Here is a 57,105-nt window from a genome sequence, read left to right on the forward strand (position 1 = left end):
CGTGCGCGGCTGCCAGGCCCGCCGCTCAGGCGCGGTCCGGGACACGGCGCAGCGTACGGATCGGGCGCGCGGCGAGCAGGGCGGCGGAGGTGAGGAAGCCGACCACGACGCCCACGACGAGCACCTCGTCGGTGCCGAACGCGTCGACCGCGGGGCCGGCCAGCGCGCTGCCGATCGGGTACATGCCGACGGAGCCCGCGACCTCGTAGGCGTGGACGCGGTTGAGCACCTCGCCCGGCACCTGGGTCTGCACGCTGGTGGCCCACATGACGCCCCAGACGCCGATCCCGATGCCGACCAGGACCTGGGCGGCGGCGAGCAGCCAGACCGGCCAGCCGAGCACGATGCCGAGCGGGTAGACCGGGTACGCCATCATCGCCACGGCCCCGGCGGCGAGCGGCCGTTGCGGCTTGTAGCGGATCGCGAGCAGACCGCCCGCCACGGTGCCGGCGCCCAGCGCGGCGTTGATCAGGCCGAAGGCGCTCGCGCCGTGCTCGGGCACGATGACGCCGGCGGCCACGGACAGCTGCGGGCCCCAGGAGAGCACCGCGTAGAACATCCAGATCAGGATCACGCCCCACAGCCAGCTCCGGGAGCGGAACTCCTGCCAGCCGACCACCAGGTTGCGCCACAGGCTCTGGCCGGCCGGCGGGGCGGGCACCACGCCGAGCCGGAGCACGAACAGGCAGATCGCGCTGGTGCCGTAGCAGACGGCGGAGATCACCATCACCCAGCCGGTTGACCCGAAGCCGACCATGGCACCGGCGAGCGCCGGGCCGCCGAGGCCGGTGATCGCCTCGGAGGTGCGCAGCACACCGTTGGCGCCCTGCACGTCGCGCGAGACGAGCGGGACGGTCGAGGAGGCGCCCGGCTGGAACAGCGCGTTGGCGGTACCGGCCACCACGAGGAGCGCGTACAGCTGCCACAGGTGGTCGATGCCGTGGATGAACAGCAGGGCGAGGAGGACGTGCGCGGTGAGGTTGGCCAGGTCGGCCACGATCATCATCCGGCGGGCGGTGAACCGGTCGGCGAGCACGCCGCCGAACAGCACCAGGCCGGCGAACGGGGCGACCAGGAAGGCCATCGAGTAGCCGGCGGTGTCCAGGCCGTACCCGCCGCTGAGCAGGCCCGCGGAGACCGCGACCGGCAGCATCGCCCAGCTGAGCAGGCCCGCGCTGCGGGCGACGAAGTAGAACCGGAAGTTACGGGACCAGATCGCCGGCTCGTCCGAGGACGGGCCTCCGGAGGACGGGCCTTCGGAGGACGTGACCCCGGATGACGGGCCTTCGGACGACGGGTCCCCGGACGACGTGGCCCCGGATGACGGGGCCCTCGACGGCGGTGCTTCCGACGGCGGTGCTTCCGACGGCGGCGCGGCGTCCTGCCCGCCCCGCGCCGGCGGGGACGTCGCCGCCGCGGGAGGGTCCGCCAAGCGTTCTTCCATGACCGTTCAGCCCTTCAGTCGTTGATCGTGGTCGTCAGCGGCCGCCCCGGCGGCCAGTTCGCTCACCGTGACCAGTTCCAGGCCGCGTTCGAGCAGGCCCTCGACGATCGACGGGAGGGCCTGGACGGTCTGGCCGCGATCGCCGGCGCCCTCGTGCATCAGCACCACCGAGCCCGGCCCGGCGCCCTCCAGGACGGTCGCGGCGATCCGCTCCGGCCCCGGGCGGGACCAGTCGCGCGCGTCCACGTCCCACATCGTCAGGGCGACCGGGTGCTTCTCCAGGCCGGCGAGCACCTCGGGGCTCAGCGCCCCGTACGGCGGCCGGAACCAGACCGGGGCCTCGCCGGTCAGCGCGTCCACGGCCTCCGCCGTACGGTCGATCTGCTCGCGCAGCTCGTCCGGCGTCAGGTCGAACAGGAACGGGTGCGACCAGGAGTGGTTGCCCAGTTCGTGGCCCGCCGCGGCGATCCGGCGCACCTCGTCGGGCAGCGCCGCGACGTGGTGGCCGACGCAGAAGAAGGTCGCCCGGGCCCCGTAGCGGTCCAGGATGTCCAGGACCTGCCGGGTGTACACGGGGTCGGGGCCGTCGTCGAAGGTGAGCGCGACGCGCGGGACGTCACGGCGGCCGTGCCCGAAGCAACGTCCGGTGGCCGTCAGTTCCGCGAGGATCGGCTCGCCGCGCCGTACGCCTTCGAAGTACTCCTCGGCGCGGCCGGTCAGGCTGCCGCCCTCGGCGGTCACCCGGGCCAGCGCGCCGGGCGCGGTCCTGGCCTGCTCCGTGAGCCGTTCGGCCGGGACGGAGCCGAACCGCGGCCGGGACGGCAGCAGCCAGGGATCCGCGCGGTACACCTCCAGGCCGGCGGCCGTCATGGGGCCGTCGAGCAGGCCGTTGGTGCTCTCCAGGACCACGGCCGGGGTCGGGCCGCCGTCCAGGTCCCGCAGCCAGGCGATGAGTTCGGCGACCTGGGCGCCGCCCCAGCCGCTCGGCTCGACGACCCGGCGCCCCGTGCCGTCCACGACGTCGACCCGGTAGCCCGAGCCGGTCCAGGCGATTCCCGCGTACCGCGTGGTGGTCGCCGCTCGCCCGGCCGCCGTTGCTCCGGTCTTCGGTCCCTCGGTCATCAGTCCCCCAGCGCGATCGCCTCGGCGACGATCAGCCGCTCGACGCCGCGGAGGAACCGCTCCATCCCCTCGCGGTCGACGACCGCCGGGTCGGCGGTCATGGCGAGGTCCAGGGCGCCCGGGGCGGTCAGCACGTCCACCGCCATCGAGACGTTCTTGCGGGGCGGGAAGTCCCTCGGCCAGCTGAGCTCGGTCCGGCCGATCAGCTCGCTCAGCGCGGCCCGCGGGCGCTCGACCGTGTCGAACGGCCCGACGCCCGGGTCACGGGTGTCGTTCCACCAGTACGAGTGGTCCGCCGCCTCGCCCTTCTCGACGAGCAGCGCCACCTCCCGGTCCAGCGCCCACTTGTCGTACGCGGCGTGGCGGAAGGCGTTCAGGGCGACCGACCGGGTCCGCCGCACCGCGTCGCCGAAGTCCCGGTCCGCGTCCGTGAGCCGGAACAGGGCCTCCTGTGCCACCGTGCTCACCGACGCGGCGGCGGCCGGCTGGAAGCGGTTGCCCACCACGACCTGGAACAGCACGTCGCTGCTCCCGGACATCCTGGCCAGCTGGTGGGACGCCGCGCCGAGCAGCACCGCCGCGTCGCTGACCTCCAGCTCCGCCGCGACCCGCCCGACGGCGACCGCGAGGGCGGGAGAGCGCAGCAGGGCGTTGGGGAACTTCCGGGCCGGGTCGTCCGCGAGTTCGGGCGCCGCCGGGTTCCGGAAGATCTGCCGGGGGCCGGCGGTCAGCTGCTCGCACCAGTAGCGGCGGGCCGCCTCGTCCCGGCGGCGGCCGAGCGGGGAGGCCTGGACCTCGGCGGCTTCCAGGGGCTGTTGGGCCGGCCGGGCCTGCCGCAGCGACGCGGCGGTCTCCCCCGCCTCGATCGACTCCAGGTCGCGCAGCAGCCGGCCGAGGCCCCAGTAGTCCATCCCGGTGTGCGCGCCGACGAGCACGAGCCGGTGGACCAGACCCTCGCTCTCCACCAGGCCGACCCGCAGCGGCCACTCCCGCGTGTGGTCGAAGGAGCGGCCGGCCAGCTCGGCGAGCAGTCCCGCGCTCACCTCCGCGGCCTGCGCCGCCGGGGAGCTCCTGATCTCCACGGGAAGCTCGCCGCTGCCGTCGACGACCTGCTCCAGACCGTCCTCGCCGGCCGCCAGCCACCTGGTGTGCAGGCTGTCGTGGAGCTGGAGCAGCTCCGTCAGGTCCGCGAGGACGCGGGCGACGGGCCGGGGCGGGGCGACGGGGAGGTCGACCGGAACGTTGTAGCGGGGCGCGTCGTCGCCGAGCCGGGTGACGACGCCCCAGATCGCCCGCTGTCCCCAGGTGGCCGGGCCGCTCCCCGACCTCGCGGACACCAGCCTGACGGCCGGCTCCTCAGCCGTGGTCATCGTGTTGCCGCCTTTCCCTCGGTTGCGAAGAGCGCCACGTGGCTGCGGCCGGAGCGCGGGTCCGTGTCGCACAGCACGACCCGCCGGTAGGACCGCTGCCACTCCTGCCAGTGGTCGGCGAGCTCCAGCCAGAGGCTGGTGCAGTAGCTGCCGGGGGCGACCCGGTGCACCGCGGTGCGCTCCGGGAGGTCCTCGGTGACCCAGGGCCCGAGGACGAGGAGCGTGCCGTCCTCGCCGAGCTCCCGCCCCGGGCCGTACCCGTCGAGCGCGGCGGCCGCCGAAGCGGCCGAGTGCGCGCGGACGAACCGCAGGCCGGGCTCGGTGGAGGCGCCGAGGACGAGCGCCGCGGCCGAGTCGGTCAGCGGGGTGTCCTGGACCAGCGGGAAGGCCGTCGGCAGGGTGGTCTGCTCCAGGACCGCGAGCACGACCTCCGCGGCCCGCCCCGCGCGGTGGTACGCCGAGGCGATCCGCAGCGCGGTGAACGGCGCGGCCAGGCCCTGCTGGGCGATCGCGAAGTTGGCCGCCCGGCCGCCGAGGCGGTCGGTGAGGTGCGGCGCGACGGCGGTGAACGGGACCACGTCCGGCAGGGCGTGGGTGACGATCAGCAGCTCCGGCCTGCTGCGGCCGACGCCCTCGTCGGCGACGAGCAGGTCCGCGAGGTCACGGTGGTGGACGTGCGCGCCGCGGCCGAGCAGCTCCTCGTCCGGCTTCTCGCCGAAGGGGGTGAGCAGGTCGCGGTAGTAGTCGAGCACGGCCGGGTCGTCACCCGGCCCCCGGCCCTGCGGCGAGCGCACCGCGGCGGCGGCCCGGACGGCGAGTCCGCTCATGACGTCCCCTCTGCTTCGCGGAGTGCGGCCTCGACATAGTCGGCGAAGGACCTCATGGTCCGCAGGTGGTCGATGTCGAGCTCCTCCGGGTCGATGGAGATCCCGGTCGCCTCCTCGACGGTCATCAGCAGGCCGAGGACGGCGAGGGAGGTGAGCTGCAGCTCGTCGAAGAGCGCGGTCTCCTCGGTGAGCCCGGAGACCGGCCTCTCCAGGACCTCGCTGAGCGCCTTCTCGATGGTGAGCAGCACTTCCTGACGGTCCATCACCGCTCGCCTCCCGCCCGGTGGGTGATGACCATCGCGCCGAAGGTGGCGCCGAGGCCGACGGAGACCAGCAGGTAGTGCGCGCCGTCCACGAGGCGGCCGGCGTCGCGCAGGGTGGTGTAGTTGACGAAGACGTCGGAGGCGAAGGTGTGGCTGTAGCGGGGGACGTTGTCCAGGAAGACCTTCTCCGGCGCCACCTCCAGCTCCTTGATGGTCTGCCGCCAGGCCAGCTTGTTGACGTTGTGGGGGATCACGAGGTCGATCTCGTCGAGCGTCAGCCCGGCCTCTTCCACCGCCCGGTGGATGACCTCGGCGATCCGGCGGCCGTACTGCTCGCCGAACTCGGTGTTCTGCTCGGCGGTGAGCTCCAGCCACTGGGCGTACTCGCCCAGGGTCCGGGTGGCGAAGGACCGCACCTCGTCGCCCGCGCCGTCCAGGGTGATCAGGCAGGAGGCGGCGGCGTCGGCCATGATCGAGGTGTTGGGCACGTGCTGGACGATCGGCGAGTACGCCTGCTCGCCGGTGATCATCAGGGCGTACGCGCCCTCGGCGCCCTCCGCGCGCAGCAGTTCGCCGAGCACCTCGATGGCGCCCAGACTGCTGACGCAGGCCTGGTGGCTGAGGCCGAAGGCCTCGGTGTCGACGAGCCCGAGGGCGTCGCCGACCTCCCTGGCCACGTCCACGTCGGCGGGGGCCACCGCCTGGGTGACGTGGGCGTAGGCCAGGTAGTCGACCCGGCCGCCCTCGGGCAGGGCGGCCAGGGCTCCGCGCGCGGCGGGCCGCAGCAGGTCGAGCAGCGGCAGCTCGGGGTCGAAGCGGAGCGTGTCCAGGCCGTAGAACTTGCGGAACACGCCCAGCTCGGCCCGACGCAGACCGAGCCGCTCGCCCAGCTCCTCGATCCGTACGCTGCGCTCGGGCAGGTACGACTCGATCCGCTCCAGGGTGATCCGGCGGTCCGTGGTCGGCAGGCTCATCAGGCCGTCACGACCTCGGCGCGGATCAGCCACAGCCGGTTGGCGCCGCGGCGGTCCCTCGGCTGGACGTCGTACGGCCAGCGGCCCTCGCCGGCGCCGGGCTGGCCGGGCTCGCGCAGGTCGGTGGTCTTCCAGCCGTTCGCCGTCAGGAACTCCTCGGGCTCGTCGGTGCCGAAGATCCACGGCGTGCCGTCGGCGGCGAGGGTGTCCAGGAAGCGCTTCGAGAACGGGCTGCGCAGCAGGGCGCGCCCGAGGATGTCGAAGGCCAGGTGGCTGCCGGGCGCGGAGGCGGAGGCGAGCAGCCGCAGCAGTCCGGCGGCCTGCTCCTCGGTGAGGAAGAAGGTGAGCGCCTCGGCGACCCACAGCGTCGGGCGGTCGGGGTCGAAGCCGGCGGCCTCCAGGGCGGGCAGCCACTCCTGGGTGAGGTCGGCGGAGACCTCGCGCCGGTCGACGCGCGGCTCGGCCCCGAGTGCGTCCAGCCGGCGGCGCTTCTCCGCGATCAGCAGGGCGTGGTCGACCTCGTACAGCTCGGTGCCCTCCGGCCAGTCGAGCCGGAACGCGCGGGTGTCCATGCCCGCGGCGATGAGCACGACCTGCTGGATCCCGCTCTCGGCGAGGACGTCCCGGATGGCGTCGTCGAGGAACCGGGTACGGATGGAGATGAAGGGCAGCAGACCGCCGCCGGCGTAGCGCTCGATCAGCTCGAAGCCGCGGGGTGCGGCCAGGTCACGGGCCAGCGGGTCGACGAACAGCGCGTCCTCGCGCTCGGACTCCTGCGCGCGGGCCGCGGCCATCCACTGTGCGGTGTAGGAGACTGCATCCATGGTGAAGATCCCTCCTCGGGATCAGGCGAAGAACGCCTTCTCGATGGTCGCGAGGGTCTGGAAGTCCTCGATGTCGATGTTGTCGAAGTCGATCTCGACGCCCGCGGCGTCCTCGATCGTGTAGACGAGCTCGACGAAGGCGAGCGAGTCGACCAGCCGGCTCTCGATGAGGTCGACGTCGGCGGCGAGTTCGGTGCGCTCGGGGTGGCGGCCGAGGATCCAGTCCCGGACCTTGTCGATACCCGCGGAGCCGATACCTGCGGAACTCATGGCATTCCCTTCAGAGACGGTCGAGAGAGGTGGAGGCCGCGGCGACGGCGATGGCGAAGCCGGCGTCGTGGCTGATGCTGACGTCGATCGGGCCGAGTCCGGCGTGACGGGCCAACTCGGCTCCCTTGCCGGAGAGTCGGACTCCCGGTCGGCCGCCGGGACCGCGCAGGACCTCGATGCCCCGCCAGGGGACCGGCCTGCGGACGGCCCCGAAGAGCTTGAAGACGGCTTCCTTGGCGGCCAGCCGCCCGGCGATCCCGGCCTCGTCGGCCGCGCCGTCCGGGGTCCGGGAGGCGTCCAGTTCCTCGGCGGAGAGGTAGCGCCCGAGCAGCGGCCCGGCGCCGGGAGCGGTCAGCTCCCGCACCCGGGAGAGCGGCACGATGTCGACGCCGATCAGGGGCTGGGTCACGACGCGCCGACGGCGTCGTCGGTGCCGGGGGCGGCGGGGGTGCCCGACTCGGCGGCGTCGGTGCCGGGGGTGCCGGACTCGCCGGCGTCGGCCGCGGAGGCTTCGGCAGCGGCTGCTACGGCCACGGCCGCGTCGGCCTCGACGGCTTCGGCCTCGACGGCTGCCTCGGCGGCGCGTACGGCGGCCAGCGCGGCGTCGAGGTCCGCGTCGAAGTGCTCGGTCAGGACGGCGAGCCAGCGTTCCAGGCCGAAGGCCACGCAGGCGGTGTAGGCGTGCTCGCCGGACTCCAGGCGGATGCCGCAGCGCTCGCCGAAGAAGTTGCGGTGGGTGTTCACCGAGGCGATCGCCAGGTCGCCGCCGTACTGGAACTCGTACTTGACCGGGCTGAGCTTCTGCATCAGGGCGCGGCCGCCGTCGTTCCGGAAGAACGGGTCGCCCGCCGGCACCTTGGCGAGCTCGATGCCGAGCGCGGCGGCGAAGGCCTGGATCCGCCCGGTGAAGCGGGCGAGGACCTGCTGGGTGTGGGGGAAGCTGCCGAGGGCGACGATCTCGCGCATCTGGAAGCTGGCGAGGCGGCGCAGCCCGCCGTAGTGGTCCTCGTTGCGGAAGCAGCGGTTGACCAGGGTCACCAGGGTGTCGTCGCCGACCTGCTCGCCCTCGTGGAAGAGGTACGCGCCGTAACAGGTGGCGTGCGGGAGCCCGTACCGCGCCTCGGCCACCGAGCCGGGGCCGAAGCGGCCTTCCACGGGCTTGAACTGGTCGTCCGTCAGGTCCAGCGACCCGGCCACCCACGCGAGGTGCGGGAAGTTGGTGTAGACGTCGAACTTCTCCAGGTCGGGCACCGGGAACAGCGGCGGTGCGCTGATCTCCTCGGCGCCGGCCGCGAGGCCCCAGCCGGCGAAGACCCGGTCGAGCTCCTTGACGAGGCGGGTGGCCCCGGGGCCGAGGATGGCCAGCGCGGGCGCGCCGTCGCTCCCGGTCAGGCGGTTCATCGGATGATTCCCGTCTTCTCGAGGTACCTGGCGGTCTTGCGGAAGGTGCGCTGCTCGGCCTCGGCCCGGGCGGGCGACTCCAGCAGGGCCCGGCGCACCGCGTGCGGGTTCTCCAGGCCGGCGTCGCGGTACACCTGCGGGTGGTAGAGGGACTCGAAGCTGTGCTTCATGTAGCGGCGCAGGTAGTCGGAGACGTCGTCCAGTTCCTGCTCGGTGGCGGTCTGCTTGAGGTCCTGGTGGAGCAGGCCGACGAGTTCGCGGCCGAAGGCGATGTGCCGGGACTCGTCCTGGTGGTGGATCCGGTTGATGCCGCGGATCGTCTCGTGCAGCCGCTCGTCCTCGGCCATCGCCGAGTTGAAGTGGTCGACGAGCTCTTCGAAGATCAGGATGCGGGCGAACACCAGCAGGCTCTGGATCTTCTCCGAGGGGGCGGCGCCCTCCGCGCCGCCGGCCGGCTGTTTGTAGATCTTCTTGCCGTAACGAAGGCAGAATTCGGCAAAGAACCACATGTGTTCGTTCTCCTCACCGATGAAGTGGTGGAAGAACTCCGACGGTGTTTCGAAACCGGCGGTGTGGATGCGGTTGACCACCTCGACGAGCAGTTCCCGGATTCCGTGCACGTTGAGGCTGTAGAAGTTTATGCTTTCGTGCTTGGAAAGCGTGTGGAGCTGTTGCGGGGTGAGCTTCTCTGCCCATTCCGTCCCGTACGTGGTGGTGAGCTCCGGGCTCATCCACCACATGTCCTCCGGGAGCCGGTCCGGCCACTCGAACAGCCGGTACGGGTTGTAGTAGTCGTCGATGGACTTGGTGGCGAGTCGGTCCAGAATTCCCCGGAACCGGTCGTTCCGGTCGATCACGTCGCTGACCATCGCGTGATGTCTCCGTCTGCTTCGGGGGCTCTTTGCTGGATCCAGCCTAGGAATCCCCGGGGCGGTTCATCAATGACCGGAACCGGCTGCCGAATTCGGTCAGCGGGCGGGCCGTGCGGCGGCGTCGCGGTGCGCGGCGATTTCCGCGCGCAGGCCGGCGTTCTCCTGTTCGAGGTGAGCGAGGCGGTCGCGGACCGGGGCCAGGGCGTCGGCGAGTTCGTGCTCGCTGAAGCGGGGCGTGATGTGGTTGGGGCAGTTCCAGGCGAAGGCCTCGACCCGGATGGTGACGAGCTGTTCGACCGTGCCGTCGGTGCGCGGCGAGCTCAGGCGCTCGGCGAGCGCCGGATCCTCGTCGGCCGGTACGGCGGAGGCGTGGCCGTACAGCTTGAGACGGGCCTGCCGGACCTGGTCGAGGAAGAACAGCGCGACCCGGCCGTCGCCGCGCACGTTGCCGGTGGTGATGTACTGCCGGTTGCCCCGTACGTCCAGGTAACCGAGGGTGTGCTCGTCGAGGACGTGGACGAAGCCCGGCGGCCCGCCCCTGAACTGGATGTACGGCCAGCCGGTCTCGCTCACGCTCGCGAACAGGAAGCCGTCGAGGCTCCGGATGAAGCCGGCCGCGGCGCCGGTGAGCGGCTCCGCCACCTCCACCGGGTCCCCCAGCCGGCGGTCGGCCGCCGAAGCGCTGCCCATCTGCTCCTGGACCCGGCGTACCGACGAGGTGTACGCGATGTGGTCGTAGCGGCTCATGCGGCATCGCTCCTCGGGGCCGGGTCGACCAGGCCGGTACGGGCGGCGAGCACGCCCGCCTGGAAGCGGCTGGTGGCCGACAGGTCCTGCATGATCGTGGCCACATGGCGGCGGAAGGTCCGCTCGGACATGCCCACCCGGCGCGCGATCACCTCGTCCTTGGCGCCGGAGGCCAGCAGGTCGAGCAGGGTCGCCTTGAGGTCCTCGAGCGTCCCGGCGTAACCGGCCGCACCGGAGTCGAAGTCGAACGCCGACTCCCACAGCCGGCCGTGCAGTCCGGCCAGGAAGGCCGCGACCGCGCCCTCGTAGACGACGGCGATCGCCTCGCCCTCGCCGGCCGGGATGAAGGCCGTCTTCCGGTCGAAGACCAGGAAGCGGTCGCGCACCTCCTTGGTGGTGCGCACCTGGCCTCCGGCGGAGAGGAGTTCGCCCAGGTGGGCGCGGGTGTCGGAGTCGCCGCGGGCGGTGTGGGGGTAGATGATCCGGCCCTGCGCGCCGCGCCGCAGCGCGTCGAGGACCAGCGGGCGGGCGAGGCGCAGCTCACGGGTCTCGCGGGCGACACAGGGCTGCACGACCAGGACCTCGCTGGTGCAGCCCTGCGCGGCCTGGAGCAGTCGGAGTTCGATCTCCTCCCGGTCGTCGGTGATGACCACCGGCTCGGCGCGGGCCTTGGACTGCTTCTCGAAAGCGGCCACGAACGAGCTCAACTGCCCCTTGAATCCGGCGAGCCGGCGGCGGCTGTCGAGGATCTCCCGCTCCAGCGGGACGAGCAGTTCCATCTGGGCGGCCTCCGGGCTGACCGCGACCAGTCGGCCGGCACGGCCCTCCGCCGGCTTGACCAGGCGCAGTTCGCGCAGCACGGCGACGGCGTGCTCGACGCGCTGGCGCGGGACGCCCAGTTCCCCGGCGACACTGGACGGGCTGAAGTCGGCACGGCCGACGGTGTGTTCGTAGAAGAGGACCACGAACTCGTCGACCTCGGCGGCCCCCGGGGTTCCCTGGGGTCCCTGGCGTGGGGTCAGTGCCGCGGATTCCATCGTCACCTCAATCTGCGTGCGCGGACGTTGCGGATGCGGATGCGGACGTGCGGATGGTGCGGGTGCGGACGTGCGGGTGATGCCGGTGTGGACGCGCGGATGGTGCGGAGCCGATCGTGCGGGTGATGCCGGTGTTGACGCGCGGATGGTGCGGATGCGGACGTGCGGGTGATGCCGGTAGAGACGCGCGGAGGGTGCGGATGCGGGCGCTGCGGGCACGGCACGGCCTTCGCCGTGCGGCCACCGTATGGTCCAGACCTGGTCGGGCCCCTACAGCCGGGCCAGAGGGCCGGGCGCCCGCCGGGATGCCGGTTCCGGCCGGACGCGCCACCACTGAACTGCGGTTCTGCCGGGCACCGCCCGAGGGGCCGTAGGGACCGGCAGAACCGGTATCACTTCCGCAGGAGTTGTGCTGCCGCCCCGGAGCTCAGCAGAACAGACCGAGACCGCTGTTCTCGTCCGTCGCGGCCGACGCCGTACCTCCGCGCCGGGCGAGTTCGCGGGCCTGGGAGAGGTAGTCGCGGGCCAGTCGCGCCGCCCCGTTCTCCTCGTGCGCGGTGCCGATGCCGCGCAGGGCGAGGACCTGTCCGTCGTGCCAGCCGGCCTGCCGCGCGAGCTCCAGGGCACTGCCGAAGAGCTCGAGGGCCTGTGCGCCGTTCGCCAGGGACCGGTGGCACTCGGCACGCCGCAGCTGGGCGGAGGCCTGGGCCCGCAGTTCGCCGTCGGCGGTGGCGGCGAACAGGCTGGCCGTCGCGACCTTCAGGCAGTCGCCCGTGTACATCCGCTGCGAGAGGTAGCCGTGCAGGCTCTCCGCGAGCCGCCAGGCGACGGTCGTGAAGCCGGCGCCGGACGCCTGCAGGACGGCGCCGGCCAGGTTCTCCCGCTCGCTGTCCAGCCACTCCGAGGCCTGGCCCTGGTCCGAGAACACCAGCGCGGCCGAGGGGCCCGTCCCGGCGCACGGGTCCGAGGCCGCCGGGCCCGCCGGGTAGAGCAGCCGGGCCGCCGCGTCCGCGTGGTAGAGGTACCAGTCGAAAAGCCGCTGCCGGGCGCCGTGCGCCTCCTCCCTGCTGACCAGCTCGCGGGCGTACGAGCGCAGCAGGTCGTGCAGCCCGAACCGGCCGGCCGCCCGTTCCCGTACGAGATGGGCGTCCGTCAGGCTCACCAGGAGCCCCGCCGCGCAGGCCGAGGTCGAGTCCGCGAGCGCCGCGGCGCCGTCCGCGGTGAGATCGGGCCCCGGCACCACGCTGAGGAGCCGGAACATCCGCTGGGCCGCGGCCGGGAGCGCGCGGTACGAGAGCTCGAACGCGGCCCGCACCGTCGAGCGCCGGTCCCCTTCGATGCGCAGCCGGCTCAGCATGTCGTCACCGGCTAAGTCGTCGCAGTAGTCGGCGATGCCGACGTTGCGGGCCAGCAGGTTGGCCCCGGCGATCCGGATCGCCAGCGGCAGCCCGCCGCACACCCGCACGAGCCTGCGGGCCGCCTCCTCCTCGGCCGCGACCCGGCTCTCGCCGATGGTGGCGGCGAGCAGCTGGCGGGCCTCGTCGGGATCGAGCACGTCCAGGGCGAGCTGGCGGGCGCCGTCGCTCGCGACCAGTCCCACCAGCCGGCTGCGGCTGGTGATCACCACCGCGCAGCCCTGGGCGCCCGGGATGAGCGGCCTGACCTGCTCGGCGTCGCGCGCGTTGTCCAGGACGATCAGCATCTGCTTGCCGGCGAGCAGCGTGCGGTACAGCGCGGCGGCCTCGTCCTCGTCCGCGGGCAGCCGGCCGGGCGGCGCGCCCAGGGCCCGGAGGAACTGCGCCAGGACGTCGCCGGGGCGCAGCGTCGGGAGCGGGGAGTGGCCGCGCAGGTCGACGAACAGCTGCCCGTCCTCGAAGTGTTCGCGCCGCGCGTGCGCCCAGTGCTTGGCGAGGGCGGTCTTGCCGACGCCGGGCGCGCCGACCACCGCCACCACGTGCGCGCGCCGCGCCGGATCGGTCGAGACGAGGGCGTCGAGCTCCCGCATCTGCCGTCGCCGTCCGACGTACGAACCGGCCATGGCGGGCAGCTGGGCCGGGAGGGGGCCGACGGGCGCGGTGCGGTCGGCCGGCCCACGGTCGGCCGGCGCGGGGTGGACGGGCAGCACGGAGTGGACGGCCGGCGCGGAGTGAACGGCCGGCGCGGAGTGCTCGGGGCGCTGGGCGAGGGGCAGTTGCTGGCGCAGCACCCGCAGGTGGGCGTCGCGGACCTCCGCGCTGGGCGCGATGCCCAGCTCGTCGTCGAGCCGGTCGCGCAGCCGGTTGAACACGTTGAGCGCGGCGGCCTGCTCCCCGCAGCTGGCGAGGGCGAGGATCAGCCGGGCGTGCAGGCCCTCGTGCAGCGGCTCGGTGTTCACCATGTCCCACAGCACCGGGACGGCGTCCTCCGGCCGGCGCAGCAGCAGCGCCGTGTCGGCGTGCAGCAGCACCGCCTTGACCCTCCGCTCGTTGGCCACGACCGCGGCCGGATGGCGGCTCAGCACCGGGTCGGCATCGGCGAGCACCGGGCCCCGCCACCACTGCAGGGCCGCCGTCAGCGACTCGTACGCGGACCTCGGGTCGGGCGTGCGGTGCAGGCGCTCCGCCTGGGCGAGGAGTTCGTCGAAGTGGCCGAGGTCGATCTGGTTCCGGGAGGCCTCCAGGAGGTATCCGGTGGGCGTCCGGGCGACGGTCGGCGGCGGGTCGGTCGTCCGGGGGCCGGTCCGCGGGCCGCCCGGTTCGAGGAGCCGGCGGACCTGGCTGACGTACGTGTGGATCAGGCTCTGGTGGGAACTGGGCGGCCCGGACGGCCACAGGACGTCGATGATCTCCTGCTGGGTGGCGGAGTCGGGGTGCTTGAGCGCGAGGAGCCCGAGCAGCCGGCGGAGCATGGGGCTGGTGACCGGGACGGGGGTGCGGCCGTGCTGGAGGGAGAGCGGGCCGAGGATCAGCAGGCGCGGCCGGGCGGCGCCGCGGGGTGGCCCGGTGCGGGCGGCGACGAGCAGGTCCGCCAGCTCGCCGCCGGTCAGCCCGAGCGCCTCGGCCAGCCGCTGCAGGGTCCGCGACTGCGGCCGCCGCACCCGGCCGCGCTCGATGTCGCGCAAGGCCCTGGTGCTGATCCCGGCTCGCGCCGCGGCGGCCTCCTGACTCAGTCCGGCCCGCCGCCGGAACGCCTGCAGCCGCGCACCGAAAGCCCCCGCCTCACCGGCCTGCCCTCCTCCGAAAAGCCCCGCGCCGGTCGTCCTCTCTGACATGGCATCCCCCTCATCCCATGACCGGCGGCGCCCTTGCGGCCCGCGCGCGGCCGACTCTGCAGAGGCTTCGTCGATTGATCAGTTTGGACTAGACCAATGCCACAGGCAAGGGGACATGACAACTGACAGGGACGGCCCGCGGGGGGCGTGGGCTGAGGTTTTGGGGAGCGGCGAGGGCACCCCGGGGGCGGCGCGAGGGCATGGCTCCGGGCGGAGGAAGGCTACGCGTCCGGCCGGCTAGCCGAACACGAGGTCGCCCAGTTCCTCCAGCCAGTACCGAACTTGGTGCCATCGGCGGCAGAACCGCTTCGGGCGTCGCCACCTGGACCGTTCGAGCGGCCGATGGCACTGCTTGCACCGCTTCATCTGTACGTTCCGTTCCCCCATGGCGAACGACTCTAGCCGCCATGGGGGAACCGTTGAACCAGAAAACCCCAGGTCAGAAAGATCTGACCTGGGGTTCCATCTGAGCCGCCTTCGGGATTCGAACCCGAGACCTACGCATTACGAGTGCGTTGCTCTGGCCAACTGAGCTAAGGCGGCGCCGCCGTGCGTCCCATGGTGGGTGCAGCAGCGTCGCCAAGTCTACACAGTTTCCGGGAGTGCTCTGACCACCCCTATGAGCAGCGCTTTCCGTCCTGCGGCGGGGTGCCGTCCAGGAGGTAGGTGTTGATCGCCGTGTCGATGCAGTCGCTGCCCCGGCCGTACGCCGTGTGGCCGTCGCCGTCGTAGGTGAGGAGGGTGCCGGAGGAGAGCTGCTCGGCGAGGGAGCGGGCCCATTTGTAGGGGGTGGCGGGGTCGCGGGTGGTGCCGACGACGACGATCGGGGCGGCGCCCTCGGCCGTGATGCGGTGGGGGCGGCCGGTGGCCGGGGCGGGCCAGTAGGTGCAGTTGAGGGCGGCCCAGGCGAGGTTGCGGCCGAAGACCGGGGAGGCCTTCTCGAAGGACGGCACCGCCTTCTCGACGGACGCCGGGCCGGTGAAGGCGGGCGGGAGGTCGAGACAGTTCACGGCCGCGTTCGCGGACATCAGGTTCGCGTACGTGCCGTCCGACTCCCGCTCGTAGTACGTGTCGGCCAGCGCCAGGAGTGCCGAGCCCTCGCCGCCCATGGCGCGGGTCAGCGCCTCCCGCAGCTGTGGCCAGGCCGACTCGTCGTACATCGCGGCGATCACGCCGGTCGTGGCGAGCGACTCGCCCAGCTGCCGGCTCTCGCCGGTCGGGACCGGCTTGGCGTCGGTCGCGCGGAAGAAGTCCCGCAGCGCGTCGAGGGCCGCCGGGACCGACTCCGTGCCGAGCGGGCAGTCGGTCTTCTTCACGCAGTCGGCGGCGAAGGCGTTGATCGAGGTCTCGAAGCCGGCCGTCTGCTCGCGGTTGAGCTGCTCCGCGGTCAGCGACGGGTCCATCGCGCCGTCGAGTACCAGCCGTCCGACGCGTGCGGGGAACAGCTCGGCGTACGTGGCGCCCAGGAACGTGCCGTACGAGGCCCCCACGTACGTCAGCTTCTCGTCGCCGAGCACCGCCCGCACGATGTCCATGTCCCGCGCCGCCTCCACCGTGGAGACGTGCGGCAGCACCTTGCCCGAACGCTTCTCGCACGCCGCCGCGAAGCCCTTGTAGGAGCCCGCCAGCGCGTTCTGCTCGGCCGCGCTGTCGGGCGTCACGTCCACCTGCGTGTACGCGTCCATCTGCGGGCCCGTGAGGCACTCGACCGGCTCGCTGCGGGCCACGCCGCGCGGGTCGACGCCCACGATGTCGTAACGCGCCCGGACCGGGGCCGGGTAGCCGATGCCCGCGTAACCCTCCACGTAGCCCACGGACGAGCCGCCGGGCCCGCCCGGGTTCACCAGGAGGGAGCCGAGCCGCTTCCCGGGGCCGGTGGCCTTCGCCCGCGACACGGCGAGCTCGACCCGCTCGCCGTCGGGCTTCGCGTAGTCGAGCGGGACCCGCACGGTGGCGCACTGGAACTCCGGGACCCCGCAGTCCCGCCAGGACACCTTCTGCCCGTAGTACGTGCCGAGCGCTGCCGGCCCCGCGGCGCCGGACGGACTCGGCGGGGGCGCGGCGACGCCGCTGCCCTCCGTACAGCCGGAGAGGACGAGGCCACCGACCGCGAGGGCGGTGGCGGAATGACGAAGCAACCGCCGGGAGTCCATTCCCGGAGCGTATCGGCACGAGTACGTACCGTGTCCAATCCGGCCTGTCCGCCTGTGGACGACTCCGCGGGCGGAGTCGTGCCGGCGCGAGGCCGTTCCTTCCGGGTCAGGGCCGGGAACGCCGCGGACCCTGCCGAGATCCGGAAGGGCCGGCCTAGTCGCGCAGCGCCATCGTCATCGCCTCGACCGCGAGCAGCGGCGCCACGTTCCGGTCGAGGGCCTCCCGGCAGGCGAGGACCGCCTCGATCCGGCGCAGGGTGCGCTCGGGCGCGGTGTCGCGGGCGATCTGCTCGACGGAGTCCCGCACGTCCTCGTTGGCCAGGGGCGTCGCCGCGCGCAGCTGCAGGGCGAGCACGTCGCGGTAGAAGCCGGTGAGGTCGGAGAGCGCGAGGTCCAGGCTGTCGCGCTGGGTCCGCGTACGGCGCCGCTTCTGGCGCTCCTCCAGCTCCTTCATCGCGCCGGCCGTGCCCCGCGGCATCCGGCCGCCCTGGGCCGCGCCGAGCGCCGCCTTCAGCTCCTCGGTCTCCTTGACGTCGATCTCCTCGGCGACCTGCTTGGCGTCCTCGGCCGCCGCGTCGATCAGCTCCTGGGCCGCGCGCAGCCCGCCGCCGACGTCCCCGACCCGCAGGGGCAGCTTCAGCACGACCGAGCGGCGGGCCCGCGCCCGCTCGTCGGTGGCGAGCCGCCGGGCGCGGTCGATGTGGCCCTGGGTGGCCCGGGCGGCGGCGTGCGCCACCTCCGGCTCGACACCGTCGCGGCGGATCAGCACGTCGGCGACCGCGCCCACCGAAGGCGTGGTCAGCGTCAGGTGCCGGCAGCGGGAGCGGATCGTGGGCAGCACGTCCTCCAGCGACGGCGCGCAGAGCAGCCACACCGTGCGCGGCGCGGGCTCCTCCACCGCCTTCAGGAGCACGTTCGCGGCGCCCTCGGTGAGCCGGTCCGCGTCCTCCAGGACGATGACCTGCCAGCGTCCGACCGCGGGCGACAGCTGGGCCCGCCGGACCAGGTCACGGGTCTCCTTCACGCCGATGGAGAGCAGATCCGTCCGCACCACCTCGACGTCGGCGTGCGTCCCCACGAGGGCCGTGTGGCAGCCGTCGCAGAAGCCGCAGCCCGGCGCGCCGCCCAGCGCCCGGTCAGGGCTCACGCACTGCAGCGCCGCGGCGAACGCCCGCGCAGCCGTGTCCCGCCCGGCCCCGGGAGGCCCGGTGAACAGCCAGGCGTGCGTCATCTTGGACGCCTCGGGAGCGGGCTCGCCGGCGGCATGCGCGGTCACGAGCGCGTCGGCGTCGCGCGCGGCGGCGGCCAGCTGCTCCTCGACCCGCGGCTGACCCACGAGGTCGTCCCATACGGCCATGTCTGCTGCCCCTCCTCAGGTACGCCCTCCATTGTGGGGCACCCCGCTGACAGCCGGGCCGGGCGCCGTCACACCGAGCTGCGCGAGCGGGTGAGCCAGAGGCCCACGGCCGAACCGATGACGACGACGCCCGTGCTGACGCTTGCGGCGACCTCGGCGGCTCCGGTGAGGTCGGAGAAGGTGCCGACGAAGACGTTGGCGACGACGGCGACGGCGAGCAGGAGCCAGAGCAGGGACCGCATGGGAGACCTCCGGGGAAGGGGACGAAGTGTTCCGGCATCAGTTCCGGTGACGTCCTCGATGCTCCCCGTCCGCGGCCGCCCGCACAGCGGTGCGCACTCCCGGACCCATGGTGTAGCCCGCTCCACCGCCGCGGCGCCGCCCGTCACCTAGCCTGGGCGCATGCGCGAGTCGATCAAGGAAGCCGGAAGGGCGACGCTCCACCTGGCGCTGGGCGCCGCCATCTCGCTCCTCTGCTACCTGATGATCGGCGTCGCCCTCTTCACCGCCGTCCTCACGCTCACCGTGATCGGCGCCGGCGTCCTGCCCGAGAGCGTGCTCCTGCTGCGCCGGATCGCCGGCTGGGAGCGCCGCCGCAGCGCCGACCGGTCCGGGGTGCCCGTCCCGGAGGCGTACCTGCCGCTCGACGGCCCGCTGCCCGCACGCGTACGCACGGCGCTCGCCGACCCGTCCACCTACGGGGACCTGCGCTGGCTCGTGCTGCAGCTGCTGTACGGCCTGCTCCTCATGTACGGGGCCATGGTCCTGTGGCTCCCGGCCCTGATCGTCGACGGCGTGTGGTGCGGACTCGCCGGGCGGCGGCCGGTCGCCCTGCCGCTGGTCGGGCGGCTCGCCGACCTGGCGGCCGACTGGTCGCGCGTGCTCCTCGCGCCCGCGCCGTCCGCCACCCGGGACGCGGCGCTCGCCGCCCGTATCGAGCAGCTGACCGCGACCCGGGCGGGCGCGGTCGCCGCTCACGGCGCGGAGCTGCGCCGGATCGAGCGCGACCTGCACGACGGGGCGCAGGCGCGGCTGGTGGCGCTGTCCATGCGGATCGGTCTGGCCCGGCGGGCCTACGACTCCGATCCGGCGGCCGCTCGCAGACTGCTCGACGACGCCCAGGACCAGGCCGAGCAGGCGCTCGCCGAACTGCGGCACGTCGTGCGGGGCATCCATCCGCCGATCCTGACCGACCGGGGTCTCACCGGCGCGGTACGGGCGCTCGCGGCGAGCAGCGGCCTGGAGGTCACGGTCACCGTGGTGGGCCTGGACCGCGCACAGGAGACCGCGGTCGGCCCGGACCGTGCACAGAAGACCGCGATCGGCCCGGACCGCACACCGGACACCGCGGTCGGCCCGGACCGCGCACAGGAGACCGTGGTCGGCCCGGGCCGCGCACCTGACACCGCCACGGTGAGGCCGGCGGGCCGGTCGACGGACGGAGCTCCGGGCGGACCGGTTCGCCTGGCCGCGGCCGCGGCGGCGGACCGGCCCGTGAACGGGTCCCCGAACAGGCCCCCGATCCCCGCCGCGAACCCGGCCCCGGACGGCGTCCGGGCCCCGGCCGCCGTCGAGGCCGCCGCGTACTTCGCCGTCGCGGAGGCGCTGACCAACGCCGCCAAGCACAGCGGCGCCACGCGCGCGTGCGTACGGCTGGAGAAGGTCCCGACCGGGCTGCGCGCCGTCGTGCGCGACGAGGGCCGAGGCGGCGCCGAGCGGGGCGAGAGCGGCGGCTCCGGGCTGATCGGCCTGCGTCGGCGGGTCGCCGCGCTCGACGGGACCGTACGACTCACCAGCCCCGTAGGGGGCCCGACCGTGATCGAAGTGGAGCTTCCGTGCGTGTGGTGATCGCCGAGGACAACGCCCTCCTCAGGGAGGGTCTGGTCCTGCTGCTGACGTCGGCCGGCCACGAGGTGGCCGGGGTGGCGGCGACCGGCCCCGAGATCCTCCCCCTGCTCCTGGAGCAACGGCCGGACGCCGCCGTCCTCGACGTACGCCTGCCGCCGGGCTTCCGCGACGAGGGGCTGCGGGCGGCGCTCGCGGCCCGTGCCGCGCTGCCGGACCTGCCGGTCCTCGTGCTGTCGCAGTACGTGGAGGAGACCTACGCCGCCGAGCTGCTCGGCGGCGGCGCCCGGGGCGTCGGCTACCTCCTGAAGGACCGGGTGGGACGGGTGGACGAGTTCCTGGACGCCCTCGAACGCGTCGCGTCCGGCGGCACCGCCCTCGACCCGGAGGTCGTCACCGAGCTGATGGCCCGCCGGCGCGACGACCCCCTGGACTCCCTGACACCGCGCGAGCGGGAGTGCCTGGAGCTGATGGCCCAGGGGCACGACAACGCGACGATCGCCCGCACGATGGTGGTGACCGAGCGGGCGGTGCACAAGCACGTCGGCAACGTCTTCGCGAAGCTGGCCCTCCCGCCGAGCGACAGCGGTCACCGCCGTGTCCTCGCGGTCCTGGCCTACCTCGACGCCTGACCCCGCCGCCCGCCCCCGCCCGCTCCTCGCGTGACCCCGAGGACCCCCGCGTATGCCGTGACCACGACCGTGCCCGCGATCAGGGCCGCCTGGGCGGGAGGCAGGTGGGGCGGGCCGGCGGTGAGGGACCAGCTGAAGGCCGCGAGGGGCAGGGCGGCGACCGCCGTGCCCAGGAGAAGACCGGTGCCGGCCAGGAAACCGGCTTCGAGGTGGAGCATGCCGCGCAGCTGACGGGCCGAGGCGCCGACGTGGTGGAGGAGGGCGAGCTCCGCCCGGCGGCCGGCCGCGGCGAGACGGAGGGTGCTGAGCACGGACAGGACGGTGAGCGCGCCGATCGCGCCGACGACCGCCACCGACAGCAGGACGCCCGCCTCGGCCGCGTCCGGCGTCACCCGTTCCGGCTCGGGCTGGGCCCTGGCCCCCGGGATCCGGGCGGCGCCGGGCCCGGACAGCAGCACGCGCGCGGGGGTCGGGTCCGTCATGTGCGGGGCCAGTTCGGCGCGCGGCAGCAGGAACTCGCCGAGCGCGAGGGACCGCTCGTAGACGGCGACGACGGTGAGGGTGCGCGGTGTCCCGTCGCCGAGCCGCAGCTCGACCGTCGATCCGGGGCCCACGCCGAGGGACGCGGCGCGGTCGGCGCCGACCGCGACCGTGCCGGTACGGGCCAGGCCCGCGAGGTCCCCGGCGACGACCCGCGGGTCGAGCGTGCCGGGCAGTCCCCCGGCGTCCACGCCGAGCACGGGCAGCCGGTCGAGCCGGGGCGAACCCGCCTCGGTTCGGGCGAGGACCACCGTGGACCGCAGCACGTCGGTCGCCGCCGTCACCCCGGGCATCCGCCGGACCTCGGCCGAGGAGGGGCCGGCGAGCTCGGACGGGGCGACCGTCGCCGCCCGCGCCTGCTCGGCTCCGGCCCGGTCGGCGGTGGCCCCGGCCGCGAGCTGCACGGTCGCGAAGGCGGTGACCAGGACGACGGGGGTGAGCGCCGCCCCGAGCTGCCGCGACCGGGCGACCGCACCGGCCGCCACGAGGTGCCCGGCCGCGCCGCCGTAACGCCGCAGCACCGGTCCGGCCACCCGCATGGCCGCCGCCGCGATCCACGGCCCGAGCAGAGCGCACCCGGCGACCAGTGTGACGGTCGCGGCCCCCGCCGCCATCCCGGCGGCCTCCCCCTTCTGCAACGTGGCCGTCCCGGCCGACCCGGCGCCCAGGACCAGCATGGCCACGCCGAATCCTCGCCGCACCGCCCCTGACCGGCCGCCGCGGCCGGGCCCGCGCGCCGGACGCCGCGGCTGCGCCGTCGCGAACGGCACGACCAGGCGGGCCAGGCCCAGCGCGAGACCGGCCGTCACGAGGACGGCGGCGAACAGCCACGGAGGTGTGGGGAGCACCAGCGCCGACGGCAGGGAGCCGCGCAGCGCCGGCCAGAGCAGCAGGAACGCCGGTACGGCTCCGAGCGCGCCGAGCGCCGACGCCGTGCCCGCCACCCACATCAGCTCGCGGCCGACGGCGGCCCGGACCTGCCGGGGCGAGGCGCCGATCGCGTGCAGCAGCGCGCGTTCGGGGGCGCGCTGGGCGAGGGCCTGGGCGACCAGCGAGGTGAGGACGAGGACGGTGACCAGGACGACGGTCCCGGTCACGGCCGCGAGGAGCTGGAGCAGTTCGTCGCGCGCGGGCAGGGCCCGCAAGTCCTCGGCCGCGCCTCGGCCGTCACCGGTGAGGGCCCGCAGGCGCTGGCCGCCCGTCCCGGGTGCCGAGTCGAGGGCCTGCCGCACGCGCGCGTGGAGGGTGTCCACGGGGACGCCGGGGTCACCGAGGATGCCGATCGCGTCGTACGTGCCGGGGTGCCCGGCCAGCCGTCGGGCCTCCGCGGTGCCGAAGTACAGCGTGGCGGGTCCCTCGGCGAGGCCGACGACCCGGTGTCCGGCGACGTCCTGGCCGATCCGGGCGCCGAGTCCGGTTCCGGCGACGACCTCGCCGGGCGCGCCGGGAGCCCGCCCGGCGGTCAGCCCGTACCCGCCGAGCCCGGCCGCCTCCCACGGCCGCCCGGTGAGCCGCCGTACCGCGGACCCGGCGCCCTCCCGTACGGGGAACGCGTCGTCGGGCACGACCGCGCGTACACCCGGCAGGCCGCGCAGCGCGTCGGCGGCCGCGGCGGGCACCCTGACCCGCTCGGTCAGGCCGGCCGTGGCGGTCTGCGGTTCGCTCCCCCACGGCTCGTGGGTGAAGCGGACCTCCTGGTCGCCGGCGACGACGACGGCCGCGGCCGCGTACCGCTCCACGCGCGCGTGGCCGAGACCCATGGAGCCCGCGGCGAGCGCGAGGGCGCCGAGCAGGGCGGACACGAGGGCGACGGCGGCGAAGACGGCCGCCCACGCCCGGCGGTGCGCCCTCAGGGAGCGGCGGGCCAGCAGTTCCACGCCGGGGTTCACCGCGCCACCGCCGCGGCCGCGCCGGCCGTCGCGCGGTCCGTCGCCACGCGCGCGTGGGCCCCGAGAACGGCCCGGGCCCGGTCGGCGTCCGGGTGCCGCAGGCGTTCGACGAGGCGGCCCCGGTCGAGGAACACCGCCTCGTCGGCCCAGGCGGCCGCGGCCGGGTCGTGGGTGACGAGGACGACCGTGCGGCCGTACTCGTCGACGGTCCGCCGCAGCAGTGCCAGGACCTCGGCCGCGGTGACCGGGTCGAGCGCGGCGGTCGGCTCGTCGGCGAAGACCACCTCGGGTTCGGTGACGAGGGCCCGGGCGATCGCGACCCGCTGCTGCTGGCCGCCGGAGAGCGTGCCGGGCGGGTCGTCCGCCCGGTCGGCGAGTCCGACGGCCGCGAGCCCGGCGAGGGCGCGGCCGCCGTCGTCCGGGGTGCCCGCGAGGAGCAGCGGCAGGGCGACGTTCTCCCGCACGGTCAGCGCGGACACGAGGTTCAGCGACTGGAACACGAAGCCGATCCGGTCGCGGCGCAGCCGGGTCAGGGCGGCCGGCTTCAGCCGTCCCAGGTCCGTGTCCCCGAGCCGCACCGTCCCGGAGGTGGGCCGCTCGAGCCCGGCGGCGCAGCGCAGCAGCGTGGACTTGCCGGAGCCGGAACCGCCCATGACCGCGAGGAACCGGCCGCGCGGGAGGGCGAGGCTCACCTCGTCGAGTGCCACGGTCCCGCCGTCGTGGACCCGGCCGACGCGGTCGAGCGAGAGTGCCGTCGCCGCGGCCGACGCCGCCCCTGCCTCTGTCCGTTTCCTGTTCCACATGCCGTACACGCTAGGAACCCGCAGGTCACAGCGGTATGGCGCTGGCTCCCTGCCTGATGGTGGAGCGGGCTCCACCATCAGGCAGGGCCCGGTTCAGCGGCGGCGCCTGCGGTCGTCCCCGTCTTCGTCACCGAAGGAGCCGAGGAGTTCGTCCGCGAGGGTCGGGAGGTCGTCGAGCGGGGTCTCCTCGGCCCAGTCGGAGCGGCGCCGGGGCCGGCCCTCCTCGTCGAGCTGGGGCAGCTCACGGGTGCGGTCGTTCGACCCCGCCGGCCCGTCCCGCTCGTCGTGCTCGTCCCGCTCGTCGCGGAAGAAGCCCTGCGGCACCCGGTCGGCCGGGTCCCCGCCCTGGACGGCCGGCAGCACGGCCGTCTCGTCGACCTCGCGGGGCCCGGTCTCCCGGATCCGCGGGATGACCGTGGTCTCCTGGTCGAGCCGCACGACCGGGGTCGGGACGGTGATCTCGTTCGGCGACACGGTCGGCGCGTCGTCCGGCTCGGCGACGGGCTTCGCGCCCGACCGCGGGTCCGGCTTCCCGTCCGACTGCGCGTCCGGCTGCACGATCGGCGTCGCCACCGTGATCTCGTTCGCCGACTCCTCCAGGGCCTTCGCCTCGGCGGCCCGGCGCGCGGCCTCCGCCTTCCGCTCCGCATCCGCCTTCTCGGCGGCGGCACGCTCAGCGGCGGCCTTCTCGGCCGCGGACTTCTCGGCGGCTGCCCTCTCCGCGGCCGCACGCTCGGCTGCCGCCTTCTCCGCCGCGGCGCGCTCCGCCGCGGCCTTCTCCTCCGCCGCCCGGCGAGCTGCAGCCTCCTCGGCCTTGCGCGCCGCGGCCTCCTCCGCCGCCTTGGCCGCCGCGGCCTCCGCGAGCCTGCGGGCCTCCTCGGCGCGGAGCAGGGCCTCCTCGGCCTTGCGCTGCTTCTCCTGGCGGCGCTCCTCGGCCTCGGCCCGCAGCCGGGCCTCCTCCTCGGCCTGCTTGCGGAGCCGTTCCTCCTCCTCGCGGCGGGCCTTCTCCTCGGCCTCGCGCCGCTTGCGCTCCTCCTCGGCCGCGATCCGGGCCTCCTCGGCGCGCTGCCGGGCCTCCTCGGCCTGCCGCTCGGCTTCCAGACGCCGGGCCTCTTCCTCCTCGGCCTTGCGGCGCGCCTCTTCCTCGGCGCGCAGCCTGGCGAGCTGCTCCTGGCGCTCGCGCTCCAGGCGCTCCTCCTCCGCCTTGCGGGCGGCCTCTTCCTCGGCCTTGCGCCGGGCCTCCTCCTCGGCCTTCTTCCGCGCCTCCTCCTGGGCCTTCACCTCGGCCTCGGAGAGCGGCAGCATCCGGTCGAGCCGGTGGCGTACGACGGTGGTGACGGCGGCCGGCTCCTGGCCGGCGTCGACGACGAGGTAGCGGCCGGGGTCGCCGGCGGCGAGGGCGAGGAAACCGGCCCGCACGCGCGCGTGGAACTCGGGCGGCTCGGACTCGAGCCGGTCGGGCGCCTCGGTGAAGCGCTCGCGGGCGGTCTCCGGGGAGACGTCGAGGAGCACGGTCAGGTGCGGGACGAGCCCACCGGTGGCCCAGCGGTTGATGCGGGCGATCTCGGTCGGGGACAGGTCGCGGCCCGCGCCCTGGTAGGCGACGGACGAGTCGATGTACCGGTCGGAGATCACCACCGCGCCGCGCTCCAGGGCGGGCCGGACCAGCGAGTCGACGTGCTCGGCGCGGTCGGCCGCGTAGAGCAGCGCCTCGGCGCGGTTCGAGAGGCCCGCCGACGACACGTCGAGCAGGATCGAGCGGAGCCGCTTGCCGATCGGCGTGGCGCCGGGCTCGCGGGTGACGACGACCTCGTGACCCTTGGCGCGGATCCACTCGGCGAGCGCCTCGACCTGCGTGGACTTGCCGGCGCCGTCGCCGCCCTCCAGGGCGATGAAGAAGCCGGTCGACGCGGGCGCCTGGGCCGGGTCTCCGCCGCGCAGCGCGTCGCGCAGGTCGCGGCGGAGCGGGACTCCGGAGCGGTCGTCGGTCTTGGCGAGGACGAGCGCGGCGACCGGCAGCAGCAGCGCGCCGACCAGCATCAGGGTGAAGGCGGCGCCGCCGTGGGCGAAGACGAAGCTGCCGGAGGCGAGCCGGTGCGGGCCGATCGCGGCGGCGAGCAGGGGCGCGCCGAGCGCGCCGATGCCCATGCCGACGCGCGCGACGGCCTGGAGGTGCTCGGTGACGCGGGGCCTGCGGGCCTCCTCGGTCTCCTGGTCGGCGAGGCTGTGCCCGGTACGGGCGGCGACTCCGGCGGCGTAACCGGCGAGGGCGGCGAGCGCGAGCACGGTCGCGGTGTCGGGCACCAGGCCCATCGCGAGCAGCGCGATACCGGTGACGGCGACCGCGAGCGCGAGCAGTCGGCGGCGCGAGAGCACGGTGAGGACGGATCCGGCGGTGCGGATGCCGACGGCGGTGGCGCCGCTGAGCGCGAGGATCAGCAGGGCGTACGTGACGGGCCCGCCGCCCAGGTCGTACGCGTGGAGCACGGCGACCGCCGCGGCGGCCGCGATGGCGCCGGCGACGGTCGCGGAGGCGAGCACGATCAGCCCGAGCGCGCCGGTGCGGCCCTTCTCGGGGCCCTGACCGCCGCTGGTCGGGCGGCGCAGGCCCTCCAGGGGCGAGCGGGGCCGCGGGGTGTGGCCGCCGGGCAGCTCGAGGAACCACAGGACGGAGACCGACGCCGAGAACAGGCCGGCGGCGACGTACGAGCCGAGGGCGGCCTGGTGCTCGCCGAACCACTCGATGCCGCTGCCGAGCAGGTTGCCCACGAGCGTCGCGAGCAGCAGGACGACGGCGGCCGCGGGGACGGCCAGGAACCCGGTGCGCAGGCTGAGCGTGCGCAGCGCGCCGAGGTGGTCCGGCAGCGGCCGGACGGCCTCGCCCTCGATCGGCGGGGCGGGCAGCAGCGCGGGCGCCGCGCCCTCCTTGGCGATGGTCCACAGGCGCTCCGCCGCGCCGGCGACGAAGACGGTGCCGAGCACGAACCAGAGCGCGCTGTCGGGGGTCCAGTCGATCCACAGCGGGGCGACGACGAGCAGCGCGAGCCGTGCGGCGTCGGCGCCGATCATGGTCCAGCGGCGGTCGAGCGGGCCGCCGGGCCCGGTCAGCGCGGTGAGCGGGCCGAGCAGGACGGCGCCGAAGAGGACCGCCGCGACCATCCGTACGCCGATGACGGCGGCGACGGCGAGCGCGGCGCCCCGGTATCCGCCGCCGAGCGCGCCACTGAGGAAGGAGGCCTGGAGACCGAGCAGCACCAGGACGAGGAGGGCGAGGGCGTCGCCCGTGCCGCCGACGAACTGTGCGCTCCACAGCCTCCGCAGGGGCTGATGGCGCAAGAGGGCCCGTACGGCACGCTCCCGGGAATCGGCGACGAGTGCGGCGTCGGTGTCTGGCTGCTCTGCTCGCGTCATCCGTCCACCCTATCCGGACGGCCTTGCTCCCCGTGGCCTTCGCCCGAACAAAGAAGCGGGGAGGGCAGGCGCCGTGGCCCCTGCCCTCCCCGCGGTGTCACGAGCGTCACTCCGGCCGGAGATCGTTCCCGACCGGGCTCCTGACCGGGCTCCCGACCGGGCTCCCGACCGGGCTCCCGACCGGGCTCCCGACCGGGCTCCCGACCGGGAACGTCACCGCGTCACTCCGGACCGCGTCACTCCGGCTTCGCGGCCGCCGTCTTCTTGGCGGCGGCGGTCGTCTTCTTCGCCGTCGTGGTCTTCTTGGCGGCGGTGGTCTTCTTCGCCGCCGTCGTCTTGGCCGCCGTCGTCTTCTTGGCCGCCGTCTTCTTGGCGGCGGTCTTCTTCGCGGGCGCCTTCTTGGCCGCCTTCTTCGCGGGGCCCTTGGCCCGCTTCTCGGCGAGCAGCTCGTAGCCGCGCTCGGGCGTGATCGTCTCCACGCTGTCGCCGGTGCGCAGGGTGGCGTTGGTCTCGCCGTCCGTCACGTACGGGCCGAAACGGCCGTCCTTGACCACCACGGGCTTCTCGCTGACGGGGTCGGTGCCGAGCTCCTTCAGCGGGGGCTTGGCGGCGGCCCGGCCACGCTGCTTGGGCTGGGCGTAGATCGCCAGCGCCTCTTCCAGCGTGATCGTGAACAGCTGCTCCTCGTCCGTCAGGGAGCGCGAGTCCGTGCCCTTCTTCAGGTACGGGCCGTAGCGGCCGTTCTGCGCGGTGATCTCGACGCCCTCGGCATCGGTGCCGACGACGCGCGGCAGCGACATCAGCTTGAGCGCCTCCTCGAGGGTCACCGTGTCGACCGACATCGACTTGAAGAGCGAGGCGGTACGCGGCTTGACCGCGTTCTTGCCGGTCTTCGGGGTGTCCTCGGGCAGGATCTCGGTGACGTACGGGCCGTAGCGGCCGTCCCTGGCGACGATCATGTTGCCGCTGACCGGGTCGGGGCCCAGCTCGAAGTCGCCGCTCGGCTTGGCGAGCAGCTCCTCGGCGTAGGCGACGGTCAGCTCGTCCGGCGCCATGTCACCGGGCACGTCGGCGCGCTGGTGGCCTTCCTGGTCCTTCTCGCCGCGCTCGACGTACGGGCCGTAGCGGCCGACGCGCAGCACGATGCCCTCGCCGACGGGGAAGGAGGAGATCTCCCGGGCGTCGATCGCGCCGAGGTCGGTGACGAGCTCCTTCAGGCCGCCGAGGTGGTCGCCGTCGCCGTTGCCGGCGTCGGCCGCACCGGAGCCCTCGGCGCCGCCCTCGCCGAAGTAGAAACGCTTCAGCCACGGCACCGACTGGGCCTCGCCGCGCGCGATGCGGTCGAGGTCGTCCTCCATCCTGGCGGTGAAGTCGTAGTCGACGAGCCGACCGAAGTGCTTCTCCAGGAGGTTGACCACGGCGAAGGACAGGAAGGACGGCACGAGGGCCGTGCCCTTCTTGAAGACGTAGCCCCGGTCGAGGATGGTGCCGATGATCGAGGCGTACGTCGACGGACGGCCGATCTCGCGCTCTTCGAGCTCCTTGACCAGGCTGGCCTCGGTGTAGCGGGCCGGCGGCTTGGTCGCGTGGCCGTCGGCGGTGATCTCCTCGGCGGCGAGCGCGTCGCCCTCGGCGACCTGCGGCAGGCGCCGCTCGCGGTCGTCGAGCTCCGCGTTCGGGTCGTCGGCGCCCTCGACGTAGGCCTTCATGAAGCCGTGGAAGGTGATCGTCTTGCCGGAGGCCGTGAACTCGGCGTCGCGGCCGTCGGCGGCGGTGCCACCGATCCTGACGGTGACCGAGTTGCCGGTCGCGTCCTTCATCTGGGAGGCGACGGTCCGCTTCCAGATCAGCTCGTAGAGCCGGAACTGGTCGCCGGTCAGACCGGTCTCCGCCGGGGTGCGGAAACGATCACCCGAAGGCCGGATCGCCTCGTGCGCCTCCTGGGCGTTCTTGACCTTGCCCGCGTAGACGCGGGGCTTCTCCGGCAGGTAGTCGGCGCCGTACAGCTGCGTGACCTGGGCGCGGGCCGCCGACACGGCGGTGTCGGACAGCACCGTGGAGTCCGTACGCATGTAGGTGATGAAGCCGTTCTCGTACAGCTTCTGCGCCACCTGCATGGTCGCCTTCGCACCGAAGCCGAGCTTGCGGCTGGCCTCCTGCTGGAGGGTGGTCGTGCGGAACGGCGCGTACGGGGAGCGGCGGTACGGCTTCGACTCGACCGAGCGCACGGAGAAGCGGGTGCCGGCGAGGGAGGCGGCCAGCGCGCGGGCCTTCTCCTCGTCGAGGTGCAGCACGTTCGTGGTCTTCAGCTGCCCGTCGGCGCCGAAGTCACGGCCCTGCGCGACCCGCTTGCCGTCGACCGTCGCGAGCCGCGCGACCAGGGACGACGGGTCGGAGGGGTCGCCGGCTCGGCCGGTGGAGAAGGTGCCGGTGAGGTCCCAGTACTCGGCGGAGCGGAAGGCGATGCGCTCGCGCTCGCGCTCGACGACGAGCCGGGTGGCGACGGACTGGACGCGGCCGGCGGACAGGCCGCGCATGACCTTCTTCCAGAGGACCGGCGAGACCTCGTAGCCGTAGAGGCGGTCGAGGATGCGGCGGGTCTCCTGGGCGTCGACCATCCGCTTGTTGAGCTCGCGCGGGTTGCGCACGGCCTGCTGGATGGCGTCCTTGGTGATCTCGTGGAAGACCATCCGGTGGACGGGGACCTTGGGCTTCAGGACCTCCTGGAGGTGCCACGCGATGGCCTCGCCCTCGCGGTCCTCATCGGTGGCGAGGAAGAGCTCGTCCGACTCGGCGAGCAGCTCCTTGAGCTTCCTGACCTGGGCCTTCTTGTCGGCGTTGACGACGTAGATGGGCGCGAAGTCATGATCGACGTCGACGCCGAGACGGCGCACCTCGCCCGTGTACTTCTCGGGCACCTCGGCGGCGCCGCTCGGGAGGTCGCGGATGTGCCCGACGCTCGCCTCGACGACGTAGCCGGGGCCGAGGTAGCCCTTGATCGTCTTCGCCTTGGCAGGCGACTCGACGATGACGAGTCGGCGGCCGCCCTGTGCGGTCTCGCTGGTCGGGGACAACTTCGCTCTTCTCTCCGGTCGACGCTCTCTGGCACGTACTGCGTACTGCGACCGTACGACGCACTGCGTACGGGCTGCGCTGGCACGCACGGCAGCGACACGGACGGTGACGCTGTCGTCGCTGCGGAGTGTGACGGTACAACCCGCCCCCGTGTCAAACGGCGAAAGCCCGCAACGGCCACTCGAACGGTAACCCGACTCCTGCCCTTCCTGCCGCCCGGACTCCCGGACGGGCCCGGGCGTCCATCCGGCCGGGCCCGCGTCACAGCCGCCCGAAGCACCAGATCCCGAGGAGGAGGAAGCCGGTCCCGAAGAGGGTCGTGAGGGCTGCGGCGGTGCGCGGCGCGACGCCGAGCGCGACGGGCTCGCCGTGTCGCACGCGGACGCCCGTCCAGAGCAGCAGCGCGGCTCCGAACAGCGTGAACGCCGTTCCCGCGAAGATCGCCGGCCCGCTCTCCATGCCCGTACCCCGTTCCCTCGCCCATGGCTTTTCGGCCCCGGAGCCGAGGCTGGCACCTTCCGGCGTCATCAGGGCGAATTCCCGGTGAACGGCGCGATCGGTCCCGAACGGTTTCACGAGGATGGCCGGTAGTCCTTCTTCCTCCCCTCTTCTTTCGTCACGTCGCTCACATCACCTCCCTCACGTCGGGGTGTCGCTCACATCACGCCCCTCGCATCCCTCACCTCGCGTCTCCCACCTTCCGCCCCTCGCCTCACATCCCTCGCCGCGCGCCTCTCACATCACGTCGAGCGTGGCGCGGCGCCGGCTGCCCCGCTCGAAGACCGCGAGCAGCGAGACCGCGAGGACCGCGTACCCGGCACCGACCAGCAGCTCGGTCCCGAGCAGCCGCCCGTCGAGGCCGCCGCCCGCGGTGAGGCGGCGCGCCGCATCGGCCGCGTGGGTCAGCGGCAGCAGCTCCCCGGTGGTGCGCATCCAGCCGGGCAGGGTGTCCCGGGGCACGGCGGCGCCCGTCAGGAGGAGCAGTGCCGAGCTCGCCACGTTCGACACCAGGAACACGTCGCGGAAGCGCAGCCCGAACGCCCCGAGCGCGAGCCCGAACGTCGAGCAGGCGGCGGCTCCGGCGAGCAGGACCAGGGCGAGTCCGGGCAGCGCCTCCACCGGGAGGGGCAGCCCGAGCACGGTCGCGGCGGCGGCGAGCACGAACGCGCTGACGAGCAGCCCGTTGAGGACGTACGGCAGAGCGCGACCCGCCCACAGCGGGACCCGGTGCCGGGGCGAGAGCAGGACGGCCCCGAGGGTGCCGTACCGGCGCTCGTTGGCGACGGCCATCGTGCCGCCGTACACGCAGGAGGCGGAAGCTGCGAGCACGGCGTTGCCGACGAGATGGAAACGGTCGTCGGCGACCCCGAGTTCCCGCCCGAGGAAGACGAAGAAGAAAACCTGAAGGAGCGGACCGACCAGCAGCGTTCCGATGAACATGGGCGGCGTCGTCCAGTTGAACAGGGCGCGGTACGAGATGGCTCCGCCGACGAGGACGAGCCGCGCGGAGGAGAGGAAACGGAACAGCACGGCGGGCCTTTCAGGCGAGGGCGAGGGTCGCGGCCGCGCGCGCCCGGCGCTCCACCCGGCCGAGGACGAGGACGGCGGCCAGGGCGTAGGCGGTGCCGAGGCCCACGGCGGCGAGCAGCGGCGTGAGCACGTCACCGCCGGAGGTCGCCGCGTGGACGGCCCGCGCGCCCCAGGTGGTGGGCAGCGCCCAGGAGATCGGGTGCGTCCAGGCGGGCAGCACGGTGACCGGCACGAGCAGGCCGGACAGCAGCCACACGGGCGTGTCGAGCGGGTTGGCCAGGGCGTTGGCGTTGCGCAGCAGGACGAAGGTGGCGGCGAGCAGCAGCCCCGTCATCCCGAGGGCGAGCACGCAGACCGGCACGGCGAGCAGGAAGAGCAGCGGGTGCGCGAAGTCCAGCGGCACCCCGAAGAGGACCACGCCCCACAGCACCGTCGCGCCCATCGCGTACGTGCCGATGACGGCGGTCGCGAGGGTGATCGGCAGCAGCACGAGCGCGAGCGGGGTCGGTGCGGCGACCAGGGTCTCCAGGGTGCCGAGCCAGCGCTGGTTCTGCACGGCGCCGCCCGAGCCGAAGAGCACCGAGCCCCAGATGCCCATGAGTCCGGCGCCGACGGAGGCGGTGAGCAGCCGGTCGGGGTCGCCGGCCGCACGGAACAGGTAGACGGCGAGGGTGGCGTAGACGAGCGGGACGAGCACGGCGAAGGTGATCTCGATCGGCGAGCGCGACATGTACGAGACGTGCGTGCGCACGCCGACGACGACGAGCCGCAGCAGCCGCGGGGCTCTGATCACGCGACCGCCTCCCGCGCCTGCGACTCCGCTTCCGGCTCCGTCTCGTCCGTGGCACCGCGCCGGGCCGCGTCCTCCACGATCGCGATGTAGGCGTCCTCCAGGGACGGTTCGCGGCTGACGACCCGTCCGACGCGCACGCCGTCGAGCGCCGCGAGGACCTGCGCGTGCGGTTCCGCGCCGCGGTCGCTCCGCACGGTGAGGGCCTGTGCCGTCCCGCGCTCCTCGACGGCGGCGCCGCGTACGCCGGGGATCCTGCGGACCCGGCCGAGCAGGTCCTCGTCCACGCCGTACACCTCGAACTCCAGGACGTCCAGGTCCCCGACCCGGGCCTTCAGGCTCTCGGGCGTGCCCAGGGCCCGGATCCGTCCGCCCGCGATGACGGCGATGCGGTCGCACAGTTCGTCGGCCTCGGCCATGTAGTGCGTGGTGAGCAGCACGGTGGTGCCCGCGGCCGCTAGGCCGGCGACGGTGCGGCGCAGGTCGCGGGCGGCGACGGGGTCGACGCCGATGGACGGCTCGTCGAGGAACAGCACGTCGGGGCGGTGCAGCAGCCCGCGGGCGATGTGGAGCCGCTGCCGCATGCCGCGCGAGTAGCCCTCGACGCGCTCCCGCTCACGGCCGGCGAGGCCGACCAGGTCGAGGAGTTCGGCGATGCGGCGCTTCTGGTCGCGGGCCTCGACGCCGTACAGCTCGGCGAAGTAGCGCAGGTTGTCGAGCGCGCTGAGCCGCTCGTACAGGCCGCGGTCACCGCCGAAGACGTATCCGATCCGCCGCCGTACGGCCACGGGCTCGCGGGCCACGTCGTGCCCGAACACCCGGGCCGTGCCGGAGGTCGGCAGGAGCAGGGTGTTGAGCATCTTGATGGTGGTGGTCTTCCCGGCACCGTTCGGCCCGAGCAGCCCGAACAGCTCCCCGGGGGCCACGTCGAAGGTGACCCCGCGCACGGCCTCGGTCCCGGTACGGCGCGGACGGAGCCATCCGGTCCGGCTGGTGTAGGTGCGGCGCAGCGCGTCCGCCTCGATCGCAAGCATGCGCCGGACGGTACGAGCGCGGGCGCCTGCCCGGCGAACGATTCGGGAGCCCCCGAATCGTCAGGCGGCCTCCGCCAGCACCCCTTCGCCGGCGAGCAGCGCGAGCAGCGAACGCCCGGTGTCCGTCAGCTCGTAGTAGACCGAACGTCCCACGCGGTGGCGGGTGACCACCTGTGCGCCGGTGAGCAGCGAGAGGTGCTCGGAGACGGTGCTGGGCGCCAGGCCGAGGCGGTCCGCGAGGCCGTGCGTGGTCAGCGGTCCGTCCAGCTCCCTGAGCACGGCGGCCCGGCCGCGGCCGAGGAGCAGCCCGAGCCGGTCGCCGCCGTCGGCGGGCGCGGCCGGGCGCTCGCGCAGCGCTCCGGCGCCCCTGGCCTGGAAGGACACGGCCAGCACCTCCGGGTCGTCGGTCGAGTAGAGCCGGCAGCCCTCGGCGAAGACCAGCGGCACCAGCACGAGCCGCCGCTCCCCCGCCGCGTACTCCACGTCCAGGTACTTCGTCAGTTCGAGCACGGGCCGCTCCCAGCGCCCCCGGCTCTCGAGCCCGCCGAACAGCGCGTCGACGCCCTCGGTGGCGAAGGTCCTGGCCCGGACGAGGACCTCGTCCTCCACGAGCCGGCGCATGACCGGCCAGTACGGCGCGATGGCCTCCTCCCACCAGGCGGCGTACGCGTCGGCGAGCGCCGCGCAGGCACCCTGCGGGTCCGTCAGGTACGGCCGCAGGAAGTCCTCTTCCGCCATGCCGGGGTAGCAGACGGCGGCCTGGGCGCGGACGAACTCCGGGTCAGTCGCCCTCAGCAGGTCCAGCTCCTCGTACACGTCGGCGGTGCCGACGGGCCGGGGCATCAGGAAGTCGGAGACCTCGTAACGCCCTTCGGCGAACAGGTCCCACAGCGGCCGCAGCCGGTCGTCCTCGCGCCACACCTCACGCGCGTGCCCCACCCACTCCTGGTACGGCCACGACGGGCTGCGCTGCGGGAGTTGCAGGTGGAGGGCGCAGAAGGCGTCCCGCAGCGGGCTCATCGCGATCCGGGTCGCACCGAGCGCGGCCTCGTCGAGCTCGATCCGTATCAAGCGGGCCCCTCTCCCGTCGCCGGCAGCAGGAAGCCCTCCTCGACCAGCAGCCGGATGGCCTGCGGGGTGCGGTCCCGCAGCAGGACCGGGTCCTCGCCGGTGAGCTGGCCGATGGCGTCGAGGATCCGGCCGGCGCTGAGGGTGCCGTCGCACACGCCCGCGAACCCGGCGGCGACGTGGTCGACGCGGGTGGCGCGGCGCATGCCCCGGTTCTGCCGCAGCAGCACGTGCTCCGGGTCCTCCGCACCGGGCAGGCCGACCTGCTCCTGCACGACCTCGGGCGCGAGGACGAAGCTGTCGGCGAGCAGCGCCGCGTCGTCGTGGCCGCGCAGGTAGTCCTGCCGCTCGAAGTGGGCCCGGACGGTGTCGCCGAGCGGCTGCTCGACGGGATGCGGCCATTCCTCGACGACGATCGAGGGCTCGACCCGGCCGGCGGCGACGGCGGCGTTCCTGCGGAGGGTGATCCAGCCGAAGCCGATGGCCTTGGTCTTGCCGGCCTCGAACTCGTCGAGCCAGCGCCCGTACGCCAGCCGGTACTCGTCCGGGTCGCCGCGGTGCTCGCCGCTGTCGCGCAGCCACAGCTCGGTGTACTGGGTGATGTCCTGGACCTCGCGCTGCACGATCCAGGCGTCGCAGCCGGCCGGCACCCACGAGCGGAGCCGGTCCTGCCACTCCTCGCCGTCGACGTGCTGCCAGTTGGCGAGGAACTGGGCGTATCCACCGTCGTTGAGGCGCTCTCCGGCCTGCTGCACGAGGGTGCGGCACAGGTCGTCGCCGGCCATGCCGCCGTCCCGGTAAGTCAGCCCGGCGCCGGGCGAGATCACGAACGGCGGGTTGGAGACGATCAGGTCGTACGTGTCGCCGTCGACCGGCTCGAACAGGGAGCCCTGCAGCAGCTCGGCGCCGCGCGCCCCGGAGAGGGCGAGGGTGAGCCGGGTGAAGTCGAGGGCGCGCGGGTTGAGGTCGGTCGCGGTGACCAGGGTGGCGTGCTGCGCGGCGTGCAGCGCCTGGATGCCGGACCCGGTGCCGAGGTCCAGCGCGGTGGCGACCGGGGTGCGGACGGTGATCCCGGCGAGGGTGGTGGAGGCCCCGCCGACACCGAGGACGACGCCTTCGTCCTTCTTCCCGATGCCGCCCGCGCCGCCGACGGCGCAGCCGAGGTCGGAGACGATGAACCAGTCCTCGCCGTCCGGTCCGCCGTACGGCCGGACGTCGACCGTGGCGTACACGGTGTCGTCCTCGCGGACCAGCCAGCCGTCGGCGAGCGCCTCCTCCAGGGGCAGCGCGGCGGCGGCCCGCTCCTGATCGACGGCGCGCTGGAGCAGGAAGAGACGGACGAGGGTCTCCAGCGGGGAGTCCCCGCGGGTGGCCCGCAGCGCGGGCACGGTCTCGCTGCGCGCGAGGGCCGCGTAGGCCTGGGCGCCGAGCAGGTCGAGCAGACCGTCGGCGGTGAAGTCGGCGGCGAGCAGGGCCTCGCGGAGTCGGGCGGCGTGCGTGGGCACCGGAAGGCTGGGGGTCGTGCTGGTCGTACTCACGTGCCCCATTGTGACGGCCGCCACCGACAACGGCAGCCACCGACGTCACCGGGCGGCCTCCGCACGGCCGGACGGGGCTGACGGGCCGGGCGCGGCCCGGGCACGCCGGACTGCGGGCGGGGCCCGCCCGGCGGCAAGGCCGGTCGGGCCTCGCCCGCGTCGCGACGGCGTTCCGCGCCTACTCCTCGCTCTTGGCCGAGGCCGAGGGCTTGGCGGAGGGCTTGGCCGAAGGCGCGGTGGAGCCGGTCGCCGGGGCTCCGGCCTTCGGGGAGGCGCTCGGCGGCAGCGACGCCTTGGGCGTCTGGCAGCCGGGCTGCTTGGCCATGGCCTGGCCGAGTTCGCCGGCCTGGAGCTTGGCGACGGCGTCCTGGTCCATGTTCTGGATCTTCGCCAGGTTGTCGGAGACGACCTTCAGGCCGTCGGCGAACTTCTGCTGGTTCGACGTGTCGAGCGCGTCGACCTGCTTCTTCAGTCCGTCGTAGGCCGTGGCCGTGGCGTTGAGCTCCTTGATGGCGTCCTGCTGGATCTTCTCGCCGTTCTCGACCGGCGGCACGCCGGAGCTCTCGACGGCCTTGGCGAGCGCCCGGTCGGCGTCGGCGATGTCCTGGAAGGCCTTCGAGTCTGCGGCCTTGATCGCCTCCGGCTTGCTGTCGGCCGCCGTGGAGATGATCAGCTGGTTGGCGTTGGCCCGCTTCTGGATCTGCGGCTGCGCCTGGTCGCAGAACGTCTTGGCCCAGTCGTTGACCTTGTCGCCCTCGTCGTCGCTGCAACCGGACAGCACGAGCACCAGTACCGCGCCGCCGGACAGTGCGGCCGCAAGCTTCTTGTTCACCGGATCGGTCCCTTCCAAGGCTCTCGGCCCCGGAACATACACGCCGCACGGAGGACTTCCGCCGATCGTGCGACCGATTCATCCGATATTGCAGCCGTTTGAACCAAGAAGACAGGGGCGGACGTCACGTCAGAACGTCTCGCCCGCCCCTGCTTTGACGGTGTCTCATCACTTCATGCCCGACGCCCTGTTACGCGCCGGCGCCGGAGCCTGCCCTTCCGGAGCGACGGCGACGTTCTCCCGCGGAGAGACGGCGACGCCTCCTGTGGAGAGACGGCGGCGCCCCCTCCGGTGCTCCTACGGAGTGACGGCAGCGTCCTTCGAGGAGCCGTTCCGTTCCGCCGAACCGTCCCCGACGGCCACGGACCGCCGCTTGGACACCCGTACCGCCGCCACGATGACGACGAACGCGAGCAGGGCGACCAGCGCCCGCAGCCAGGGGTTGGCGTCGTCCCCGTAACCGAACTGCACGACGGCGGGGGCGATCAGCAGCGCCACCAGGTTCATCACCTTGAGGAGCGGGTTGATCGCCGGTCCCGCGGTGTCCTTGAAGGGATCGCCGACGGTGTCACCGATGACCGTCGCGGCATGCGCGTCGCTGCCCTTGCCGCCGTGGTGGCCGTCCTCGACCAGCTTCTTCGCGTTGTCCCAGGCACCGCCGGAGTTGGCGAGGAACACAGCCATCAGCGCGCCCGTGCCGATGGCACCGGCGAGATACGCCCCGAGCGCGCCGACCCCGAGGGTGAAGCCGACCGCGATCGGGGCCATCACGGCCAGCAGACCGGGCGTGGCGAGCTCGCGCAGGGCGTCCTTGGTGCAGATGTCGACGACCCGCCCGTACTCGGGCTTCTCGGTGTAGTCCATGATCCCGGGGTGCTCGCGGAACTGCCGCCGCACCTCGTACACCACGGCACCGGCCGACCGGGACACGGCGTTGATCGCGAGCCCGGAGAAGAGGAACACGACGGCGGCGCCGAGCACCATGCCGAAGAGGTTGTTGGGCTGGGAGATGTCCATGGAGAGGTTCATCCCGCTCGCCTTCGCCCCGACGTCGGCGACGGCGGTCGCGATGGCGTCCCGGTAGGAGCCGAACAGCGCCGACGCCGCGAGGACGGCGGTGGCGATCGCGATGCCCTTGGTGATCGCCTTCGTGGTGTTGCCGACGGCGTCGAGGTCGGTCAGCACCTGTGCTCCGGCGCCCTGCACGTCACCGGACATCTCCGCGATGCCCTGGGCGTTGTCGGAGACCGGGCCGAAGGTGTCCATGGCGACGATCACACCGACGGTGGTGAGCAGCCCGGTGCCGGCGAGGGCGACCGCGAACAGCGCGAGCATGATCGAGGCGCCGCCGAGCAGGAAGGCCCCGTAGACGGCGAGGCCGATCAGCAGCGCCGTGTAGACGGCCGACTCCAGACCGATGGAGACGCCGGCGAGGACGACGGTGGCGGGGCCGGTCAGCGAGGACTTGCCGATGTCACGGACCGGGCGCCGGCCGGTCTCGGTGAAGTAGCCGGTCAGCTGCTGGATCAGCGCGGCGAGCACGATGCCGATGGCGACCGCCACCAGGGCGAGCACGCGCGGGTCGCCGTCGTGCGCGGGGATGCCGGGCTCGGTGACGCCCTCGAGCTCGGCGTAGGAGGACGGAAGGTACGTGAAGACGGCGACGGCGACGAGCGCGAGCGAGATCACCGCGGACAGGAAGAAGCCGCGGTTGATGGCGGTCATCCCGCTCCGGTCGGCGCGCCGCGGAGCCACCGCGAAGATGCCGATCATCGCGGTGACCACGCCGATCGCCGGCACCATCAGCGGGAAGGCGAGACCGAGGTCGCCGAACGCGGCCTTGCCGAGGATCAGCGCGGCGACCAGCGTCACGGCGTACGACTCGAAGAGGTCGGCGGCCATGCCGGCGCAGTCGCCGACGTTGTCGCCCACGTTGTCGGCGATGGTGGCGGCGTTGCGCGGGTCGTCCTCGGGGATGCCCTGCTCGACCTTGCCGACGAGGTCCGCGCCGACGTCGGCGGCCTTGGTGAAGATGCCGCCGCCGACCCTCATGAACATCGCGATGAGGGCGGCGCCGAGCCCGAATCCCTCCAGGACCTTCGGCGCGTCGGCGGCGTAGACGAGGACCACGCAGGAGGCGCCGAGCAGACCGAGCCCGACGGTGAACATGCCGACCACACCACCGGTGCGGAAGGCGATCTTCATCGCCTTGTGGGCGACCGAGGTCAGGTCCTTCTCCGGTTCGCCCTCGGCCGGAGTGGCCTCCCGGGCCGCCGCGGCCACCCTTACGTTCGCGCGTACGGCGAGCCGCATTCCCACATATCCGGTGACCGCCGAGAAAAGCGCGCCCACCAGGAAGAACAGAGAGCGTCCGGCCCGCTGCGACCAGTTGTCGGCCGGCAGCAGGAACAGCAGGAAGAACACGACGACGGCGAAGACGCCGAGGGTGCGCAGCTGCCGGGCGAGATAGGCGTTCGCTCCTTCCTGCACGGCGGCCGCGATCTCGCGCATCTTCTCCGTGCCCTCGCCGGCCGCGAGGACCTGCCGTACGAGGAGCTGTGCCACGACCAGCGCCGCGAGCGCGACGGCCGCGACGACGACCACGATCACGCGGTTCTCCTCGGTGAGCACCGCGGCTGCTAGACCCGCCATTCCGTCCTCCTTGACGTCGAGGGGTCAAGACAAGGCGGATTGTAAGGAGGGAAACCTGATCAAAACAGGGCGCCGCAATGGTAATTCCCGAATACCTCACAAGTGAGGCCGAATGCGGTAATGGGCCCAAAGCATTCGTGGCCGATCGTGGCGTCGGGGAATGAAAAGAGGCCCTGCGGGGCAGGGCCTCTTCTCGCGTTCTCAGGTTCTCGAAAGTCGCGCTCTCGGGCGCGAGGGCGCCGGGCCGCTCTCCCGGCACCTCTGTGCCGGGCCGTCGCGGCCTGCGCGCCCCACGAGACGTTCGGGGCCTCGCGTGGCGTCGGGGGCCTCGCCCCCGGTCAGCCGAGCGGGGCGTCCGGGTTGGCGGGCCAGCTCATCCTGATGGTGCCGCCTTCCTCGCCGGCGCTCACCTCCACGTCGTCGACGAGCCCGCGGATCACCGCGAGACCCATCTCGTCCTCACCGTCGGCATCGTCGAAGTCCTCGGCCGGCGCCGCGTCACGCGCGCCGGGCACCCCGGCGGCGTCGGCCGCCGCCACACCCGCGCCCGGCACCTCGTCGCCGACCTCGATGGAGAAGGTCTTCTCCTCCTCGGTCAGCACGACCCGGACAGGGGTGGTGACCCCGTTGCTGCGGTGCAGCCCGACCGCACGGGAACAGGCCTCTCCGACGGCGAGCCGGACCTCGTCGAGGACCGCCTCGTCGACCCCGGCCCGGCGCGCCACCGCGGCCGCCACGAGGCGTGCCGTGCGGACGTGCTCGGGCTGGGCGCTGAAGAGGAGTTCAACGGTCGCCATGTGATCCCCCTGGGGTTCTCGGCTGCTGAACGGGGCGAGGGCTGCGCCTGGCCTCAGTCAGCGGCGTTGACGGCCTCGTCCACCGAGGTGTGAATCGGGAACACCTTGGTGAGGCCGGTGATCCGGAAGATCTTGAGAATGCGCTCCTGGTTGCACACCAGTCGCAGCGATCCCTCATGCGCGCGCACGCGCTTCAGACCGCCCACAAGCACGCCGAGGCCGGTCGAGTCGAGGAAGTCCACGCCTTCCATGTCGACAACCAGGTGGTAGCTGCCGTCGTTCACCAACTCGACCAACTGCTCGCGCAGCTTGGGCGCGGTATACACATCAATCTCGCCACCGACCTCGACGACCGTACGGTCGCCGTTGGGGCCGGGCACAGTGCGAGTCGACAGAGACAGGTCCACGGGTCCTCCAGCACCTAGCTATCGAGCGGCCGTCCCTCGGGTCTCCCGGGCGGAGCCACGGGACGGATCGCCGGCCGCGATGGCATTCAATCACTTACCGGCAGCCATGCACGACGCCTTGGGAGCATTGTCCGTCATGCCGGTGACACACTCGGTGCCGATGGCCAAGAATCACCGCCCCAGCCGACCCGCCGGAGACACGGGCAGCCGCCCCTCTCCCGGCGAGGTCCTCGACCGGCTTTCGCGAGGCGAGAGCCGGGCCGCGCGCATCACTCATACGGAGCATCTGCCCGCCCGTGCGGGCCGTCATGCCGTCTGGCCGCACCGCATCCGGGCGGAAGTGATCTCAGCCGTCGAGAAGGCAGGGATCGAGCACCCCTGGGCCCACCAGGCGGAAGCCGCCGAGCACGCCCTGGACGGCACCTCCGTGGTGATCGCCACAGGAACCGCCTCGGGCAAGTCGCTCGCCTATCTCACCCCCGTGCTCTCCACCCTCCTTGACGGCAGCGAGGCCGCGAACGGGCGCGGCGCCACCGCCCTGTACCTCGCCCCGACCAAGGCGCTCGCCGCCGACCAGCGGCGCGCCGTGCGCGAACTCGCCGCCCCGCTCGGCAACCGGATCCGTCCCGCCGTCTACGACGGCGACACCCCGGTCGAGGAACGCGAGTGGGTCCGCCAGTACGCGAACTACGTCCTCACCAACCCCGACATGCTCCACCGGGGCATACTCCCGTCCCACCCCCGCTGGTCCTCCTTCCTGCGCTCCCTCCGCTATGTCGTCGTCGACGAGTGCCACACCTACCGGGGCGTCTTCGGCTCCCACGTCGCCCAGGTGCTGCGCCGCCTCCGCCGGATCTGCGCCCGTTACGGCTCCGAGCCGGTGTTCCTGCTCGCCTCGGCCACCTCCGCGGACCCGGCCCTCGCCGCCGGCCGGCTCACCGGCCTGCCGGTCACCGAGGTCTCCGACGACGCCTCCCCCCGCGGCGAACTGGTCTTCGCCCTGTGGGAGCCTCCGCTGACCGAGCTCCACGGCGAGCAGGGAGCCCCGGTCCGCCGCACCGCCACCGCCGAGACCGCCGACCTGCTGACCGACCTCGCGGTGCAGGGCGTCCGCTCGGTCGCCTTCGTCCGCTCCCGGCGCGGCGCCGAACTGATCTCGGTGATCGCCCAGGAACGCCTCGCCGAGGTCGACCGCACCCTCGCCCGTCGGGTCGCCGCGTACCGGGGCGGCTACCTGCCCGAGGAGCGGCGCGCCCTGGAGCGGGCCCTGCACTCCGGCGAGCTCCTCGGCCTGGCCGCGACGACCGCCCTGGAGCTGGGCGTCGACGTCTCCGGCCTGGACGCCGTCGTGATCGCCGGCTACCCGGGCACCCGCGCCTCCCTGTGGCAGCAGGCCGGCCGCGCCGGACGCTCCGGCGAGGGCGCGCTCGCGGTCCTCGTCGCCCGCGACGACCCGCTGGACACCTTCCTGGTCCACCACCCCGAGGCGATCTTCCAGCAGCCCGTCGAGTCGACCGTCCTCGACCCCGACAACCCCTACGTCCTCGCCCCCCATCTGTGCGCCGCCGCGGCCGAGCTACCGCTGACCGAGTCCGACGTGGCCCTCTTCGGCCCGGCCGTGCCCGACCTGCTGCCCCAGCTGGAGTCCGCCGGCCTGCTGCGCCGCCGCTCCACCGGCTGGTACTGGACCCGCCGCGAGCGGGCCGCCGACCTCACCGACATCCGGGGCGGTGGCGGCAGCCCCGTGCGCATCGTCGAGGCCGGCACCGGCCGGCTCCTCGGCACGGTCGACGAGGCCGCCTCCCACGCCGCCGTCCACGAGGGCGCCGTCCACCTTCACCAGGGCCGCACCTATCTCGTCCGCGAGCTCGACCTGAAGGACTCCGTGGCCCTCGTCGAAGAGGCGAACCCGCCCTACTCGACCACCGCCCGCGACACCACCTCCATCTCCGTCCTGTCCACCGACACCGAGATCCCGTGGGGAGCCGGCCGCCTCTGCTACGGCTCCGTCGAGGTCACCAACCAGGTCGTCTCCTTCCTCCGCCGCCGCCTGATCACCGGCGAGGTGCTCGGCGAGACCAAGCTCGACCTGCCGCCCCGCACCCTGCGCACCCGGGCCGTGTGGTGGACGGTCACCGAGGACCAGCTCGACGCCGCCCGGATCAACCCGGAGATCCTCGGCGGCGCCCTGCACGCCGCCGAGCACGCCTCCATCGGCATGCTGCCGCTCTTCGCCACGTGCGACCGCTGGGACATCGGCGGCGTCTCCGTCCCGCTCCACCCCGACACCCTGCTGCCGACCGTCTTCGTCTACGACGGCCACCCCGGCGGCGCCGGCTTCGCCGAACGCGCCTTCCACACCGCCCGGGCCTGGCTCACCGCCACCCGGGAGGCCATCGCCTCCTGCGAGTGCGACGCCGGCTGCCCCTCCTGCATCCAGTCCCCCAAATGCGGCAACGGCAACGACCCCCTTCACAAACGCGGCGCAGTCCGCCTCCTCACGGAGCTCTTGCGGGGCGCCCCCGAGGAGGCCGCGGCGAAGGAGACGCCTGGGGACGGCGTGTCCTCGGCCGACACACCCGCGGACACCGCCTCTGCGGGACCCGCAGACGGACCGTGCTGACGCCCGAGGACGGGGCCCAGGGTCTCTGTCCCCGTCCGGCGGATCACGGCTGGCTTGACCCCAGCTGGCTGCGGGTCGGTCAGTCCTGGGCGGGTCGGCTAGTCCCGGTCGGCTAGTCGGCTAGTCCTGGGCAGGTCAGCTAGTCCCTGACGGGTCAGCTGGTCCCGGGCTCGTCCCTGACGGGTCAGCTGATCCCGGACGGGCTGGTTAGACCGGGGCGGGTCAGGCCCTGGTGGAGAACCGGGCCCAGGAAGAGAGCCCGGCTCAGAGGACCAGGCCCTGGAAAAGAGCCCGGCACAGTGGGCCGATCGAGCGAGGCGGGTGGCTCCGGGGTGACGGGCGCGCCCAAGCAGGTGGGCGAGCCCGGGGCGGCTGGTGGGCTCAGGCCGATGGCGGGATCCGGACCGATGGGCGGGCTCGGGTCGGCCGGTGGGCTCAGGCCGATGGCGGGTTCCGGACCGATGGGCGGGCTCGGGTCGGCCGGTGGGCTCAGGCCGATGGCGGGATCCGGACCGATGGGCGGGCTCGGGTCGGCCGGTGGGCTCAGGCCGACCTTGAGCCCATGCCTGTGGCCGGGCCTGGACCGGTGGGCGAGCGCCTGCCAGCACGGGATATCGGGTCGGCGGGAGACGTTAGGCCGTTAGGAGACGTCGAGCTGGTGGGTGGCGTTAGGCCAAGAGGTGACGGCGGGGCGGCGGGAGACGTTCGGCCGGTAGGAGATGTCGGGCTGGTGGGCGGGCCCGCGCGGGCCCGGGACTCGGGGTTCCATGGAGGGTGCGCGACGCGCGTGGTGACGTCGGCGACGTCCTCTCGGACGTGGCAGCGGACCAGGGTGGCGCCCTGTGCCTCCGCGACGCGGGCCGCGGCCGCGCAGGCGTCCTGCTCGCCCCACAGGCCACGGCCGGCGGCGGCGAGGGCCGCCAGGTCGGCGGCCGCGCCCGCGCGGTGACGGGCCGCGACGGCCTGGCCGAGTGCGAGCACCGCGCCGAACACGACGCAGAGTGCGCAGGCCGCGAAAGCGGTCCACACCGTGGCCGCACCCCGATCGGCCGAACGGATCCGGCGGACGCTCCTCACGGCATCGCCTCCCCGACCGTGTCCTCGGCGAGCGCCGCCGCCCCGGCCCGCAACGTGAGCCCCAGGCCGCCGGGCCCCGGCGCGGCCGCCTCGACGTTCACCCGCCAGAGCTCGCCCTCCCGTGCCACGGTGACGGTCGCGCCCTCGGGAGCCGCGGCCCGGGCCGCGGCCTCGGCGGCCGGGACGGGCTCGGAGCGGGCGACCGCCCGGGCACCGGCCCTGGCCGCGTCCACGCACTGGATCTGCGCGGCGGCCGCGGCCAGCCCCCACAGCAGGGCCGCGGTGAACAGGACGAGGGCGGGCAGCGCGACCGCCGTCTCCGCGGTCACGGATCCCCGGTCAGAACGGCGCATCGAGAGCCTTCCCGATCACCGATTCCAGCGCCTTGCTCACCGTGCCGCTGGTGAGCACCTTGTACAGCACGGCCGCGAAGGCCGCGGCGGCGATCGTGCCCATCGCGTATTCCGTCGTGCTCATGCCGGTGTCGCGGCGTGCCGCAGCCGTCCGGGCCCGCCACCATCCGAGCAGCCGGCTCCCTCCGCCCCCGCGCTTACCGAACTGCCTGACCTGATGGGCACGACTGTCGTGACCGACCTGACTGATCTTCATTTCCGGACCTCCTCGTGATCTCTCATCCACTTCGCTCTCACCGGCCGCCGAGCAGTCCGTTCGCGAGGCCGATCACCACCGGAGCCACACCGACCGCCAGGAACGCGGGCAGAAAGCACAGCCCGACCGGCGCGGTGATCAGCACCTCGGCGCGCTGCGCGCGGGCTGCCGCCGCTCGGGCGCGGGCCGCGCGCAGTGCCTCCGCGTGGCGTGCCACGGCATCGGCCGCGGGCGCCCCGGAGGAGGCCGCGCGTTCCAGGCAGCGGGCCAGCCCTTCCGCGCCGGGTATCTCGCCGAACCTCCGCCACACATCGGCCGGTTCGCCGCCGAGCCTCAGTTCGGCGGCGGTGCGGACGAGCCGCTCGCCCACCGGCCCGCCCAGCGACCGGCCCACCGCGTCCGCGGAATCCCCGGGCGGCGCCCCGGCGGAGGCGCACGCCGCCAACAGGTCGGCGGCAAGGGGCAGCTGACGTGCCACCTCCTCGTCCTGCACCTCCTGCACGTCCTGCGGCCGCCGTGCCCGCCATCGCCACAGCGCCCAGGCGGTGCCGGCTCCGACCAGACACCCGGGGAATCCGCCGATCAGCACGAACCCGGCGAGACCCGCCGCACACGGCACGCCCCAGGGCCGTACCCGATGCAGAAGCACCGGTCTCCGCCTGCTCTCCGGCGACCGTCCCGGCGGCTTCCCCACTCCCAGCAGGGCCGCCGACCGTGCGCGCGCCCGCCGGTCGCGGCGCCGGCCGACCAGGGCCAGGACCGCTGCCACGAGAGCACACAGGACGGCGAGGACAGCTGTCACAGCCGCTCGCCTCCCCGCACGATCCGGGCCGCCCACCACAACCCCGCCGCCTCCAGAGCGCCGCCCAGGGCCAGGCAGGCGAGACCCGCGGGCGTGTGGAGCAGCACCCACAACGGGCGGGCTCCGAGTGCGGCTCCGAGTCCGAGTCCGGCGACGGGCAGGACCGCGAGGACGGCCACCGTCGCCCAGGCCCCGGCCAGTTGGGCCCGCAGCCGCTCCCGCTGCTCCTGGTGGGCCCGCAGCGCGGCCTCCAGCCGGTCAAGGCCCGCGGCGAGGCCCGCTCCACCGTCCACGGCGACCTGCCAGCAGGCAGCCATCCCGGCCAGTCCCTCGGCACCGTCGCTGCGGGCCGCCCGGCGCAGCGCCTCCGGCACATCCCCGCCGAAACGGGCCGCCGCGAGAACCGCCGCCTCCTGGCCGCCGAGCGCACCCGTGGTGCGCGCGGCGAAGGCCAGCGCCTGGGCGGGCTGCCAGCCGGCCCTCAGCTCTCCCGCGACCGTCCCGCACAGGGCGACGACCCCATCGGCGCGTGCCTTCCGCTCCCGTCGGGCCCGCGCCGCCCCGAGCCGGCGTCCGGTCAACGGCACCGCGACCGCCCCCGCGACCAGCGGCAGCGGCGAGGAGCCGAGCAACGCGCACACCGCCGCCACCGGCAGACACAGCCACTCCCGCCGGCCACGCAGCCTGCTCCACCAGCGCGCGGCGACCGCGGGCGCCACGGCCCCGGTCCAGGTCCAGGTCTCCACCGGCCCTCCCGGCGCCGCCAGGACCGCACGGGCCCTGCGGGCCGCCCGCTCCTGCCGGGCCGTCCACCACAGCGCGAGAACCGCGCACAACACCGCCGCGCCCGTCGTCGTCACCGTCCGCCCCCGATCAGCGACCGCAGCCGCTCCCAGCCCCGCTCCTGCTGAAAGCCGCCTGGTGCCCAGGTCAGCGCGGGAACGGTCACCACCAGCCCCTCCCGGTCCCGTTCGAGAACGTGGACCTCGGCGATCCGCCGAAGTCCGGAACGGTCCCGTACCAGGTGCAGCACCGCCGAGAGACCGGCACCCAGCTGGCTGTGCAGCGCGGCACGGTCGAGCCCGGCGGCCGTGCCCAGCGCCTCCAGCCGGGCGGGCACGTCGGCGGCCGCGTTGGCGTGGACCGTGCCGCAGCCTCCTTCGTGGCCCGTGTTGAGGGCGGCGAGCAGGTCAACGGCTTCCGGACCGCGGACCTCGCCGACCACAAGCCGGTCAGGCCGCATCCGCAGCGCCTGCCGCACCAGGTCCCGGAGGGTGACGAGCCCCGCGCCCTCCTGGTTCGGCGGGCGAGCCTCCAGACGCACCACGTGCGGGTGGTCGGGGCGCAGTTCGGCCGAGTCCTCGGCGACGACGATCCGTTCGCGCGGACCGACCAGGCCGAGCAAGGTGGACAGCAGAGTCGTCTTGCCCGAGCCCGTGCCGCCGCTGACGAGGAAGGAGACCCGGGCCTCGACCAGCGCCCGCAGCACCGGCTCGCCGCCCGGCGGGACGGTGCCCGCATCGGCCAACTCCCCCACGGAGAACGCCCTCGGCCGCACCACCCGCAGCGAAAGGCAGGTCGAGCCGACGGCGACCGGCGGCAGCACGGCGTGCATGCGGGTGCCGTCCGGAAGCCGCGCGTCCACCCAGGGCCTGGCGTCGTCGAGCCGGCGACCCGCGACCGCCGCGAGCCGCTGCGCCAGGCGCCGTACCGCCGCGGCGTCGGGGAAGGTCACCCCGGTCGCCTCGAGTCCGGTACCGCGGTCCACCCAGACCCGGTCGGGCGCGGAGACCAGGACGTCGGTCACCCTCGGGTCGGCGAGCAGCGGCTCCAGCGGCCCCGTGCCGATCAGTTCGCACCGCAGTTCCTCCGCCGCGCCCAGCACCTCGGCATCGCCGAGCAGCCGTCCCTGCGCTCGCAGGGCCGCCGCGACGCGCGCCGGGGTCGGTTCGGCACCGCTCTCGGCGAGCCGCTGACGCACGGCGTCGAGAAGTCCCGTCCCGCTCATGCCACACGCTCCGGGACGAGGACGCGCTCCCAGAAGGCGGAGCTGAAGCGGGCGAGGCCGCCGCGAACCTCGGAGCCCGGCGGAGGTCCGCCGTCTCCGGCCGTCGCGAGGCCCGTGTCGCAGGGCAGTTCGCCCGCGAGGGGGAGCCCGAGGGCGTCGGCGATCCACTGCTCGTCGAGCCCGGGCGCGTAGGGCCCGCGTACGACGGCGCGCAGATCGCGCAGCACGGTGCCGACGGCTCCGGCCATCCGCTGGGCGGCGGCGACGGCCCGCAGCTCGCCCGGGACGACGAGCAGGCCGAGGTCGAGCTGGGCGAGCGCCTCGGTGACGCCGTCGTCGATCCGACGGGGCAGGTCGACCACGACGACGCCGTCACGCCGCCGGCCGGCGGCGAGGACCGAGCGCATCGCTTCGGGCGGCACGAGCACCGGGTCGCCCCGGTCCCAGCTCAGCACCCGCAGCCCGCGCACCGTCGGCAGCGACTCCTCCAGGGCCGCGCCCGCGACCCGTCCCTTGGATGCGGCGAAGTCGGGCCACCGCCGCCCTGCGGCGCGCTCGCCGCCGAGCAGCACGTCGAGTCCGCCGCCGAGCGGGTCGGCGTCGACGAGGAGGGTGCGCTGCCCTGCCCGGACGGCGGCGAGCGACAGCGCGCAGGCCAGCGTGGAGGCTCCCGCGCCACCGCGACCGCCGATGACGCCGACGGTCAGCGCCTGCCGCCCTGCGCCCTCGACAGCGTCGGCGATGAGGTCGACGACACGGCCCTCGTCGTCGGGCAGGGTCAGCGCGTCCTCCGCGCCGATCCGGACGGCGCGCCGCCACACGCCTGAGTCACCGGGGTCTCGTGCGACCAGCAGCACTCCCGGCCTACGGGTGGCGCCGCGGCAGCGGGCCGCCGCATCGTCGCCGACGAGGACGAGGGGCGGGTCGGTCCAGGCGGCCCGGCGCTCGGGCACGGTGTGGTGCACCTCGGGCTCGGCGCCCGCGGCGGCGCACAGCCGCAGCAGGTCGTCGAGAAGTGCCAGGTCCTCGGTGACGAGCAGCGGCCGGGCCGGCCGCCCGCTTCCGTCCCCCACACCCGCGCCCACGCCCGGGCCGGCGCTCGCTCGCGATCCCATGGCCGCTCCCGCGACCGCACCCACCACCGCCGCGCCTCGCGCCGACGTTCCGGAAGTCTTCGGTCCCTCCACGGCACACCCCTCACCTGATTCCTACGGTTCGCGGACTTCGCGACCGGAATCACCGTGCAGCCGTCGGGAAAAACTTGTGGATCTTGGTCAAAAACTGTGGATAACCCGCCGCCTGTGAATAACTTCGCCACCCAAACCGGTACTGCCCGGAGAGCAGTCCTGCGACTACGCTGAGTGACGAAATGAGGTGTCGTGCGACCACCTGGCCGACGCGTGACGCGGCCGGGGAAGGAGGGGCGGAGATGAGGGAAGATCGGGGCGAAAACAGGTCCGGACCAGGTCCGGACATGCGACGACCCCCGCCGGGGGGGAGAGCGGGGGTCGTCTCTCCGGCCGACTCGGGGGGGGAGGAGCCGGTCCGGGTTAGCACGGTCGCGAACGATCCGTGACTTCCATGGTGTACCCGAGAGCCTTCTCAGGCAAACCCACGCGCCCCAGCGTACGCCGAATGGCGGGCACCTATGCTCAGCTCGTGGAAAACCACTCGATGCCGCGCGCAGCCGCCTTCTTTGACCTGGACAAGACGGTCATTGCGAAGTCCTCGACGCTGACCTTCAGCAAGTCCTTCTACCGAGGCGGACTGATCAGTCGCCGTGCCGCACTGCGGACGGCGTACATCCAGTTCGTGTTCCTGATCGGGGGCGCCGATCACGACCAGATGGAGCGGATGCGCGAATATCTCTCCGCGCTCTGCAAAGGCTGGAACGTCGCCCAGGTCAAGGAGCTCGTGGCCGAGACCCTGCATGACCTGATCGACCCGATCATCTACGACGAGGCGGCCTCGCTCATCGAGGACCACCACGCCGCGGGCCGCGACGTCGTGATCGTCTCGACCTCCGGGGCCGAGGTCGTCGAGCCCGTCGGCGAGATGCTGGGCGCCGACCGCGTCGTCGCCACCCGGATGGTGGTCGGCGAGGACGGCTGTTTCACGGGTGAAGTGGAGTACTACGCGTACGGCCCGACGAAGGCGGAGGCGGTCCGGGAGCTCGCCGAGTCCGAAGGCTACGACCTGTCCCGCTGCTACGCGTACAGCGATTCGGCGACCGATCTGCCGATGCTGGAAGCGGTGGGCCACCCGTACGCGGTGAACCCCGACCGGGCGCTGCGACGCGAGGCGACGGCCCGGGACTGGCCGGTCCTCGTCTTCGACCGGCCGGTGCGGCTCAAGCAGCGACTGCCGGAGTTCCGCATGCCGCCCCGCCCGGCCCTCGTCGCCGCGGCGGCCGTCGGCGCGGCGGCCGCCACCGCCGGTCTCGTCTGGTACGCGAGCCGTCGCCGACAGGCGGCGGCACTCGCGAGGGCCGCGGCCGGGGCCCTCACCTGACCAACCGCCTCACCCCGCCCGGCACCGGCGGTCCGACACCCGACATCCGGTACCCGACGCCGTCACACAGCACCACCCAGCACATGGCATCGCACCAGGCCCGGCACCCCGTCATCCGACGCCCAGCCGCCTGGCCACTCGCCTGGCCACTCGGCCGGTGCCCGGACCTCGGAACTTGCCATTCGCTTTGCCCGGATTTGAGGGGAACGCAAAGAAGCGGAGCCAGGACTTTCGCTTCCTCGCCGACAGGAGTAGAAAGGAATCAGGCCCGCGAGACCTAGGACATCCGAGAGGATCACCTGTTGAGCAGAACGGCCCCACGGACCTGATGCACAGAAACCTGGCACCCACGCGACGTCGACCCTTCGATTAAGGGCCAGCCGCACCAGGCGCAGGGCAAAGTTCCCCGCCTGATGGGCACATATCGAGGACGCTTGGTAACTGGGTGGACGTGCCAGCGGCGGTACCGAAGTCTGGTACCGCCGCAACCCATGTCAGGGGCTTCTCAGGCCGCGCCGCGCTGCAGCGCCTCACAGACGGCCGTCGACTCCCGGACACCCAGCTCCACCGCGCGCCCGCAGTGCGAGATCCAGGCGGCCATGCCCTCCGGCGTCCCCGACAGGTAGCCGTCGAAGGCCGCCAGATAGGCCTCACGGCCCAGCTCCGCGTGGCCGACCTCGGCCGGGCAGATCGCCTTCGGGTCGAGACCGCTGCCGATCAGCACGATCCGCTCCGCCGCCCGCGCGACCAGGCCGTTGTGCGAGGTGAAGGGCCGCAGGGCGAGCAGCTCACCGTGCACCACGGCGGCAGTCACCAGCGCCGGGGCCTCACCGCCCGCGATGATCAGGTCGGCGAGGCCGTCGAGCCGGCCCGAGACCTCGGCCGGGTCCGGGAGCGGCGACTCGATCAGCGCTTCGTCGACCGGCTCACCCGCCTGCCGCGGCCTGCCCGTCGAGGCGAGTGGCTCGCCCTCGGCGACCAGGTGCAGCCGGGCGAGCACCCGCAGCGGCGACTGGCGCCAGATGGACAGCAGCTGTCCGCACTCGGCGGTCAGTCGCAGCGCCGCACCGACCGTGCGGGCCTCCGGGTCCGCGCCGAAGTCGGTGCGCCGGCGGACCTCCTCCAGGGCCCAGTCGGCGCCCGCGAGCGCGGCCGAGCCGCGGGCCCCGCGCAGAGCCGCCTCGGAGGTGATCTCGTTGCTGCGGCGGCGCATCACGCGGTGGCCGTAGACCCGGTCGACGGCCTTGCGTACGGAGTCCACCGAGTCGGCGACGCCCGGCAGGGAGCCGAGGGCGGCCAGGGGGTCAGAGGCGTGCGTACTCATAAGTAGGGAGGCTACGCGCCCGGGGCCCGCACCCCACGTTGGAGTGGTCTTCTTCACGCACCTTGACCACGCGCAGCATTCGTGCCACTACGCTAGGTGAACATGAAGATCGCTTTCGTAGGGAAGGGCGGCAGCGGCAAGACGACGCTGTCCTCGCTCTTCATCCGTCACCTCGCCGCCGCCGAAGCCCCGGTCGTGGCGGTCGACGCCGACATCAACCAGCACCTCGGAGCGGCGCTCGGCCTCTCCGACGAAGAGGCCTCCGCGCTGCCCGCGATGGGCGCGCACCTGCCGCTGATCAAGGACTACCTGCGGGGCTCCAATCCGCGGATCGCCTCCGCCGACACGATGATCAAGACGACGCCGCCCGGGGAGGGCTCGCGGCTGCTCCGGGTCCGCGAGGACAACCCGGTGTACGAGGCCTGCGCCCGGTCCGTCCGGCTCGACGACGGCGAGCTCCGGTTGATGGCGACGGGCCCGTTCACCGAGTCCGACCTGGGTGTGGCCTGCTACCACTCCAAGGTCGGTGCGGTGGAGCTGTGCCTGAACCACCTGGTGGACGGGCCGGACGAGTACGTGGTGGTCGACATGACGGCCGGCTCCGACTCCTTCGCCTCCGGCATGTTCACCCGCTTCGACATGACCTTCCTGGTGGCCGAACCGACCCGCAAGGGAGTCTCCGTCTACCGCCAGTACAAGGAGTACGCGCGGGACTTCGGGGTCGCCCTGAAGGTGGTCGGCAACAAGGTGCAGGGCGCGGACGACGTCGACTTCCTGCGCTCCGAGGTCGGCGAGGACCTGCTGGTGACGGTCGGCCACTCCGACTGGGTCCGCTCCATGGAGAAGGGCCGCCCGCCCCGCTTCGAACTCCTCGAGGCGGCCAACCGCACGGCCCTGCAGACCCTCCAGAACGCGGCGGACGACTCGTACGCCCACCGCGACTGGGAGCGCTACACGCACCAGATGGTCCACTTCCACCTGCGGAACGCGGAAAGCTGGGGCAACGCCAAGACCGGGGCGGACCTGGCGGCGCAGGTCGACCCCGGCTTCGTCCTCGACGAACGACTGGCTGTCCCCCAGCCGAGCTGACCCCACGCGCCGAGGCTCAGCCGAAACCGAGCCGTTGGCGCGTCTGGAGGCTCAGCGGCAGCCGAGCCGGCGGCGCGCGCCGGGGCTCAGCGCCGTTCGGCGGGCTGGGCTCCGGCTGCGCCGGCCGCCGGAGCCGCCGGGACGGCGGGCTGCGGGGCGAGGAAGGACTTCCAGCCGGCCTGCGGGGCCTCGCCGACCTTCAGGGTGCGGAGCTTGGCGATGACGTCCGGGTCCTGGGCGTCGAGCCAGTCGGCGAGCTGGCGGAAGGAGACGCACTTGACGTCCTTCTGCACGCACACCGTGGCGATCGTCTGCTCGATGGCGCGCATGTACGTGCCGCCGTTCCAGGACTCGAAGTGGTTGCCGATGATCAGCGGCGCCCGGTTGCCCCGGTAGGAGCGCTCGAAGGCCTGCACCAGCCCGTCCCGCATCTGGTTGCCCCAGAACTCGTGCATCGACGGGTCGCCCTTCGTCGTGCCGGACTGGTTGACGAGGAAGTTGTAGTCCATCGACAGCGTCTGGAAGGCACGGCCGGGTACCGGGACGAGCTGCATCGACAGGTCCCACAGACCCTGGTCCTTCTTGGGCCAGATCTGGTCGTTAACGCCGCTGGTGTCGTAGCGGAAGCCCATCTGCGCCGCCGCCTGGACGAAGTTCTTGCGGCCCTCCAGGCACGGCGTACGGGCGCCGACCAGCTCCTTGTCGTAGTCGAACGGGAGCGGCTTCTCCGCCTTCAGACCGGCGTTGGTCTTCCAGTTCTTGACGAAGGACTTGGCCTGGTTGATCTCGCTCTTCCACTCCTCGACCGACCAGGTGCCGACTCCCCCGTCCTTGCCGCAGAAGTGGCCGTTGAAGTGGGTGCCGATCTCGTTGCCCTCCTCCCACGCGCCGCGCAGTTCGCGCACGGTGTCACGGATGCCCTGGACGTCGTTGAAGCCGATGTCCGAGCGGCCCGGGGAGTGCTTCGGCGGGTCGTACAGCTCGCGCTTGTCCTCCGGCAGCAGGTACACCCCGCTGAGGAAGTACGTCATGGTCGCGCCGTACTGCCTGCCCACCTTGCGGAAGTGAGAGAAGAGCCGCTGGCTGTCCTCGCCCGCGCCGTCCCAGGAGAACACCACGAACTGCGGCGGTTCCTGACCTGGCTTCAGGCGCTGCCAGGTCGGCTGGTGGGGCTGCTGCCCGGTGAAGGCGGTGGAGCCGTCGCCGATCAGCCGCACCGCGCTCTGCGGAGCTGCGGCCGGGCCCTTCTTGACGCCCGCGCCCGGCGCCCCGTCCCGGGCGGAACCGCCGGAACCCGAGCAGCCGGCGAGCCCGGCCGTGAGGGCGACGGCGAGGGCGCCGACGGCGAGCGCCCTCTTCTGGACAGTGGTCCTTCTCCCGGCGGCTGACATCCGCCCACCTCTCCTCGGTCTGCGTCCTCGGTTGCGTCCTCGGCCGCGTCAGGGTCGCGTCGTGCGGTGCGTCCCGGTTGCGCCGTGCGGCGGACACCGGCTTGCCCAGTCGTCCGCCGGCCCCTTCGCACGGTTCCTCGGATTTCCGTACAAGCGGCGTCAACGTCGCACCACGGCGACCGGAGAGCGGCAACGACAAGCGGCATGGCCACGTTCTGTCACCGGATCCGGTGAATCCTTGCCCCGTTTGCCCCGAAAATAATGCCGGAGTCTTTACTCTCCATTACTGTTCATTTACCGAGCGTTGATGATCGCTGATCGGCATCGCTCGATGGCCCCGCCGCTGCACCCCGCACGAGCCGCGACCGCGCTGCCCCCGGAGGAGACGGGACATGACTCTCACCACCCCTGACCGCACCACCAACCGACCCCGCGTCCAGCGGCCCCACAGTCCGCCGGACGGCCCCCGCCGCCGCATCCGTCTCGACGGCGCGGACCTCTCCGCGTCCGTCGCCGTGTTCCTGATCGCGCTGCCGCTCTCCCTCGGCATCGCGCTCGCCACCGGCGCCCCGCTCCAGGCGGGCCTGGTGGCCGCCGCCGTCGGCGGCATCGTCGCCGGTCGCCTCGGCGGCTCCCCGCTCCAGGTCAGCGGCCCGGCCGCCGGACTGACCGTGGTCACCGCCGAGTTGATCCAGCTCTACGGCTGGCGCACCACGTGCGCCATCACGGTGCTCGCCGGACTGGCCCAACTCGGCCTCGCCGCCCTCAAGGTGGCCCGCTCCGCCCTCGCCGTGTCCCCCGCGATCGTGCACGGCATGCTGGCCGGCATCGGCGTGACCATCGCCCTCGCCCAGCTGCACATCGTGCTCGGCGGCAGCCCTCAGAGCTCCGCCGTCGACAACGCGCTCGGCCTGCCCGCCCAGCTGGCGCACACCTCGCCCGCCGCACTCGTCGTGAGCGCCCTCACCGTCGGCCTGCTGCTGCTCTGGCCGCGCCTCCCCGGCCGTACGGGCGGGATGCTGCGCACGGTCCCCGCCGCGCTCGTCGCCGTGGCCGCAGCCACGGCGGTCGCGGCACTCGCCGGGCTCGGCGTGCCGCGGGTCGACCTGCCTTCGTGGAGCAGCCACGCGCTGCCCGGCCTCCCCGAGGGGCCGATCCTCGGGATCGCGGCCGGGGTGCTCACCATCACGCTGGTGACCAGCGTGCAGTCGCTGCTGTCCGCCGTCGCCGTCGACAAGCTGGCGGCGAAGCGCGCCGCCGACACCGGCGCGGCCTCGGTCCCCCGTTCCCGGCTGGACCGCGAACTCGCGGGCCAGGGCGCGGCGAACGTGGTGTCCGGGGCGCTCGGCGGCCTGCCGGTGGCCGGCGTCGCGGTGCGCAGCGTCGCGAACGTCTCGGCGGGGGCCGTCAGCCGCAACTCGTCGATACTGCACGGCGTGTGGATCGTGCTCGCCGCACTGCTCCTCGTCCCGGTTCTCGACCTCATCCCGCTGCCCGCGCTCGCTGCGCTCGTCATGGTCGTCGGCATCCAGATGGTCAGCATCACGCACATCCGGACGGTCACCCGTCACCGCGAAGCGCTGGTGTACGTGGTGACGCTGGCGGGCGTGGTGTTCGTCGGCATCCTGGAGGGAGTGGGCCTCGGGATCGCGGTGGCGGTCGCCGTCGCGCTGCACCGCCTCGCCCGTACCCGGATCACCCGGGAGGAGAAGGACGGGCGCCATCTGATCAGGATCCGCGGCCAGTTGACCTTCCTCGCGGTGCCGCGGCTGAGCCGGGCCCTGCACCAGATCCCGTCGGGCGCCGACGTGGTGGTGGAGCTGGACGGCTCCTTCATGGACCACGCGGCGTACGAGGCGCTGCACGACTGGCAGGCCGCGCATCTGGGGCGTGGTGGCACGGTGGAGACGACCGGTCCTTCCGGCGGCCGGATCGCCGATCCCGCGCCCGAGGCCGCGTCCGCGCAGGGGCACGGTTCCCACTCCTGCTGCCGCCCCTGGACACCGTGGCGGAACCATCAGTGCGTCGAGCAGCCGGCCGAGGAGACCCGGCAGGCGACCGGTCACCGGCTGGCGAGCGGCATCGGCGCGTTCCAGCGGGACACCGCGCCGCTGGTCAGGGACGAGCTGGCGCGGCTCGCGCGGGAGGGCCAGCGGCCTTCCCAGCTCTTCCTGACCTGCGCCGACTCCAGGCTGGTCACCAGCATGATCACGTCGAGCGGCCCGGGCGACCTGTTCACCGTGCGCAACGTGGGCAATCTGGTGCCGCTGCCGGGCGAGGAGAGCGGGGACGACTCGGTGGCGGCGGCGATCGAGTACGCGGTGGAGGTGCTGCGGGTCGAGTCGATCACTGTCTGCGGGCACTCCGGCTGCGGCGCGATGCAGGCCCTGCTGAACAGCGGTCCGGACGACCCGCCGAGCCCGCTGCGGCGCTGGCTGCGGCACGGCCGGCCGAGTCTGGAACGGATGGCGAGCCGCAGGCACGCCTGGGCCAGGATCTCCGGGCGGCTGCCGGCCGACGCGGTCGAGCAGCTCTGTCTGACCAACGTGGTGCAGCAGTTGGAGCACCTGCGGGCGTATGAGTCGGTGGCGCGGCGGCTCGCGGACGGGACGCTGGCCCTGCACGGGATGTACTTCCACGTGGGTGAGGCGCAGGCCTATCTGCTGGCCGGGACGGACGAGGTGCACAGCTACGACGACGTGTTCAACCACGTGCCTCCCGCGGCCGTGGCGGCGGAGGCGTATCCGGGGGTCTGGCAGGCCGCTCGCGCGTCCTGAACCTTTCCTTCCGTTCGTCCGTGCAAGTGTGTGACTCCTCGCTCCCTCCCGCTCGGGGAGCGAGGGGTCGCCTCCGCATGTCATCCCACAGGTCTAAACCAATTACCCGGAGGCTCTTGTCACCCGGGCATCCGCCTGAT

At 73.6% G+C, this 57,105-nt stretch carries 47 protein-coding genes, 1 tRNA gene and 1 pseudogene (1 of these 49 running past the window's edge); 6 read left to right on the plus strand and 43 right to left on the minus strand.

Going from position 1 to position 57,105, the window contains the following annotated elements; all coding sequences use genetic code 11:
• The 19 genes from ACFY8W_RS17495 to ACFY8W_RS17585 all read right to left on the minus strand — a co-directional run.
• Window positions 1-45: the 5' portion of a 4'-phosphopantetheinyl transferase superfamily protein gene (locus tag ACFY8W_RS17495; protein ID WP_391105759.1), read on the minus strand. 819 nt of this gene lie to the left of the window's left edge; 45 of the gene's 864 nt are visible here — the first part of the coding sequence; it begins with the start codon at window positions 43-45; its stop codon lies off the left edge, out of view.
• On the minus strand, window positions 26-1,444 hold the full coding sequence (locus ACFY8W_RS17500) for an MFS transporter (RefSeq protein WP_391105761.1): 1,419 nt from the start codon (window positions 1,442-1,444) through the stop codon (window positions 26-28). Before ACFY8W_RS17500 ends, ACFY8W_RS17495 begins: the two co-directional genes overlap by 20 nt.
• A 6-nt stretch (window positions 1,445-1,450) precedes the next feature.
• Window positions 1,451-2,566, minus strand: coding sequence for a polysaccharide deacetylase family protein (locus tag ACFY8W_RS17505; protein WP_391105763.1), 1,116 nt, complete (start codon window positions 2,564-2,566; stop codon window positions 1,451-1,453).
• Window positions 2,566-3,936: a condensation domain-containing protein gene (locus tag ACFY8W_RS17510; RefSeq protein ID WP_391105765.1), complete on the minus strand. Its 1,371-nt coding sequence runs from the start codon at window positions 3,934-3,936 to the stop codon at window positions 2,566-2,568. The genes ACFY8W_RS17505 and ACFY8W_RS17510 overlap by 1 nt, the downstream gene beginning before the upstream one ends.
• The gene (locus ACFY8W_RS17515) at window positions 3,933-4,763 is read right to left on the minus strand and encodes a hypothetical protein (protein ID WP_391105767.1); all 831 of its coding nucleotides are present in this window, start codon (window positions 4,761-4,763) and stop codon (window positions 3,933-3,935) included. Before ACFY8W_RS17515 ends, ACFY8W_RS17510 begins: the two co-directional genes overlap by 4 nt.
• Window positions 4,760-5,026, minus strand: coding sequence for a phosphopantetheine-binding protein (locus ACFY8W_RS17520; protein WP_391105769.1), 267 nt, complete (start codon window positions 5,024-5,026; stop codon window positions 4,760-4,762). Before ACFY8W_RS17520 ends, ACFY8W_RS17515 begins: the two co-directional genes overlap by 4 nt.
• Window positions 5,026-6,000 (minus strand): 3-oxoacyl-[acyl-carrier-protein] synthase III C-terminal domain-containing protein, encoded by a 975-nt coding sequence (locus ACFY8W_RS17525; protein WP_391105771.1) that lies wholly within the window; start codon window positions 5,998-6,000, stop codon window positions 5,026-5,028. The genes ACFY8W_RS17520 and ACFY8W_RS17525 overlap by 1 nt, the downstream gene beginning before the upstream one ends.
• Window positions 6,000-6,824: a class I SAM-dependent methyltransferase gene (locus ACFY8W_RS17530; RefSeq protein WP_385690167.1), complete on the minus strand. Its 825-nt coding sequence runs from the start codon at window positions 6,822-6,824 to the stop codon at window positions 6,000-6,002. The genes ACFY8W_RS17525 and ACFY8W_RS17530 overlap by 1 nt, the downstream gene beginning before the upstream one ends.
• A gap of 21 nt (window positions 6,825-6,845) precedes the next feature.
• Window positions 6,846-7,079, minus strand: a complete 234-nt coding sequence (locus ACFY8W_RS17535; protein WP_128984472.1) for a phosphopantetheine-binding protein — start codon at window positions 7,077-7,079, stop codon at window positions 6,846-6,848.
• 25 nt (window positions 7,080-7,104) lie between these two features.
• A complete protein-coding gene (locus ACFY8W_RS17540) occupies window positions 7,105-7,503 on the minus strand; it encodes a 4'-phosphopantetheinyl transferase superfamily protein (protein ID WP_391105773.1) in 399 nt (132 codons plus the stop codon).
• Entirely contained in the window at window positions 7,500-8,495 is a 996-nt protein-coding gene (locus ACFY8W_RS17545; protein ID WP_391105775.1) for a hypothetical protein, read from the minus strand. Before ACFY8W_RS17545 ends, ACFY8W_RS17540 begins: the two co-directional genes overlap by 4 nt.
• Window positions 8,492-9,364 carry a diiron oxygenase gene (locus ACFY8W_RS17550; RefSeq protein WP_391105776.1) on the minus strand — a complete coding sequence of 291 codons (873 nt, stop codon included), beginning with the start codon at window positions 9,362-9,364 and terminating at the stop codon, window positions 8,492-8,494. Before ACFY8W_RS17550 ends, ACFY8W_RS17545 begins: the two co-directional genes overlap by 4 nt.
• Before the next feature lie 99 nt (window positions 9,365-9,463).
• Entirely contained in the window at window positions 9,464-10,114 is a 651-nt protein-coding gene (locus tag ACFY8W_RS17555) for a pyridoxamine 5'-phosphate oxidase family protein (protein WP_391105778.1), read from the minus strand.
• Window positions 10,111-11,151, minus strand: coding sequence for a LuxR C-terminal-related transcriptional regulator (locus ACFY8W_RS17560; protein ID WP_391106826.1), 1,041 nt, complete (start codon window positions 11,149-11,151; stop codon window positions 10,111-10,113). The genes ACFY8W_RS17555 and ACFY8W_RS17560 overlap by 4 nt, the downstream gene beginning before the upstream one ends.
• Window positions 11,152-11,578: 427 nt before the next feature.
• Window positions 11,579-14,401 carry a BTAD domain-containing putative transcriptional regulator gene (locus tag ACFY8W_RS17565; RefSeq protein WP_391105780.1) on the minus strand — a complete coding sequence of 941 codons (2,823 nt, stop codon included), beginning with the start codon at window positions 14,399-14,401 and terminating at the stop codon, window positions 11,579-11,581.
• Window positions 14,402-14,870: 469 nt separating this feature from the next.
• Window positions 14,871-14,944, minus strand: a tRNA-Thr gene (locus tag ACFY8W_RS17570).
• 74 nt (window positions 14,945-15,018) lie between these two features.
• Window positions 15,019-16,554, minus strand: coding sequence for an alpha/beta fold hydrolase (locus tag ACFY8W_RS17575; RefSeq protein WP_391105782.1), 1,536 nt, complete (start codon window positions 16,552-16,554; stop codon window positions 15,019-15,021).
• Between the two features lie 154 nt (window positions 16,555-16,708).
• The gene (locus tag ACFY8W_RS17580) at window positions 16,709-17,911 is read right to left on the minus strand and encodes a DNA polymerase III subunit delta' (protein WP_391105784.1); all 1,203 of its coding nucleotides are present in this window, start codon (window positions 17,909-17,911) and stop codon (window positions 16,709-16,711) included.
• Between the two features lie 68 nt (window positions 17,912-17,979).
• Window positions 17,980-18,153, minus strand: coding sequence for a hypothetical protein (locus tag ACFY8W_RS17585; RefSeq protein WP_391105786.1), 174 nt, complete (start codon window positions 18,151-18,153; stop codon window positions 17,980-17,982).
• A 160-nt stretch (window positions 18,154-18,313) separates the two neighbouring features.
• Between ACFY8W_RS17585 and ACFY8W_RS17590 the strand changes: the two genes are divergently transcribed.
• Together ACFY8W_RS17590 and ACFY8W_RS17595 are read left to right on the plus strand one after the other, a co-directional pair.
• Entirely contained in the window at window positions 18,314-19,759 is a 1,446-nt protein-coding gene (locus tag ACFY8W_RS17590) for a histidine kinase (RefSeq protein ID WP_391105788.1), read from the plus strand.
• Window positions 19,747-20,388 carry a LuxR C-terminal-related transcriptional regulator gene (locus ACFY8W_RS17595; RefSeq protein WP_391105790.1) on the plus strand — a complete coding sequence of 214 codons (642 nt, stop codon included), beginning with the start codon at window positions 19,747-19,749 and terminating at the stop codon, window positions 20,386-20,388. The genes ACFY8W_RS17590 and ACFY8W_RS17595 overlap by 13 nt, the downstream gene beginning before the upstream one ends.
• On the opposite strand, the gene ACFY8W_RS17600 is transcribed toward ACFY8W_RS17595, so the two are convergent.
• The 14 genes from ACFY8W_RS17600 to ACFY8W_RS17665 all read right to left on the minus strand — a co-directional run bounded on the left by ACFY8W_RS17600 (window position 20,373) and on the right by ACFY8W_RS17665 (window position 40,754).
• Window positions 20,373-22,817, minus strand: coding sequence for an FtsX-like permease family protein (locus tag ACFY8W_RS17600; RefSeq protein ID WP_391105792.1), 2,445 nt, complete (start codon window positions 22,815-22,817; stop codon window positions 20,373-20,375). The genes ACFY8W_RS17595 and ACFY8W_RS17600 overlap by 16 nt on opposite strands.
• Window positions 22,814-23,620, minus strand: coding sequence for an ATP-binding cassette domain-containing protein (locus ACFY8W_RS17605; protein WP_391105794.1), 807 nt, complete (start codon window positions 23,618-23,620; stop codon window positions 22,814-22,816). The genes ACFY8W_RS17600 and ACFY8W_RS17605 overlap by 4 nt, the downstream gene beginning before the upstream one ends.
• Before the next feature lie 93 nt (window positions 23,621-23,713).
• On the minus strand, window positions 23,714-27,031 hold the full coding sequence (tmk, locus tag ACFY8W_RS17610) for a dTMP kinase (protein WP_391105796.1): 3,318 nt from the start codon (window positions 27,029-27,031) through the stop codon (window positions 23,714-23,716).
• A gap of 236 nt (window positions 27,032-27,267) precedes the next feature.
• Window positions 27,268-30,105: a type I DNA topoisomerase gene (gene topA / locus ACFY8W_RS17615; protein WP_391105798.1), complete on the minus strand. Its 2,838-nt coding sequence runs from the start codon at window positions 30,103-30,105 to the stop codon at window positions 27,268-27,270.
• Between the two features lie 262 nt (window positions 30,106-30,367).
• Window positions 30,368-30,565 carry a hypothetical protein gene (locus tag ACFY8W_RS17620; RefSeq protein ID WP_391105800.1) on the minus strand — a complete coding sequence of 66 codons (198 nt, stop codon included), beginning with the start codon at window positions 30,563-30,565 and terminating at the stop codon, window positions 30,368-30,370.
• Window positions 30,566-30,841: 276 nt separating this feature from the next.
• Window positions 30,842-31,636 (minus strand): ABC transporter permease, encoded by a 795-nt coding sequence (locus ACFY8W_RS17625; protein ID WP_391105802.1) that lies wholly within the window; start codon window positions 31,634-31,636, stop codon window positions 30,842-30,844.
• Window positions 31,637-31,646: 10 nt separating this feature from the next.
• Entirely contained in the window at window positions 31,647-32,429 is a 783-nt protein-coding gene (locus ACFY8W_RS17630; protein ID WP_391105804.1) for an ABC transporter permease, read from the minus strand.
• On the minus strand, window positions 32,426-33,460 hold the full coding sequence (locus tag ACFY8W_RS17635) for an ATP-binding cassette domain-containing protein (RefSeq protein ID WP_391105806.1): 1,035 nt from the start codon (window positions 33,458-33,460) through the stop codon (window positions 32,426-32,428). The genes ACFY8W_RS17630 and ACFY8W_RS17635 overlap by 4 nt, the downstream gene beginning before the upstream one ends.
• A gap of 60 nt (window positions 33,461-33,520) precedes the next feature.
• On the minus strand, window positions 33,521-34,531 hold the full coding sequence (locus tag ACFY8W_RS17640) for a helix-turn-helix domain-containing protein (protein ID WP_391105808.1): 1,011 nt from the start codon (window positions 34,529-34,531) through the stop codon (window positions 33,521-33,523).
• Complete coding sequence (locus ACFY8W_RS17645; protein ID WP_391105810.1) at window positions 34,528-36,075, minus strand: methyltransferase; 1,548 nt, start codon at window positions 36,073-36,075, stop codon at window positions 34,528-34,530. Before ACFY8W_RS17645 ends, ACFY8W_RS17640 begins: the two co-directional genes overlap by 4 nt.
• A gap of 169 nt (window positions 36,076-36,244) precedes the next feature.
• Window positions 36,245-36,898: a small secreted protein gene (locus ACFY8W_RS17650; RefSeq protein WP_391105812.1), complete on the minus strand. Its 654-nt coding sequence runs from the start codon at window positions 36,896-36,898 to the stop codon at window positions 36,245-36,247.
• Between the two features lie 297 nt (window positions 36,899-37,195).
• Window positions 37,196-39,550, minus strand: a complete 2,355-nt coding sequence (locus tag ACFY8W_RS17655; protein ID WP_391105814.1) for a sodium-translocating pyrophosphatase — start codon at window positions 39,548-39,550, stop codon at window positions 37,196-37,198.
• Between the two features lie 338 nt (window positions 39,551-39,888).
• Window positions 39,889-40,347 carry an ATP-binding protein gene (locus ACFY8W_RS17660; protein ID WP_391105816.1) on the minus strand — a complete coding sequence of 153 codons (459 nt, stop codon included), beginning with the start codon at window positions 40,345-40,347 and terminating at the stop codon, window positions 39,889-39,891.
• A 53-nt stretch (window positions 40,348-40,400) separates the two neighbouring features.
• Window positions 40,401-40,754, minus strand: a complete 354-nt coding sequence (locus tag ACFY8W_RS17665) for an STAS domain-containing protein (protein ID WP_384408645.1) — start codon at window positions 40,752-40,754, stop codon at window positions 40,401-40,403.
• A gap of 79 nt (window positions 40,755-40,833) precedes the next feature.
• Between ACFY8W_RS17665 and ACFY8W_RS17670 the strand changes: the two genes are divergently transcribed.
• Window positions 40,834-43,377 carry a DEAD/DEAH box helicase gene (locus ACFY8W_RS17670; protein ID WP_391105818.1) on the plus strand — a complete coding sequence of 848 codons (2,544 nt, stop codon included), beginning with the start codon at window positions 40,834-40,836 and terminating at the stop codon, window positions 43,375-43,377.
• Between the two features lie 640 nt (window positions 43,378-44,017).
• On the opposite strand, the gene ACFY8W_RS17675 is transcribed toward ACFY8W_RS17670, so the two are convergent.
• The 8 genes and pseudogenes from ACFY8W_RS17675 to ssd form a co-directional block, all read right to left on the minus strand.
• Window positions 44,018-44,146 (minus strand): hypothetical protein, encoded by a 129-nt coding sequence (locus ACFY8W_RS17675; RefSeq protein ID WP_391106933.1) that lies wholly within the window; start codon window positions 44,144-44,146, stop codon window positions 44,018-44,020.
• A gap of 26 nt (window positions 44,147-44,172) precedes the next feature.
• Window positions 44,173-44,454 (minus strand): annotated as a pseudogene (locus tag ACFY8W_RS17680) (Rv3654c family TadE-like protein); the annotation flags it as partial.
• A complete protein-coding gene (locus ACFY8W_RS17685) occupies window positions 44,451-44,783 on the minus strand; it encodes a TadE family type IV pilus minor pilin (RefSeq protein WP_391105820.1) in 333 nt (110 codons plus the stop codon). The gene ACFY8W_RS17685 and the pseudogene ACFY8W_RS17680, both read right to left, overlap by 4 nt.
• A gap of 10 nt (window positions 44,784-44,793) precedes the next feature.
• Window positions 44,794-45,063 (minus strand): DUF4244 domain-containing protein, encoded by a 270-nt coding sequence (locus ACFY8W_RS17690; RefSeq protein ID WP_391105822.1) that lies wholly within the window; start codon window positions 45,061-45,063, stop codon window positions 44,794-44,796.
• A gap of 37 nt (window positions 45,064-45,100) precedes the next feature.
• Complete coding sequence (locus ACFY8W_RS17695; RefSeq protein WP_391105824.1) at window positions 45,101-45,865, minus strand: type II secretion system F family protein; 765 nt, start codon at window positions 45,863-45,865, stop codon at window positions 45,101-45,103.
• On the minus strand, window positions 45,862-46,725 hold the full coding sequence (locus ACFY8W_RS17700; protein ID WP_391105826.1) for a type II secretion system F family protein: 864 nt from the start codon (window positions 46,723-46,725) through the stop codon (window positions 45,862-45,864). The genes ACFY8W_RS17695 and ACFY8W_RS17700 overlap by 4 nt, the downstream gene beginning before the upstream one ends.
• A complete protein-coding gene (locus ACFY8W_RS17705) occupies window positions 46,722-47,873 on the minus strand; it encodes a TadA family conjugal transfer-associated ATPase (protein ID WP_391105828.1) in 1,152 nt (383 codons plus the stop codon). Before ACFY8W_RS17705 ends, ACFY8W_RS17700 begins: the two co-directional genes overlap by 4 nt.
• Window positions 47,870-48,988, minus strand: coding sequence for a septum site-determining protein Ssd (ssd, locus tag ACFY8W_RS17710; RefSeq protein WP_391105830.1), 1,119 nt, complete (start codon window positions 48,986-48,988; stop codon window positions 47,870-47,872). Before ssd ends, ACFY8W_RS17705 begins: the two co-directional genes overlap by 4 nt.
• 520 nt (window positions 48,989-49,508) lie before the next feature.
• On the opposite strand from ssd, the gene ACFY8W_RS17715 reads away from it, so the two are divergent.
• On the plus strand, window positions 49,509-50,384 hold the full coding sequence (locus ACFY8W_RS17715; RefSeq protein WP_391105832.1) for an HAD-IB family hydrolase: 876 nt from the start codon (window positions 49,509-49,511) through the stop codon (window positions 50,382-50,384).
• A 505-nt stretch (window positions 50,385-50,889) separates the two neighbouring features.
• Here the strand turns inward: ACFY8W_RS17715 and ACFY8W_RS17720 are convergent.
• Complete coding sequence (locus tag ACFY8W_RS17720; protein WP_391105834.1) at window positions 50,890-51,708, minus strand: Fic family protein; 819 nt, start codon at window positions 51,706-51,708, stop codon at window positions 50,890-50,892.
• 102 nt (window positions 51,709-51,810) lie between these two features.
• On the opposite strand from ACFY8W_RS17720, the gene ACFY8W_RS17725 reads away from it, so the two are divergent.
• A complete protein-coding gene (locus ACFY8W_RS17725) occupies window positions 51,811-52,797 on the plus strand; it encodes an ATP-binding protein (RefSeq protein ID WP_391105836.1) in 987 nt (328 codons plus the stop codon).
• Between the two features lie 86 nt (window positions 52,798-52,883).
• Here ACFY8W_RS17725 and ACFY8W_RS17730 read toward each other — a convergent pair whose 3' ends face one another.
• Window positions 52,884-54,188: a hypothetical protein gene (locus ACFY8W_RS17730; RefSeq protein WP_391105838.1), complete on the minus strand. Its 1,305-nt coding sequence runs from the start codon at window positions 54,186-54,188 to the stop codon at window positions 52,884-52,886.
• Window positions 54,189-54,580: 392 nt separating this feature from the next.
• Here ACFY8W_RS17730 and ACFY8W_RS17735 point away from each other — a divergent pair, with 392 nt between their 5' ends.
• Complete coding sequence (locus ACFY8W_RS17735; protein WP_391105840.1) at window positions 54,581-56,965, plus strand: SulP family inorganic anion transporter; 2,385 nt, start codon at window positions 54,581-54,583, stop codon at window positions 56,963-56,965.
• The last annotated feature ends 140 nt before the right edge of the window (window positions 56,966-57,105 follow it).

Origin of the sequence: Streptomyces sp. NPDC012637, from assembly GCF_042954805.1 — a bacterium.
Classification (GTDB): domain Bacteria; phylum Actinomycetota; class Actinomycetes; order Streptomycetales; family Streptomycetaceae; genus Streptomyces.

Bases quoted from the DNA above. Each gene is read 5' to 3' on its own strand.
- ACFY8W_RS17515 (WP_391105767.1), bottom strand. From the start codon at position 4,763: ATGAGCGGACTCGCCGTCCGGGCCGCCGCCGCGGTGCGCTCGCCGCAG.
- ACFY8W_RS17565 (WP_391105780.1), bottom strand. From the start codon at position 14,401: ATGTCAGAGAGGACGACCGGCGCGGGGCTTTTCGGAGGAGGGCAGGCC.
- ACFY8W_RS17580 (WP_391105784.1), bottom strand. From the start codon at position 17,911: ATGGCCGTATGGGACGACCTCGTGGGTCAGCCGCGGGTCGAGGAGCAG.
- ACFY8W_RS17500 (WP_391105761.1), bottom strand. From the start codon at position 1,444: ATGGAAGAACGCTTGGCGGACCCTCCCGCGGCGGCGACGTCCCCGCCG.
- ACFY8W_RS17620 (WP_391105800.1), bottom strand. From the start codon at position 30,565: ATGGAGAGCGGGCCGGCGATCTTCGCGGGAACGGCGTTCACGCTGTTC.
- ACFY8W_RS17605 (WP_391105794.1), bottom strand. From the start codon at position 23,620: ATGTGGAACAGGAAACGGACAGAGGCAGGGGCGGCGTCGGCCGCGGCG.
- ACFY8W_RS17550 (WP_391105776.1), bottom strand. From the start codon at position 9,364: ATGGTCAGCGACGTGATCGACCGGAACGACCGGTTCCGGGGAATTCTG.
- ACFY8W_RS17725 (WP_391105836.1), top strand. From the start codon at position 51,811: ATGAAGATCGCTTTCGTAGGGAAGGGCGGCAGCGGCAAGACGACGCTG.
- ACFY8W_RS17645 (WP_391105810.1), bottom strand. From the start codon at position 36,075: ATGGGGCACGTGAGTACGACCAGCACGACCCCCAGCCTTCCGGTGCCC.
- ACFY8W_RS17655 (WP_391105814.1), bottom strand. From the start codon at position 39,550: ATGGCGGGTCTAGCAGCCGCGGTGCTCACCGAGGAGAACCGCGTGATC.
- ACFY8W_RS17705 (WP_391105828.1), bottom strand. From the start codon at position 47,873: ATGAGCGGGACGGGACTTCTCGACGCCGTGCGTCAGCGGCTCGCCGAG.
- ACFY8W_RS17520 (WP_391105769.1), bottom strand. From the start codon at position 5,026: ATGGACCGTCAGGAAGTGCTGCTCACCATCGAGAAGGCGCTCAGCGAG.
- ACFY8W_RS17505 (WP_391105763.1), bottom strand. From the start codon at position 2,566: ATGACCGAGGGACCGAAGACCGGAGCAACGGCGGCCGGGCGAGCGGCG.
- ACFY8W_RS17720 (WP_391105834.1), bottom strand. From the start codon at position 51,708: ATGAGTACGCACGCCTCTGACCCCCTGGCCGCCCTCGGCTCCCTGCCG.
- ACFY8W_RS17660 (WP_391105816.1), bottom strand. From the start codon at position 40,347: ATGGCGACCGTTGAACTCCTCTTCAGCGCCCAGCCCGAGCACGTCCGC.
- ACFY8W_RS17735 (WP_391105840.1), top strand. From the start codon at position 54,581: ATGACTCTCACCACCCCTGACCGCACCACCAACCGACCCCGCGTCCAG.
- ACFY8W_RS17525 (WP_391105771.1), bottom strand. From the start codon at position 6,000: ATGAGCCTGCCGACCACGGACCGCCGGATCACCCTGGAGCGGATCGAG.
- ACFY8W_RS17510 (WP_391105765.1), bottom strand. From the start codon at position 3,936: ATGACCACGGCTGAGGAGCCGGCCGTCAGGCTGGTGTCCGCGAGGTCG.
- ACFY8W_RS17715 (WP_391105832.1), top strand. From the start codon at position 49,509: ATGGCGGGCACCTATGCTCAGCTCGTGGAAAACCACTCGATGCCGCGC.
- ACFY8W_RS17545 (WP_391105775.1), bottom strand. From the start codon at position 8,495: ATGAACCGCCTGACCGGGAGCGACGGCGCGCCCGCGCTGGCCATCCTC.
- ACFY8W_RS17675 (WP_391106933.1), bottom strand. From the start codon at position 44,146: ATGGAACCCCGAGTCCCGGGCCCGCGCGGGCCCGCCCACCAGCCCGAC.
- ACFY8W_RS17575 (WP_391105782.1), bottom strand. From the start codon at position 16,554: ATGGACTCCCGGCGGTTGCTTCGTCATTCCGCCACCGCCCTCGCGGTC.
- ACFY8W_RS17560 (WP_391106826.1), bottom strand. From the start codon at position 11,151: ATGGAATCCGCGGCACTGACCCCACGCCAGGGACCCCAGGGAACCCCG.
- ACFY8W_RS17730 (WP_391105838.1), bottom strand. From the start codon at position 54,188: ATGTCAGCCGCCGGGAGAAGGACCACTGTCCAGAAGAGGGCGCTCGCC.
- ACFY8W_RS17635 (WP_391105806.1), bottom strand. From the start codon at position 33,460: ATGCTTGCGATCGAGGCGGACGCGCTGCGCCGCACCTACACCAGCCGG.
- ACFY8W_RS17670 (WP_391105818.1), top strand. From the start codon at position 40,834: ATGGCATTCAATCACTTACCGGCAGCCATGCACGACGCCTTGGGAGCA.
- ACFY8W_RS17555 (WP_391105778.1), bottom strand. From the start codon at position 10,114: ATGAGCCGCTACGACCACATCGCGTACACCTCGTCGGTACGCCGGGTC.
- ACFY8W_RS17590 (WP_391105788.1), top strand. From the start codon at position 18,314: ATGCGCGAGTCGATCAAGGAAGCCGGAAGGGCGACGCTCCACCTGGCG.
- ACFY8W_RS17530 (WP_385690167.1), bottom strand. From the start codon at position 6,824: ATGGATGCAGTCTCCTACACCGCACAGTGGATGGCCGCGGCCCGCGCG.
- ACFY8W_RS17585 (WP_391105786.1), bottom strand. From the start codon at position 18,153: ATGCGGTCCCTGCTCTGGCTCCTGCTCGCCGTCGCCGTCGTCGCCAAC.
- ssd (WP_391105830.1), bottom strand. From the start codon at position 48,988: ATGGGATCGCGAGCGAGCGCCGGCCCGGGCGTGGGCGCGGGTGTGGGG.
- ACFY8W_RS17690 (WP_391105822.1), bottom strand. From the start codon at position 45,063: ATGAAGATCAGTCAGGTCGGTCACGACAGTCGTGCCCATCAGGTCAGG.
- tmk (WP_391105796.1), bottom strand. From the start codon at position 27,031: ATGACGCGAGCAGAGCAGCCAGACACCGACGCCGCACTCGTCGCCGAT.